The organism is Klebsiella sp. 10-1 (assembly GCF_009758445.1).
Lineage (GTDB): Bacteria > Pseudomonadota > Gammaproteobacteria > Enterobacterales > Enterobacteriaceae > Klebsiella > Klebsiella scottii.
Genome location: NZ_WQRE01000007.1, coordinates 287080 through 343076 on the forward strand (window position 1 = coordinate 287080; position 55997 = coordinate 343076).

Here is a 55997-nt window from a genome sequence, read left to right on the forward strand (position 1 = left end):
TGGCAACGTCGCGCACCGTCTGTGGGTCAAACAGTACCAGATCGGCAAAGTAACCGATTTTAACCAGCCCACGTTCCGATAGCTGGAAGCGCGCCGCCGACAGCCCGGTCATTTTGTGAATAGCGGTGGTCAGCGGAAAAAGCTGCTCGTCGCGGCTGTAGTGCCCCAGCACCCGTGGGAAAGCGCCCCACAGCCGCGGATGCGGCATCGGATCGTTCGGCAGGCCATCGGAGCCGATCATGGTGACCGGATAGCGCATCACCCGCCGCACGTCCTGCTCATCCATGTTGTAGTAGATAGCGCCGGCCGGCATCAGCTGCGCCGCGGCGTCGTGCAGGCTCACCTGCCACTCGTCGGCGATCTGCCGGAGCGTTTTTCCCGCCTGCTCCGGCCGGGACTCGGACCAGGTGATCACGATGTCGAATTCATCGGTCACCTGCTTCATATCCAGCGTTGAGGAGCTGGCGGAATAGGGATAACAGTCGCAGGCGATTTCCTGGCGCTGGCGCATCTCATCGAAGAAGGCCAGCGTCTCGCGCGTGCGCCCCCAGTTCTTTGCCCCGGCGCATTTATGATGAGAAACCACCACCGGGACGTTGCCGTGACGGCCGATACGAAACGCTTCGTCGAGAGCCTCAAGGATAGGCTCAAATTCAGACCGCAGATGGGTGGTGTAGATCCCCTGCTCCGCCGCCAGCTCTTCCGCCAGCGCCATCACCTCTTCGGTGGTGGAGTGGAACGCGCTGGCATAGGCCAGGCCGGTGCTCAGGCCCAGCGCTCCTTCACGTAGCGCATCGCGCAGCTGGACGCGCATTCCGGCAATCTCCGTCTCCGTCGCCGGGCGGAACAGATCGTCCATATGGTTATTACGCAGCGCGGTATGGCCAATCAGGGTGCCGACGTTGAGCGACGGCCGGGCCGCCTCCACCGCGTGGGCATAGGCCTGCACGGTGGGATAGATAAACTGCTCCTGCTCGCCCAGCAGGTTCATCGGATCGGGCACCGCGCCGCGCATGGTCGCCATTGCCGCGCTGATCCCGCAGTTGCCGACGATCACCGTCGTCACGCCCTGGCTGAGCTTGGGTAAATATTCCGGCATCCGGATGACGTTGATATCGTCATGGGTATGCACATCGATAAAGCCGGGCGCCAGCACGCGCCCCAGGCCTTCAATTTCGCGCTCTGCCGTCACCTGCAGCGCCGGAGCGATAGCCACAATGCGATCGCCCTTCACCGCCACGTCGCCGCGATACTGCGGCCCGCCGCTGCCGTCAATAACCGTGACGTTCTTAAAAAGCCAGTCAACCTTCATAGCAATTACTCCCTTTCGACTATGCCGACAAGTTAACCATTTACAAGGCGGAAAAACAGTGGAAAACTACGCAAAACCCAGATCGTTTTATGATACTTTTATTCACAATGAATAATATTTAAGTATTAAAATAATATTTATCAAATATTTATAACTGATACCCATTTAAAATCCGAAAGTAAAACCTGAAAGGATAGTGTTATGAAATACCACCACGCAACGCTTGTCCCGCATAAATCAGCGCCGATGACATCGCCGGCGAACCTGCTGGCGGAAGAGGTCTGCCTTCCCGCCGCGCTGCTGAAAAAAAGCGCTCTGGAAAACAATATCGCCTGGATGCAGCGCTACGCTGACGCCCGCGGCGTCTCGCTGGCGCCGCACGGCAAAACGACGATGACGCCGTGGATTTTTCAGGCCCAGCAGCGGGCCGGCGCCTGGGGGATCGGGGTCGGCAGCGCCTGGCAGGCCGCTGCGGCGATGGCCAGCGGCGTCCAGCGCGTATTGATGGTCAATCAGCTGGTGGGCAAGGCCAACATGCAGGCCGTTTCTCAGCTGAAAACCCACTACCGCAGCGTAGATTTCATCTGCTGCATAGATAGCCTCGCTAACGCCCGCGCGCTGTCGGCCTTTTTTGCCGAACGCCGGCAAACCCTGGACGTGCTGATTGAGCTTGGGGTGCCCGGCGGGCGCTGCGGCTGTCGCAGCCTGGAGGATGCGCTGGCGCTGGCACAGAGCGCGGCCGAGCTACCGGGCCTGACGCTGCGCGGGCTGGAGCTGTATGAAGGGGTGCTGCACAGCGACGATCCGCAGCCGCAGGTCGAAGCGCTGCTGCGCCAGGCCGCGGACCTCGCCTGCCGAATGGAGCCGCTGGTCGACGGCGAGTTTATCCTGACCGGTGCCGGCACCGTCTGGTATGACGTGGTGTGTAACGTCTGGCTGGCGGCCAAAAAGCCGGCGCGCTGCCGAATAGCGATCCGCCCCGGCTGCTACATCACGCACGATATGGGGATCTACGATGTTGCCCAGCAGGAGCTGATCGCCCGGGATCCGATCGCCTGCGATCTGGCCGGCGATCTGACCTCGGCCCTCGAGCTGATGGCGATGGTGCAGTCGGTTCCGGAGGCGGATCGCGCGGTGGTCAACTTCGGCAAGCGCGACTGCGCTTTCGATGCCGGCCTGCCGCAGCCCATCGCCCACTATCGCGGCGGAGAGCCGCTGCCGCTGCGCGCGGAGGAGATCGTCAGCGTCGGGATCATGGATCAGCACTGCATGCTGCGCCTGGCGCCGGGCAGCGATGTGCAGGTCGGCGATATCCTGGTCTTTGGCACCTCGCACCCGTGTCTGACCTTCGACAAATGGAAAACGCTGCTGCTGGTCGACGACGAGTACAACCTGCTGGAAGAGCTGGATACGCTGTTCTGATTCATCCCGCATGACGGCCCGCGCCGTCTCCGGGCTCCGCGTCCGGCCTCGCTAAGCGCCGGATCGCCGGAGAAATCGCCTAACGCCGCAGGGCGACAATCTCCTCATACAGCGAACGCCCGATCGTCACGCCCTGACGTTCGCTGACCTGACGACAATCGAAGCGCCGCTCTCCGGGAAGACGGGCCCCCTGCGCGCTCATGGCATCAAACAGCGTCTCCGCCCGCGCCAGATGCTCGTCCGCCAGCGGCCCGAGAAAGCGCTGCGGATCGAGCGCCAGAATCAGTTCGCCGCCGTACGGTAGCCCGCCGGCGCCCTTATCCCACGCCAGCGACTCCGCGCTGGTCATATCGCCAATCAGCGGCCCGGCGAGCAGCTCCACCATCGCCGCCAGCGCCGAACCCTTATGGCCGCCAAAGGTCAGCATCGCTCCGTCGAGAACGGCGGCGGCGTCGGTGGTGGGCTCTCCTTCGGCGTCGATTCCCCAGCCTTCCGGCAAGGCCTTCCCGGCACGCTGATGCAGCTGGATCTCGCCGCGCGCCGCCACGCTGGTTGCCATATCAAAAATAAACGGCGGCCTGTCGCCGCGCGGCCAGCCAAAGGCGATAGGGTTGGTGCCAAAGAGCGGACGGCTGCCGCCCGCCGGCGCGACCCACGCGTGGCCCGGCGTGCAGGCCAGCCCCACCAGCCCCGCCTCGGTGAGCGGCTCAACGTCGGCAAACAGGGCCGAAAAGTGCACGCAGCGGTTAATCGCCAGCGCGGCAATACCGCTGTGGCGCGCCTTGGCGCACAAGAGCGGCAGCGCTCGCTCAAGCGCCAGCAGCGAAAAGGCGCCGTTAGCATCCACCCGCACAACCGCCGGCGCCCGGTCGTCAATCTGCGGCTCGGCGTCGGGCGAGACCTTCCCTTTGCGCAGGGTATCGACGATCCCCAGCAGGCGCCACAGGCCGTGGGAAGCGCAGCCGTCGCGCTCCCCGGCGGTCACGTTACGCGCCACTGCCGCCGCATGGCTCTCGCTGAAACCATTATCGCTGAGCACCTGGCGGGAAAGCGCTTCAGCCTCTGGCAACGTCAGCGTTACCGTCTCCATAATCTTCTCCTTTGCTCTTCTTCTACTCTTCTGCATCGCCATTAAAGTTAGCCTGAGGAAGGCAGCTGCGCGCGCTGATTTACTCCTCTTGCCGATCGTCGCGCACGGCGCCGTTACGGTTGCCGAGCGCGATAAACTCCTCCAGCAGCGCGGTCAGCTGCTGCATTTTTTCGCTGGTAAACTCTTCTTCGATCAGGCGATAGGCCTCTTCAACCTGAGCCTGGGCGCTTTGATACAGCTTTGTTCCTTCCGCCGTCAGCGAAACGTACAGCTTGCGCTGATCGCTGACCGGCTTCAGACGCAACACCAGGCCGTCACGTTCCATGCGGGTCAAAATACCGGTCAGGCTCGGGCGCAAAATGCAGGCGCGGAAGGCCAGGTCGTGGAAATCCATCGACGGGTTTTCGGCAAGGATGCGCACAATACGCCACTGCTGCTCGGTGAGATTATGGCGTTTGACGATCGGCCGAAAGTGGCCCATCGCCGCTTCCCGCGCCTGCAACAGCGCAATGGTTAACGAATCATGCATCACATACCTCTACATCGTATTTCAGAATCTATTAACAAGTTAATAATTAGCGTTTATTTGCCGATGACGCAACCGGTTTCTGCTGCTGAAAAGTACCAGCCTTTTCATGAAAAATAACTAACAATATGATTATAAACAATTAAGTTTCATTCGTGTAAATTTATTGTTAATCCGATCACAAAACATTCACTTCTGTTTGCCAAACCCTTCCGCAAGGAATAAAAGGTAATCATTAACATATTAATGAAATCCATTAAGCTTCAGAAATCAGTACCAGAGGAGTGGTGAATGAAAGGTACCATCTTCGCCGTTGCGCTTAACCACGGCAGCCAGCTCGACGCCTGGCGGGAAGCGTTCCAACAGGCCCCGTACAAAACGCCGCCGCAAACTGCGGTCTGGTTTATCAAACCGCGTAATACCGTTATCGGCAGCGGCGACGCGATCCCTTACCCGCAGGGGGAAACCGTGCAGAGCGGCGCCACCGTGGCGCTGATCGTCGGTAAAACCGCACGCGGCGTCTCCGTCGAAGAGGCCGCCTCCTGCATCGCCGGCTACGCGCTGGCCAACGACGTCAGCCTGCCGGAAGAGAGCTTTTACCGCCCGGCGATTAAGGCGAAATGCCGCGACGGTTTTTGCCCGCTTGGGGGCCTCGTCCCGGTACAGAACGTCGATAATCTGACCATCATCACCGAAATCAACGGTCGCGAAGCGGATAGCTGGAACACCGCCGACCTGCAGCGCAGCGCCGCCGAGCTGCTAAGCGCCCTGAGCGAGTTCGCCACCCTCAACCCCGGCGATGCCATTCTGATCGGCACTCCGCACGCCCGCGTAACGCTGCGCCCCGGCGATCGCGTACGCATTCTCGCCGAGGGTTTCCCGGCGCTGGAAAACCCGGTCGTCGCAGAAGGAGAGCCGGCATGAAACAGGCACGTATTGAGTGGCAGGGCCAGGTACGCAGCGCGCAGGTCGACGATCGCGAGCAGGTCATTCTCGACGACGGCACCCGGCTGCAGGAGGGTGAATTCCGCTGGCTGCCGCCCGCCGACGGAACGCTGTTCGCGCTGGGACTGAACTATGCCGATCACGCCAGCGAGCTGGAATTCAAGCCGCCGGAAGAGCCGCTGGTGTTTATCAAAGCGCCGAACACCTTTATCGGCCACCGCCAGGAGTCGGTGCGTCCGGATAACGTCGAATATATGCACTACGAAGCCGAACTGGTGGTGGTGATTGGCAAAACCGCGCGCAAGGTCAGTGAGGCCCACGCCCTGGACTACGTCGCCGGCTATACCGTTTGCAATGACTACGCCATTCGCGACTATCTGGAAAACTACTACCGGCCGAATCTGCGGGTAAAAAGCCGCGACACCCTGACCCCCATCGGCCCGTGGATCGTCAGTAAAGAGACGGTTCCGGACCCGCACAACCTGACCCTGAGCACCTGGGTCAACGGCGAACTGCGCCAGCAGGGCACCACCGCCGATCTGATCTTCAGCATCCCGTACCTGATTGCCTGGCTGAGCGACTTTATGACCCTGCAACCGGGCGACATGATCGCCACCGGCACGCCGAAGGGGCTGTCTGACGTGGTGCCGGGTGACGAAGTGATCGTCGAAGTCGAAGGCGTGGGCCGCCTGGTCAACCGCATCATCAGCCAGCAAGCGTATGAGGAGAAGCTGTCATGAAAAAAATTAACCACTGGATCAACGGCGAAAGCGTGGCAAGCGCGGAGTATTTCCACACCACCAACCCGGCCACCGGCGAAGTGCTGGCGGAAGTCGCTTCCGGCGGTGAAGCCGAAGTGAATCAGGCGGTAGCGGCAGCCAAAGCGGCGTTCCCGAAATGGGCCAACCTGCCGATGAAGGAGCGCGCGCGCCTGATGCGCCGTCTGGGCGATCTGATAGACCAGAACGTTCCGCAGATCGCGGCGATGGAGACCGCCGATACCGGCCTGCCGATCCACCAGACCAAAAACGTGCTGATCCCGCGCGCTTCGCACAACTTCGAATTCTTCGCCGAAGTGTGCCAGCAGATGAACGGCAAAACCTATCCGGTTGACGACAAGATGCTCAACTACACCCTCGTGCAGCCGGTCGGCGTCTGCGCGCTGGTGTCGCCGTGGAACGTGCCGTTTATGACCGCGACCTGGAAGGTGGCGCCGTGCCTGGCGCTGGGCAACACCGCGGTGCTGAAAATGTCCGAGCTGTCGCCGCTCACCGCCGACCGTCTCGGCGAGCTGGCGCTGGAAGCCGGTATTCCGCCGGGCGTGCTGAACGTAGTACAGGGCTACGGCGCGAACGCCGGTGACGCGCTGGTGCGCCATCATGACGTGCGCGCTGTGTCGTTTACCGGCGGCACCGCCACCGGACGTAACATCATGAAAAACGCCGGACTGAAAAAGTACTCGATGGAGCTGGGGGGCAAATCGCCGGTGCTGATTTTTGAAGATGCCGATATCGAGCGCGCGCTGGATGCCGCCCTGTTCACCATCTTCTCAATCAACGGCGAACGCTGCACCGCCGGCTCGCGCATCTTCATTCAGCAGAGCATTTACCCGGAGTTCGTCAAGCGCTTCGCTGAACGCGCCAGCCGCCTGCGCGTCGGTGACCCGACCGATCCCAACACCCAGGTCGGGGCGCTGATAAGCCAGCAGCACTGGGAAAAAGTCTCCGGCTATATCCGCCTCGGCATCGAGGAAGGCGCCACGCTGCTGGCCGGCGGCCCGGATAAACCCACCGACCTGCCGGCGCATCTTCGCGGCGGCAACTTCCTGCGCCCGACGGTGCTGGCGGACGTCGATAACCGCATGCGGGTTGCCCAGGAAGAAATCTTTGGCCCGGTCGCCTGTCTGCTGCCGTTTAAAGACGAAGCCGAAGGTCTGCGCCTCGCCAACGATATCGAATACGGCCTCGCCTCCTATATCTGGACCCAGGACATCAGCAAGGTCCTGCGCCTCGCGCGCGGTATTGAAGCCGGCATGGTCTTCGTCAATACCCAGAACGTCCGCGACCTGCGCCAGCCGTTCGGCGGCGTGAAAGCCTCCGGCACCGGCCGCGAAGGCGGCGAGTACAGCTTCGAAGTGTTCGCCGAAATGAAAAACGTCTGTATTTCCATGGGTGACCATCCGATCCCGAAATGGGGTTTATAAGGAGCACAAGATGGGCAAATTAGCGTTAGCCGCCAAGATTACTCACGTACCGTCAATGTATCTCTCCGAGCTGCCGGGGAAAAACCACGGCTGCCGCCAGTCGGCGATCGACGGTCATAAGGAGATCGGTAAACGGTGCCGGGAGATGGGCGTCGATACGATTATCGTCTTTGATACCCACTGGCTGGTGAACAGCGCCTACCACATTAACTGCGCCGAGCATTTTAAGGGGATCTATACCAGTAACGAGCTGCCGCACTTTATTCGCGACATGACCTACGACTACGACGGTAACCCGGAGCTGGGCCAGCTGATTGCCGACGAAGCGGTCAAGCTGGGCGTCCGCGCCAAGGCGCACAACATCCCGAGCCTCAAGCTGGAGTACGGCACCCTGGTGCCGATGCGCTATATGAACAGCGATAAGCATTTCAAAGTGGTCTCGATCTCCGCTTTTTGCACCGTTCACGACTTCGCCGACAGCCGCAGGCTGGGGGAAGCTATCGTCAAGGCCATTGAAAAATATGACGGTACCGTAGCGGTCTTCGCCAGCGGCTCGCTGTCGCACCGCTTTATCGACGACCAGCGCGCCGAAGAGGGGATGAACAGCTACACCCGCGAGTTTGACCACCAGATGGATGAGCGGGTGGTAAAACTGTGGCGCGAAGGCAAATTCAAAGAGTTCTGCACCATGCTGCCGGAGTATGCCGACTACTGCTACGGCGAAGGCAATATGCACGATACGGTGATGCTGCTCGGGGTGCTCGGCTGGGATAAATACGACGGCAAGGTCGAGTTTATCACCGACCTGTTCGCCAGCTCCGGTACCGGCCAGGTCAACGCCGTCTTCCCGCTGCCGGCTCAGGCGTAAGGGGTCTGCGATGCCACATTTTATCGCCGAGTGCACGAACAACATCCGCGAACAGGCCGATCTGCCCGGCCTGTTCGCCGAGGTCAATCAGGCGCTGGCCGCCACCGGGATTTTCCCGATCGGCGGCATCCGCAGCCGCGCCATCTGGCTGGATACCTGGCAGATGGCCGACGGCAGGCACGATTACGCCTTCGTGCATATGACGCTGAAAATCGGCAGCGGGCGCAGTCTGGAAAGCCGCCAGCAAACGGGAGAGATGCTCTTTGCCCTGATCAAAGCGCATTTCGCCGCGCTGATGGAGAGCCGCTACCTGGCGCTGTCGTTCGAGATTGCGGAGCTGCACCCGACCCTGAATTACAAACAGAACAACGTCCACGCGCTGTTTAAATAATTGACGTTATCCGGACGCGGGCTCCCCGACCTCGGCGCTCTCGTCCGGGCAACCCGATGGTACCAATTGCAGGCAATGTCACAGGAATCCCTATGCTCGATAAACAGACCCGCACCCTGATCGCCCGGCGGCTGAACCAGGCCGAAAAGCAGCGTGAACAGATCCGCGCCATCTCTCTCGATTATCCCTCGATTACCATTGAGGACGCCTACGCCGTCCAGCGCGAGTGGGTCGAGCTGAAAATTGCCGAGGGCCGGGTGCTGAAGGGCCATAAGATTGGCCTGACCTCGAAGGCGATGCAGGCCAGCTCGCAGATTAGCGAACCGGACTACGGCGCGCTGCTCGACGATATGTTTTTTCACGACGGCGGCGATATTCCCACCGACCGCTTTATCGTTCCGCGCATCGAGGTCGAGCTGGCCTTCGTGCTGGCCAAACCGCTGCGCGGCCCGAACTGTACGCTGTTCGACGTCTATAACGCCACCGACTACGTGATCCCGGCGCTGGAGCTGATCGACGCCCGCTGCCACAACGTCGATCCTGAAACCCAGCGTCCGCGTAAGGTGTTCGACACCATCTCCGATAACGCCGCCAACGCCGGGGTGATCCTCGGCGGCCGGCCGGTTAAGCCTGATGAGCTGGATCTGCGCTGGATCTCCGCCCTGCTATACCGCAACGGGGTCATCGAAGAGACCGGCGTCGCCGCCGGCGTGCTGAATCACCCGGCCAACGGCGTTGCCTGGCTGGCGAACAAGCTGGCGACGCACGATGTGCAGCTGGAGGCCGGGCAAATTATCCTCGGCGGCTCGTTTACCCGTCCGGTCGCGGCGCGCAAAGGCGATACCTTCCACGTCGATTACGGCAGCATGGGCGCGATTAGCTGCCGCTTTGTCTAGGGGAAAGAAGAAGATGAATAATGCCTTTAAAGATGCGCTGCAGGCCGGGCGCCCGCAAATCGGCCTGTGGCTGGGACTCTGCAGCAGCTACAGCGCCGAGCTGCTGGCCGGCGCCGGATTCGACTGGCTGCTGATTGACGGTGAACACGCGCCGAACAGCGTGCAGACGGTGCTGACCCAGCTGCAGGCGGTGGCGCCTTACGCCAGCCAGCCGGTCGTGCGCCCTTCGTGGAACGACCCGGTGCAGATTAAACAGCTGCTGGACGTCGGGGCGCAAACCCTGCTGGTGCCGATGGTGCAGAACGCCGACGAAGCGCGGCTGGCGGTGAAAGCCACGCGCTATCCGCCGGCCGGCATTCGCGGCGTCGGCAGCGCCCTGGCCCGCGCTTCGCGCTGGAACCGCATCCCGGATTATCTCCATCAGGCCAACGACGCCATGTGCGTGCTGGTGCAGATTGAGACCCGCGAGGCGCTGAAGAACCTGCCGCAGATCCTCGAGGTTGAGGGGGTGGACGGCGTGTTTATCGGCCCGGCGGATCTCAGCGCCGATATGGGCTTCGGCGGCAATCCGCAGCATTCGGAAGTGCAGGCGGCGATCGAAAGCGCCATCGTGCAAATCCGGCGGGCGGGCAAAGCGCCGGGCATTCTGATGGCCAATGAGCAGCTGGCAAAACACTATCTTGAGCTCGGCGCGCTGTTTGTCGCCGTCGGCGTCGACACCACCCTGCTCGCCCGCGCCGCCGAAGCCTTAGCCGGGCGCTTTGGCGCCAGCGGAACCGCAGCCCAGTCCGGCGTCTATTAACGCCAAATCGCGACCCTACAAAAATTCCCATTAGAGGAAAGACCATGAGCGACACATCATCAGCCATTCCGGAGACGCGCGATCCCGCCAATCAGCACAAGCAGCTGACGGCGCAGCAGCAGTCGGTTATCAATAAGCTGTTTCGCCGCCTGATCGTATTTTTGTTCGTGCTGTTTATCTTTTCATTCCTCGACCGCATCAATATCGGCTTTGCCGGACTGACGATGGGCCAGGATCTGGGGCTGAACGCCACTATGTTCGGCCTGGCCACCACGCTGTTTTACGCCACCTACGTTATCTTCGGTATTCCGAGCAATATCATGCTCAGCATCGTCGGCGCCCGCCGCTGGATAGCCACCATCATGGTGCTGTGGGGGATCGCCTCCACCGCCACGATGTTCGCCACCGGCCCCAAAAGCCTGTACGTGCTGCGTATGCTGGTCGGGATCACCGAGGCCGGCTTTCTGCCCGGCATTCTGCTCTATTTAACCTACTGGTTTCCGGCATTTTTCCGCGCCCGCGCCAACGCCCTGTTTATGATTGCCATGCCGGTGACCACCGCCATCGGTTCGATTGTTTCCGGCTATATTCTGTCGCTGGACGGCCTCTTCAACCTGCACGGCTGGCAGTGGCTGTTTTTGCTCGAAGGGTTCCCGTCGGTGCTGCTGGGCATCATGGTGTGGTACTGGCTGGATGACTCCCCGGCAAAAGCCAAATGGCTGACCGCAGAGGACAAAAAGTGTCTGCAGGAGATGATGGATAACGACCGGCTGACGCTGGTACAGCCGGAAGGCGCCGTCAGCCACCGCGCGATGCAGCAGCGCAGCCTGTGGCGCGAAGTCTTCACGCCGATCGTGCTGATGTACACCCTGGCTTATTTTTGCCTGACCAATACCCTCAGCGCGATCAGCATCTGGACGCCGCAGATCCTTAAAAGCTTTAACGAGGGAAGCAGCAATATCACCATCGGCCTGCTGGCGGCGATCCCGCAGATCTGTACCATTCTGGGGATGATTTACTGGAGCCGTCATTCTGATAAATGCCAGGAGCGCAGGCACCATACCGCCCTGCCGTATCTGTTTGCCGCCGCCGGCTGGCTGCTGGCCTCGGCGACCGATCACAGCCTGATCCAGATGCTGGGGATCGTCATGGCCTCTACCGGCTCCTTTAGCGCAATGGCCATTTTCTGGACCACGCCGGATCAGTCGATCAGCCTGCGCGCCAGGGCGATCGGTATCGCCGTGATCAACGCCACCGGCAATATTGGATCGGCGCTAAGCCCGTTTATGATCGGCTGGCTGAAGGATCTGACCGGCAGCTTTAACAGCGGCCTGTGGTTTGTCGCCAGCCTGCTGGTGATTGGCGCCGTGATTATCTGGGCTATTCCGATGAAAGCCTCGCGCCCGCGCGCCACGCCTTAAGGAGCGGCTATGCCCCAGCGTTCGATCGCCAATATCGATATCAATAAAGAGTACGATGAAAGCCTGGGCACGGAAGACGTGCACTACCAGTCGTTTGCCCGCATGGCGGCCTTTTTTGGCCGCGACATGCAGGCCCATCGCCACGACCAGTATTTTCAGATGCACTTTCTCGATACCGGGCAGATTGAGCTGCAGCTCGACGATCACCGCTACTCGGTGCAGGCGCCGCTGTTCGTCCTGACGCCGCCGTCGGTGCCGCACGCGTTTATCACCGGCTCCGAGAGCGATGGCCACGTGCTGACCGTGCGGGAGGATCTGATCTGGCCGCTGCTGGAGGCGCTCTATCCCGGCACCCGGGAGGCCTTTGGCCTGCCGGGGATGTGCCTGTCGCTGGCCGATAAGCCGGATGAGCTCGCGGCGCTGGCCCACTACTGGCGGCTGATTGAGCGCGAATCGACCTCGCAGCTGGCGGGGCGCGAGCACACGCTGATGCTGCTGGCGCAGGCGGTGTTCACCCTGCTGTTGCGCAACGCCAGGCTCGACGACCACGCCGCCAGCGGCATCCGCGGCGAGCTCAAGCTGTTCCAGCGCTTTAACCAGACTATCGACGGCCACTACCACCAGCACTGGACGGTGCCGGATTACGCCAATGAGCTGCACATTACCGAATCAAGGCTGACCGACATCTGCCGACGCTTTGCCAACCGGCCGCCGAAGCGCCTGATTTTCGACCGGCAGCTGCGCGAGGCCAAGCGGCTGCTGCTGTTTTCCGATAGCGCGGTCAACGAAATCGCCTGGCAGCTGGGGTTTAAGGACCCGGCCTATTTTGCCCGTTTTTTTCATCGCCTGGTCGGCTGCTCGCCCAGCGCGTTCAGAACGCAAAAAGTACCGGTATCCTGAGTTTTTCCCGGCAGCGGCGCGCGGCGGCAAAAAACGAAAAACCGACCCGGATCACAGAACGCCATCCTGCCTGAAAAGTACCCGCCGTTGACCTAAAAGTCTCTTCACGGAACCCGCCTGAACCGCTTCAATTAAACAACAAAAAGAAAACATAAATTTAACCTTTGTACCCTAAATAATTCGAGCCGCAGCCAGATGGACGCCGCCCGAAGCATGACGGGATATGCCAATTAATACTGAAGAGGTCCCGATGAAACCTGAAGATTTCCGCGCAGACGCTAAACGCCCGTTAACCGGGGAAGAGTACCTGAAGAGCCTGCAGGACGGCCGCGAAATTTACATCTACGGCGAGCGCGTCAAAGACGTCACCACCCACCCGGCGTTCCGCAACGCCGCCGCCTCCGTCGGCCAGCTGTACGATGCGCTGCACAAACCGGCGCTGCAGGACGCCCTGTGCTGGAACACCGATACCGGCAGCGGCGGCTATACGCATAAATTCTTCCGCGTGGCGAAAAGCGCCGACGATCTGCGCCAGCAGCGCGACGCCATCGCCGAGTGGTCGCGCCTGAGCTACGGCTGGATGGGCCGCACCCCGGACTACAAAGCCGCCTTCGGCTGCGCGCTGGGCGCCAATCCGGCGTTTTACGGCCAGTTCGAACAGAACGCCCGCAGCTGGTACACCCGCATTCAAGAAACCGGCCTGTACTTTAACCACGCCATCGTCAACCCGCCGATCGACCGCCATAAGCCGGCCGATGAGGTGAAAGACGTCTACATCAAGCTGGAAAAAGAGACCGACGCCGGGATCATCGTCAGCGGGGCGAAAGTCGTCGCCACCAACTCGGCGCTGACCCACTACAACATGATTGGCTTCGGCTCCGCGCAGGTGATGGGGGAAAACCCGGACTTCGCGCTGATGTTCGTGGCCCCGATGGATGCCGAAGGGGTGAAGCTTATCTCCCGCGCCTCCTATGAAATGGTCGCCGGAGTGACCGGATCGCCGTATGACTACCCGCTCTCCAGCCGCTTCGACGAGAACGACGCGATCCTGGTGATGGATAAGGTGCTGATCCCGTGGGAAAACGTGCTGATCTATCGCGATTTCGATCGCTGTCGCCGCTGGACGATGGAAGGCGGCTTCGCCCGCATGTACCCGCTGCAGGCCTGCGTGCGTCTGGCGGTTAAGCTCGACTTTATCACCGCCCTGCTCAAGCGCTCGCTGGAGTGTACCGGCACCCTGGAGTTCCGCGGCGTGCAGGCGGATCTCGGCGAGGTGGTGGCCTGGCGCAATATGTTCTGGGCGCTGAGCGATTCGATGTGCTCCGAGGCGACGCCGTGGGTTAACGGCGCGTACCTGCCGGATCACGCTGCGCTGCAAACCTACCGCGTGATGGCGCCGATGGCCTACGCCAAAATCAAAAACATCATCGAGCGTAACGTCACCAGCGGCCTGATCTACCTCCCGTCCAGCGCGCGCGATCTCAATAATCCGCAGATCGACCAGTATCTGGCGAAATACGTGCGCGGATCGAACGGGATGGATCACGTCGAACGCATCAAGATCCTCAAGCTGATGTGGGACGCGATCGGCAGCGAATTCGGCGGCCGTCACGAGCTGTATGAAATCAACTACTCCGGTAGCCAGGATGAAATCCGCCTGCAGTGTCTGCGCCAGGCGCAGAGCTCCGGCAACATGGACAAAATGATGGCGATGGTCGATCGCTGCCTTTCTGAGTACGACCAGCACGGCTGGACGGTTCCGCATCTGCACAATAACTCTGATATCAATATGTTGGATAAGCTGCTGAAGTAATTCACAGCGGGAGGTCACAATGCAATTAGATGAACAACGCCTGCGCTTTCGCGATGCCATGTCCAGCCTGTCGGCTGCGGTGAACGTTATCACCACCGAAGGCGATGCCGGCCGCTGCGGCATCACCGCCACCGCGGTGTGCTCGGTAACCGATACGCCGCCGTCGGTGATGGTGTGTATCAACGCCAACAGCGCAATGAACCCGGTATTCCAGGGCAACGGCAGGCTGTGCATTAACGTCCTGAACCACGAGCAGGAGGTGATGGCGCGCCACTTCGCCGGAATGACCGGGGTGACGATGGAGGAGCGCTTCAGCCTCTCGTGCTGGCAAAAAGGCGTACTGGGGCAGCCGGTGCTGAAGGATTCGCTGGCCAGCCTCGAAGGCGATATCAGCCAGGTGCAGGCCATCGGCAGCCACCTGGTCTACCTGGTCGAGATTAAGAACATCACCCTAAGCCAGGAAGGCCACGGGCTGATTTACTTTAAACGTCGCTTCCATCCGGTGATGATGGCGATGGAAGCCGCGGTCTAGCCAGGCTCATTCTCCTCCCTGCCGCCAGGGGGGAGAAATTCTTGTGATCTCAATCACATATTACCCCACTGTTCATTTCCTGCCCAACCGCTTAGCCCGGCACGTGACCGCTTAACCCGCCATACAACCACTCATAGACTTACCCAACTTTACGCGCGCAAAGTTCTGGCAAGATCGTCCCCAGCATAGTGACTCAATACCTCCTCAAAATTACGTTCAGACGGCTTCGGCCAATTATTCAACTCATAACGCCAGGTTTTACTATGGATACTAAAAAACTATTCAAGCACATACCCTGGGTGATTCTTGGAATCATCGGGGCATTTTGCCTCTCGGTCGTCGCCCTGCGTCGCGGGGAGCACGTCAGCGCCCTGTGGATTGTCGTCGCATCGGTATCGGTCTATCTGGTGGCCTACCGCTACTACAGCCTGTACATCGCCCAAAAAGTGATGAAGCTCGACCCAACCCGCGCGACGCCGGCGGTCATTAACAACGATGGCCTGAACTACGTGCCGACCAACCGCTACGTGCTGTTCGGCCACCACTTCGCCGCTATTGCCGGCGCGGGCCCGCTGGTCGGCCCGGTACTGGCCGCGCAGATGGGCTACCTGCCCGGTACGCTGTGGCTGCTGGCAGGCGTGGTTCTGGCGGGGGCGGTGCAGGACTTTATGGTGCTGTTTATCTCCTCGCGCCGTAACGGTTCATCGCTGGGTGAAATGATCAAAGAAGAGATGGGCCCGATTCCGGGGTCGATCGCCCTGTTCGGCTGCTTCCTGATTATGATAATCATCCTTGCGGTGCTGGCGCTGATCGTCGTGAAGGCGCTGGCGGAAAGCCCGTGGGGCGTCTTTACCGTCTGTTCAACCGTACCGATCGCGCTGTTTATGGGGATCTACATGCGCTTCCTGCGCCCGGGACGCGTGGGCGAAATTTCGGTTATCGGTATCGTGCTGCTGGTGGCTTCCATCTACTTCGGCGGCGTGATTGCCCACGACCCGTACTGGGGCCCGGCGCTGACCTTTAAAGACACCACCATCACCTTCACCCTGATCGGCTACGCGTTTATCTCCGCGCTGCTGCCGGTATGGCTGATTCTGGCGCCGCGCGACTACCTGGCGACGTTCCTGAAAATCGGCGTTATCGTCGGCCTGGCGCTGGGCATCGTTATCCTTAATCCGGATCTGAAAATGCCGGCGGTCACCCAGTACATCGACGGTACCGGCCCGCTGTGGAAAGGTGCCCTGTTCCCGTTCCTGTTTATCACCATCGCCTGCGGCGCGGTCTCCGGCTTCCATGCGCTGATCGCTTCCGGCACCACGCCGAAGCTGCTGGCTAACGAAACCGACGCGCGCTTTATCGGCTATGGCGCAATGCTGATGGAGTCCTTCGTGGCGGTCATGGCGCTGGTAGCGGCGTCTATCATCGAACCGGGCCTCTATTTTGCGATGAACACCCCGCCGGCCGGCCTCGGTATCGTGATGCCGAACCTGCATGAAATGGGCGGCGAAAACGCCGCGATGATTGCCGCGCAGCTGAAAGAAGTCACCGTACACGCGGCGGCTACCGTCAGCTCCTGGGGCTTCGTAATTTCGCCTGAGCAGATCCTGCAAACGGCGAAAGACATCGGTGAACCGTCGGTGCTGAACCGAGCGGGCGGCGCGCCGACCCTGGCCGTCGGTATCGCGCACGTGTTCCACAAAATCATCCCGATGGCGGATATGGGCTTCTGGTACCACTTCGGTATTCTGTTTGAGGCGCTGTTTATCCTTACCGCCCTCGATGCCGGTACCCGCGCAGGCCGCTTTATGCTCCAGGATCTGTTGGGCAACTTTGTGCCGTTCCTGAAGAAAACCGATTCGCTGGTTGCCGGTATCGTGGGGACCGCGGGCTGCGTAGGCCTGTGGGGCTACCTGCTGTATCAGGGCGTGGTCGACCCGCTGGGCGGCGTGAAGAGCCTGTGGCCGCTGTTCGGCATCTCTAACCAGATGCTGGCCGCCGTGGCGCTGGTTCTTGGCACCGTGGTGCTGGTCAAAATGCAGCGTACCAAATACATCTGGGTCACCGTGATCCCGGCCGCATGGCTGCTGCTGTGCACCACCTGGGCGCTGGGTCTGAAACTGTTCAGCACCAACCCGCAGATGGAAGGCTTCTTCTTTATGGCCCAGCAGTACAAAGAGAAGATTGCCGCCGGCGGTGAGCTTAGCGCGCAGCAGATTGCCAACATGAACCATATCGTGGTGAACAACTACACCAACGCCGGTTTAAGCATTCTGTTCCTGGTGGTGGTCTACAGCATCATCTTCTACGGCATCAAAACGTGGCTCAACGTGCGTAACAATAAGGTACGTACCGACAAAGAGACCCCGTATGTGCCGGTGCCGGAAGGCGGCGTGAAGACCTCTTCACACCACTAATCCAGCTCCGTTCAGCCCCGCTTCGGCGGGGCTTTTCCGTAAATGACGCAACCCGGCATTAAAATAGCCCGCTCGACGGGCTCAACACATATCTGGAACGAGCAATGTTTGGTAACTTAGGTCAGGCTAAAAAGTACCTGGGTCAGGCGGCGAAGATGCTGATTGGCATTCCGGACTACGACAATTACGTCGAACATATGCAGACCAACCATCCGGATAAACCGTATATGACCTACAACGAATTCTTCCGCGAGCGCCAGGAAGCGCGCTACGGCGGGAGCGGCGAAGGCGGCGTACGCTGCTGTTAATGGAGGCACGCATGACACCGATTGCAGTTACCCTGCTGACCGGTTTTCTTGGCGCAGGCAAAACCACCCTGCTGCGGCACATTCTCAATGCGCAGCACGGCTTTAAAATCGCGGTGATCGAAAACGAATTTGGTGAAGTCTCCGTTGATGACCAGCTGATTGGCGATCGCGCCACCCAGATCAAAACCCTGACCAACGGCTGCATCTGCTGCACCCGTTCCAACGAGCTGGAAGACGCCCTGCTCGACCTGCTCGACAGCCGCGATCGCGGTGAGATTGCCTTCGACCGGCTGGTGATTGAGTGCACCGGCATGGCCGACCCCGGTCCGATTATTCAGACCTTTTTCTCCCATGAGATCCTCTGCGAACGCTACCTGCTGGATGGGGTGATTGCGCTGGTTGATGCGGTCCACGCCGACCAGCAGATGAACCAGTTCACCATCGCCCAGTCGCAGGTGGGTTACGCCGACCGTATTCTGCTGACCAAAACCGACGTCGCGGGCAGCAGCGAAGCGCTGCGCGAACGGCTGGCGCGTATCAACGCCCGCGCGCCGATTTACGCCGTCACCCACGGCGATATCGATCTGAGCCAGCTGTTTAATACCGGCGGCTTTATGCTGGAGGAGCGGGTGGTAAGCGCTAAGCCGCGCTTCCATTTTATTGCCGACCAGCAAAACGACGTTTCGTCGATTGTGGTGGAGCTGGACTACCCGGTCGATATCAGCGAGGTGTCGCGGGTTATGGAAAACCTGCTGCTCTCATTCGCCGAGCAGCTGATGCGCTACAAAGGGATGCTGTGGATTGACGGCGAGCCTAACCGCCTGCTGTTCCAGGGCGTCCAGCGCCTGTACAGCGCCGACTGGGACCGCCCGTGGGGCGACGACCAGCCGCACAGCACGCTGGTGTTTATCGGCATTAACCTGCCGGAAGAGGAGATTCGGGCGGCGTTTGCCGGATTGCGGAAGTAACGGTTCGCAGGAGCCCTCTTCCCGTGGAAGAGGGACAAAGCGAAGGCATCAGGCGCTATATCGTTCATTCCATGTATCACGATAGATAACGTTTCCTTCGGTGTACTTCCAGACGATCGCCTCATAGCGCAGTTCGAGCGTTTCTCTTAAGGTATTAGAGTCATTTTTAATCACAAAAATGTAAATTTAAGTTTTTGCTTGTTACTGTAGAAACATTTTCGGAAATTATTAGAAAGCGAATTAGTTCAGCCCCAATCGATATCTCCCGCCCCGTTCAATTGCTGTTTAGGCAAAAAATTAAACTTACCCTAAACGGCAAAACGTTAATCATTGACGCTGCGACAAGGTAACCAATTCACAACATCAAAAGAGCGTTTTAATAACAGTTCCGGCATAAAACCTCGACCCATATCAAATTTGCAGTCGTAAATATCACCTGTTAGGGTGTCCTCAGATTAATTTGATGACGAGGCATAAACCATGAAAAAGCTCAATATCCTTATCCTTTCTGCGCTGACCGCGGTTTCCGGCTCCGCAATGGCGATGGGCTTTACCGTCGAGCAGGGGAAAAACTTTACCAACCTCAATATGGAACTGGGTAAATCCTCCTCCGGTCTTTATGCCGAAAGCAACTGGCTCAAAAATACCGACGACGGCACCCAGACCGGCGGCGTTGGCGCGGGTTATAACCTGGAAGTTGGCCCGGTGATGCTGAATGCCGGCGCGAAAGCCATCTACCTTGGACCGAAAAAAGGCGATAACGGCGTGGCGTTCCCAATCGGCGGCGGCGTTAACGTTGCGCTGACCGACAGCATCCACGTATTCGGCGAAGGTTATGCCGCGCCCGAAGGCCTGAACAATAGCGTGAAAAACTACGTTGAAGCCAACGGCGGCGTGAGCTGGACTCCGATTACTCCGGTGACGCTGAAAGTAGGTTACCGTCACGTGAGCGTCGACGGGAAAGACGGTCGTCCGAACCACACCCTGATTGACGGCGCCTATATTGGCGGTGGGGTCACCTTCTGACAACGTCGATAACAGTAAAAAAAACCTGCCGGGCGGCAGGTTTTTTCTTTTAGCGTTCTGAGCTTACCGGCGAATCACCACCAGCTTCTGGTTCACAAACTCTCTAATCCCCAGATCCGCCAGCTCGCGGCCAAAACCGGAACGCTTCACGCCGCCAAACGGCAGCTCCGGTGCGGTATCGGTCAGCCAGTTAATATAGACCATCCCGGTCTCAATTCTTGATGCCATCCGTTTCGCCCGCTCGGTATCCTGGCTGAATATCGCCCCGCCGAGCCCATAGTGCGAATCGTTCGCCAGGCTGACAGCTTCATCGTCGTCCTTGACCACATAAATTTGCGCCACCGGGCCGAAGAACTCTTCAAAGTACGCCGGGTTATCGCGGGTGATGCCGGTCAGAATGGTCGGGGCAAAATAGTTGCCCTCGCACTGCGCCGGCTTGCCGCCAAGATGCAGCCTGGCTCCATGCTTCACCGCCTCATCGACCTGTTTAGTCAGCGTCCCGAGCGCATCTTTGGAGGAGAGCGGCCCCAGCGTGGTGCTCTCATCCAGCGGATCGCCGATCTTCACCTGACGGAACGCCTCGGTAAACAGGCTCAGGAAGCGCTCGGCGATTTTCTCATGCAGGATAAAACGCTTCGCCGCGGTACAAACCTGACCGGCGTTGTTGAGCCGCGCCTGCACGCCAGTCTTCACCGCCTTGTCGAGGCTGGCATCATCCAGCACCACAAAGACATCGTTGCCGCCCAGCTCGAGGGTCGATTTCTTGATGTGCTTCGCCGCCTGCGCTGCGACGACGCCCCCCGCTTTTTCCGAGCCGGTCAGCGCCACTCCCCGCACGCGATCGTCGGCAATAATCTTCGCCACCTGATCCTGGGAGATAAACAGATTGGTCCACGCCCCCTCCGGCGCGCCGGCCTCACGCACCAGATGGGCAAAGGTTTCCGCGCAGTGCGGAACGATGCTGGCATGCTTGGCAAGCACCGGATTCCCCGCCGCCAGGTTTGGCGCCAGAACGCGCATCAGCTGGTAATAGGGGAAGTTCCACGGCTCCACCGCCATCAGCACGCCGATCGGATGGTGTTCAACCCACGCCTCGCCGAGCTCGGACGGATACTTCACCGGAGCCAGGAACCGCTCGGCGTTATCGGCGTAATAGCGGGCGATCTGCGCGCAGAGCTTCACCTCACCGCGGCTTTGCGCAATAAGCTTACCCATCTCCTGGCTGGCAATTTTCGCCAGCTCCTCAGTCCGGCTATCGATAAGATCCGCCAGCTTGTGCAGGATCGGCAGGCGCCGGGCAATATCGCCCTTCGACCATGCGGAGTGGTAAAGCGCATCCGCCTGCTGCAGCGCCGCCTCCACGTCGGCATCGCTGTGCGGGGCGTACTCTTTAATAAGCCGATTATTTGCAGGATTCACCGTCTGATAGGCCATGTCGCATGTCTCCTTAGTATCGTCATTAATGCAGTCATAAATACCGCTCAGGACATTAAGGTTAGTAGAGCTGGCTGGACATGAAGGTAAAGTTAGGTATTTACGGAGGATTCCGGCCGGAGATCGTCAGACGATATCCGGCGGGGAACAGGCTTAACGAGGAAATAAATAATAGCGGCCAGGCCGCCTGATAAGGCCATTTGGCGACACAATCAACGCTTAGCGGCGGTAATATCGTCTTCTGACAGACCGGTAATTCGCAGCACCGTCTCCAGAGCGATGCCGTCCGCCAGCATCGTACGGGCAATGCGCAGCCCTTCGGCTCGCTGGCCCGCAATCTGGCCTTCGCGGCGCCCTTCAAGCTTACCTTTTCTACGCCCAACTTCCTGGAGTCTTTCCGCAATAGTCATCAGCCCCTCCTTATGATGCTGCGGCGCCCGCCGGGCAAGCTCACGAATAAACCTGCCAAAACGGGGGGCATCGCCGGAATATACCAGGTAATTAAACAACGTTTTTAGCTGGCCGTCATTAGTATATTCCTTAACCAAAATGACAATTAGCTGCTCAACCAGCCCCGTCAAATCGCGCTGGCGGATATGCTTTTGCATGAACTCCAGCAACGCTACGCGCCGGTGCTGGACGATCTCATCATCCGGGATCGCCGTAATATCCACCAGCGGAAAAGCGGTCGCATATAATCCGCGGGCATGAGCCGGGTGGGTAAAGCCATCCAGCCAGCACAACGAATAAGGGTAAGGCGTGGCGATACCGTGATAGAACAGCATGGGTACCACCAGCGGCAGGCGTTTATGTCCGGCATCCAGATGACGCTGCATCGCCGCAATGGCATAGCGCATCAGCCTGAAGGCCATATGGGCATCCGGCGAGCTTTGGTGCTCAATAACGACGTAAATATAGCCCTCGCCGGCGGTGGTTTTTAGCGACCAAAGCACATCGGAGTAGCAGGCGCGCAGGTCCTCCTCAATAAAACTTGCGGATTCAAGCCGTAGCGTCTCCAGGTCGCAAAGCTGGCGTAGCGAGGACGGCAGATGGATATCCAAAAAATCTCGCGCGGTATCCGTATGCCGGAGAAACTTTTTGAAAACCGCATCATGCGGCGTCGACGTTGAGCCTTTATGCATGGTAAATGGCCTGCGCGGAGGGACACTAAAACGACTCTACCCGCCGGTAGCCCAGCGCACACGCCGCCGCTTATCTCTTTGCGCGCCGGGACGGAAGATATTTTTATCCGGCGGTAATAACGACAATTTTTTGCCTGCCCGCTCGCAGAACGCCCCCGGAGACAGGCGTCAGCGGGCGTGCTATAAATTCTTAATCCCTTCGCCGCAGGAGCTTTCGTGAACCACACGCGCGATATCCCACAAACCTTCTGGCGCGACGCAACGCTCCCCTGGCTGGAGCTGCGCAGCACCTGGCGCAGCCGCCAGGCGTATAAGCGCCACAGCCACCCGCAGCTTTCTCTGGGGGCAATTATTGCAGGTGAAACGCGCTGCATCTGCAACGGACGGGAGTACCTGCTGCGCCCCGGCGACCTGATAGCGATCCCGCCCGGCGCGCCGCACAGCTGTAATCCCCTCTCGGGACGGCCGCGCAGCTATCATATGCTCTATCTCGACGTTGACTGGTGCCTGGCGCAGCTTCCTGCCCTTTCCGGCGCCGTGCGGCTTGCCGCGCCGCAGCCGATGCTTCGCAGCGCCGATATTTTCCTTCAATATCAGCATATTGTTCAGCTTACGCAGCAGCAGCGGATCGCCGAGCTGCCCACGGCAATCGCGCGGCTGCTGCGGGAGCTGCCGCTATGCCCGACGCCGCCGGAAATCCTTCATAGCAGCAGCGCACGGCTGCTCGACAGAGTGACGGCGAGCCTGCCGGTACCGCTTTCTCTGGATACGCTGGCCGACGAATTTGCGCTGCGCAAAGAGACCCTGATTCGCACCTTTAAGCAGGACACCGGCCTGACGCCGGCCAGCTTTATCAACATGGCGCGGATCGAGTACGCCAGGCGCCGCCTGCGCGCCGGGGATGAGATAGCCGACGTCGGCTATCAGGCCGGGTTTGCCGATCAGAGCCACTTCCATAAAACCTTCGTCAGCTACACCGCCGCCACGCCGCGCCAGTACGCCCTTGGCCGATCAATATCAGACAATAATTAGCGCCCGGCCTGACGTAGGGTGATCTCAGATTAATTCCGAGGTCACTATGGACATGTTTACTGCGCTTTTCCCGGCCGCGTTTCCCGCGCTGGCGCTCTCCCACTTCGTTGCCCTGCTCAGTCCCGGGCCAGATTTCTTTCTCCTGATGGGTTACGCCATTCGCTATCGCCTGCGCGGTAGCGCCGGCCTGTGCGTTGGCATTGCGCTGGGCAACGGGCTGTATATTGCGATCGCCATCGTCGGCTGGAGCATGGTGCGCCACGCCCCGCTGCTGTTTAGCGCGATCGCGCTGCTGGGAGCGGCCTGGCTGCTGTGGCTCGGCAGCCAGCTGTGGCGGAGCCGGCCCGGCACGTTCACCCTGGAGGCGGCTGCGGCCCGGCGGCCTTCGCTTGCCAGACAGCTGCTGCTGGGGCTGGCTTCGGCGCTGCTTAATCCCAAAAATGCCCTGTTTTATCTCGCGCTGATGACCACCCTGCTTGGCCCGCAGGTGACCCTCGCCCAGCAGATAACCTGCGGAGTCTGGATGACCAGCGTCGTGCTGCTGTGGGATTTACTGCTGGTATCGCTGATCGCCCTGCCGCAGGTGCAGCGCCGCCTCGGCGCCGTCATCTGGCGGGTTGAACGGGCGGCGGGCGCGATACTGATGGGCTTTGGCGGCTGGATTATCTGGCAGTTTTTGCATGAGTTAGCCGTCAGGTTATATGCTTAAGGCTATGGAAAAACTTGCTGAACTGAAACGTGCCAAACTTCTGGCCCTGTCGCTGCTGCTCGTGGCGGCCGCGATTTTTGTCACTACCCTGCTGCTGCCACCGACGCCGTGGGTCAGCGCGCTGAAGGCTATCTCCGAAGCGGCGATGGTCGGCGCGCTGGCGGACTGGTTTGCGGTGGTGGCGCTGTTTCGCCGCATACCGCTGCCGTTTGTCTCCCGGCATACGGCGATTATCCCGCGTAATAAGGATCGAATTGCCGACAATCTCGGCTATTTCGTGCAGGAAAAATTTCTCGATACCCCCTCGCTGGTCGCGCTGATCCGCCGCTACGAACCGGCGCTGATGCTCGGCAACTGGTTTAGCCAGCCGGCGAACGCCCGGCGGGTGGGCCAGCATCTGCTGCAGGTGATGAGCGGCTTCCTCGAACTCACCGACGATGCGCGCATTCAGCGCCTGCTGCGCCGCGCGGTGCACAAAGCCATCGATAAGGTCGACCTGACGCAAACCAGCGCCATGATGCTCGAAGGATTAACCCGCGATAACCGACACCAAAAGCTGCTGGATTCTCTTATCAGCCAGCTTATCGCCCTGCTGCAGCGCGACAGTTCCCGCGCCTTTATTGCCCGCGGCATCATCCGCTGGCTGGAGACCGAGCATCCGCTCAAGGCCAAAATTCTCCCCACCGAATGGCTGGGCGAACACAGCGCCGAAATGGTCACCGATGCGGTCAATACGCTTCTTGACGAGGTGAGCCAGGATCGCACCCATCAGATCCGCCAGGCCTTCGATCGCGCGGCGCAAAAGCTGATCGATAGCCTGAAAACCGATCCGCTGATGGCGGAAAAAGCGGACAACATGAAGGCCTATCTGAAAAACGACGAGACGTTTAACCGCTATCTTGGCGAGGTGTGGGCTGACCTGCGCGGATGGATTAAAAATGACGTTAACAGCGACGATTCGCGGATTAAGCAGCGGATCGCCGAGGCCGGGCAGTGGTTTGGGGAAACGCTGGTCCATGATGAAGCCCTTCGCGAGTCGCTGAATGAGCATCTGGAGCAGGCGGCGCACCGGGTGGCGCCGGAGTTTGCCAACTTCCTGACCCGTCATATTAGCGATACGGTGAAGAGCTGGGACTCCCGCGATATGTCGCGGCAGATCGAGCTGAATATCGGTAAGGATCTGCAGTTTATCCGTATTAACGGTACGCTGGTCGGGGGCACTATCGGCCTGCTGCTGTGGCTGCTCTCGCAGATCCCGTCGCTGTTTTTACATTAGGCCGCAGACAGCGGCCCCGCTCGTCCGGCGGGGCCCTGCGGTTAGCCTATCCGGGTAAAGCCGGCCTCCAGATCGGCAATTAAATCGCCGACATCTTCCAGCCCGATATGCACCCTGACCAGCGTCCCGCTGAAATCAACCTTGCCGGCGGGGCGAATGCCGTTCAGCTCCTCGGGCTGATTCGCCAGAATCAGCGACTCAAACCCGCCCCACGAGTAGGCCATGTGGAACAGCGAGAAGTTATCGAGAAATGCCGCCAGCAGCTCATCCGTCAGGCGCTTTTTCAGCACGAAGGAGAACAGACCGGAGCTGCCCGAAAAATCGCGCTGAAAATACTCATGCCCCGGGCATTCCGCTAAGGCCGGATGGTTCACCCGCGCCACCTCCGGCCTTGCCGACAGCCAGCGGGCAATGTGAATACTGCTCTCTTCGTGCTGTTTCAGACGAACCGCCAGCGTACGCAGCCCGCGGCTGCCGTTATAAGCGGTATCGGCATCCAGCGTCTGCCCCATCAGATAGGAGTTCTCCCGCAGACGATCCCAGCAGCGGGCGTTAGACACCGCCGTGCCCAGCATGGCGTCCGAATGGCCGATGGTGTATTTGGTCCCCGCCTGAACGGAGATATCCACCCCGTAATCCAGCGCCTTAAACAGCACGCCCGCCGCCCAGGTGTTGTCGATCATGATGACGATCTGCGGATTCACGGCGCGGATCGCCTTCACCATCCCGGGAACGTCCTGCACTTCCATAGTGATCGAGCTGGGGGATTCGAGGAATACCACTTTGGTTTCCGGGCGAAGCAGCCCGACAATACCGGCGCCAATCAGCGGATCGTAATACGTGGTCTCTACCTTGAATTTGCTGAGGATCTTATTGCAAAAATCCTGCGTCGGCTCATAGGCCGCGCCGGTCATCAGGATATGGTCCCCGCTTTCGACAAAGGCCAGAATCGCGTTGGTTACCGCCGCCGCGCCGCAAGGATAGAGCGCACAGCCCGCTCCACCCTCCAGTTCGCTCATCGCCTGCTGAAAAGCAAAATGGGTGTAGGTCCCGCGACGACCGTAGAACAGCTCGCCGTTGGCGCGATTGGCGGTGGCGAATTTTTTATCCTTCACCGTCTCAAACACCAGCGACGAAGCGCGCTGGATCACCGGGTTGACCGCCCCCTGGGTGTAGCGTTTGTCACGTCCGGCGATGATTAACTGCGTTTCGAGCTTGAGTGAATTTTTCATAACCTCTCCTGTAACATCCTTTTATCGATGCGAAAATTTATACGGTTGCGGCCCCAGGCTTCAGTTCAGCATGCCCCTGCTTTTTTCCGGCGAATCGCTCCACAATCTGCGCCGCGTTCAAGTCATGAATCACGTTTATCAGCGTGGCCGGGGCGTCGGTGATGGTGCCCAGCACCACCAGCATCGGGATCGCCTCCATCGGCAGACCGAGGGTGGTGACGATAAAGATTTCCCCAAGGAACGCGCCGCCCGGTATGCCGCCAACGATGATGGCGGAGAGCACGGCGATCAGCATCGTCAGGAAAAAGGTCTCGGTGGTGAACTCCATACCCAGCACCGAATAGATAAAAACGATCTTCAGCGCGGCAATCATCGCCACGCCGCCTTTATTCAGGTTGACCAGCAGCGGAATGGAAACATCGACGATTTCCGGGTTAATCCCCATCGCCTTACCCGCCCGCAGCGTCACCGGCAGCGTCCCGAGCGAGGAGCAGGTCCCCAGCGCGGTGGCCGACGGCTCTACCGCATGGCGCCAGAAGGCCTTCACCGCCGGCATGCCGCCGCCGATCCAGGAATAGAGAATGGAGCCGAAGATGAAGTAGACCAGCGTGGCGACCATAAACAGGCCAATGGCGCGGGCAAAAGTCAGCAGCAGCGCGGAGTCCTGGCTGGCCATCGTTGCGGCGAAGTAGCAGCCAAGGCCAAGCGGGGCGACTTTCATCACGATCGAGACGATCTTCATGATCACGGTATTGGCATCTTCCAGCAGCGAGGCTATTCGTTTGCCCGCCAGTTCCGATTGCCCAATGGCGATCCCGGCGATAATGGCCATCACGATCAGCGCCAGAATATTGGACTTAGAGAACAGCCCGATAAAATCGCTGGTGGTGATCATGCTGACAAAATCCATCTTGCCGCTGCCCGCCTGCACCGACTGCGAGAGATCGATAGTCACGCCCTGCGCCGGATTGAACCATAATGCGAGGGCGACGATGCCGGCGGCCGGAATAAAGGCCATAGCGATCGAAACAATAAAGATAATCGCCATAATACGCCCCAGCCTTTTCAGGTCAGTCATTCTGGCGATAGACGACATCACGCTGATTCCCACCAGCGGAACGATAATCATAAATAACAGGTTGAGAAATATCTGTCCGATTGGCTGCAGCGTACTGGCGAAGCCCGGAGCATAAATACCGACCAGGCCGCCAATCGCCAGCGCGCTTAATAAAACAAGAGAGGATTTGTAGGGTTCGAGTCGTGACCACATAATGGGTACCTTTTAATTAAAATTATATTAAATGAGATAAAATTCACAATTCGATGACTTCTGGCCGCGTCTCATTTTATTTTGTGACGCAACTCACTAAGTTGTTATTATTTCATTTTGCCAGCAAGTAATTTCCTGTGATTCAATAGTTGCATGTTTCAAATGCGAATGTAACGGCCCATTCGTACCGTTTTTGCAAATCACTTGTGAATTAAAGGAAACAATGAGCGCGCCAGTTTCATTAAAACATCTGGAGTTTTTTATCAAAATCGTCGACTGCGGGGGATTATCGGAAGCCGCAGCCCAGCTCAACGTCTCACCCTCTGCGGTCAGTAAAAGCCTCGCCGCGATGGAGGATACGCTGGGTACAACCTTAATTAAGCGCACCACCCGCAGTATTACCCTGACCGATGCCGGGCAATATCTATTTAATCGCGCCAATAAATTACTAAAAGAGTTTGATGACACCCTAAATACCACCTCAGGCTATTATCACAGCCCGCAGGGTGAATTACGCATTACCTGCTCAATTGCCTTTGGCTACTCCCGACTGGTCAACCTGGTGGATAAATATCGCAACCAGTACCCGGACGTGAATCTTTATATCGATTTAAACGATAATTTCGTTAACCTGAATGAAACCGATTTCGATATCGCGCTGCGTATTTCCGCCGCGCCGCCGCAAAACTACGCGATGCGCAAACTGGTATCGATTCGCTGGGCATACTGCGCTTCACCGGGATATCTCGCTAAAAAGGGCATGCCCGTGCGGCGCAGCGATCTGGTGAATCACGACTGCCTGGTCTATCCCGGCCTGACGCCGGCGATCAGGGTCGCAGACGAGCAGGACCGTCTGCATCAGTTGAAGCTGCATATGCCCATCCAGGCCAACAGCAGCCTGGTGCTGTTGAAATCGGTATTAGAAGATCAGGGCGTGGCCTATCTGCCCACCTATTTAATCGGCGATCATATTCGCAAAGAAGAGATCACGCCGCTGATCCTCGACGGCACGATCGCCTGTGAAACGCATGCGCTGTATGCGCTCTATTTTCCCAGCAAATACAGCAATCCTAAGGTACGATCGTTTATCGACTTTCTGGTGACAGAGTTAGGCCCGTTACCGGCCTGGGATAGCTGGATCCCCAGCTGAGTTTGCCGTCAATCCAGAGCACTTTTTAAGGAGTAAAAATGGCTGAAATTAACCTGACCCCCGGCGAGCGCGAGCAGCTTCGCGAAAAGCTATGTACCTACTGCGAAAGAAATTTTGACCTTGAGCTTGAGCAGTTCGATGCCGAGTTCTTCGTTGATTTTATCGCCGAACAGCTGGGGCCCCTGTTTTATAACGCCGGGATTGAGGAAGCTATTCGCACCCACGTGGCCTACAGCGAGCGGATCCAGGAAGAGATGGATGCGAAGAAAGTGTTCTGATTGCGCCCCGCAATATGTCGCTATCGGCGGGAGATCAATAAACACACACTATTGACATGGTTATAATGCGGGCTCTTTCATTATCTCCCGTGTACGGGGAAGGAAAACCATGTCGCTGATTACCGATCTACCCGCCATTTTTGACCAGTTCTCCGAGGCCCGCCAGAAGGGCTTTCTCACGGTGATGGACCTGAAAGAGCAAAATATCCCCCAGGTCGGAACCTACTGCACCTTTATGCCGCAGGAGATCCCGATGGCGGCAGGCGCGGTGGTCGTCTCGCTGTGTTCAACCTCCGATGAAACCATCGAAGAGGCGGAAAAAGACCTGCCGCGCAACCTCTGCCCGCTCATTAAAAGCAGCTACGGGTTTGGCAAAACGGATAAATGCCCCTACTTCTATTTTTCCGACCTGGTGGTGGGTGAAACCACCTGCGACGGCAAAAAGAAAATGTATGAATACATGGCCGAATTCAAGCCGGTTCACGTGATGCAGCTGCCGAACAGCGCCAGCGACGATGCTTCCCGCGCGCTGTGGAAAACCGAGATCCTGCGCCTGCAGCGGGTGATCGAAGCCCGCTTTGGCCACAAAATCACCGAAGCCGCGCTGCGCGACGCCGTTCGCCTCAAGAACCGCGAGCGGCGGGCGCTGGCGAACTTCTATCGCGTCGGGCAGCTCAATCCTCCCGCGCTCAGCGGCAGCGATATCCTGAAAGTGGTGTACGGCGCGACCTTCCGCTTTGATAAAGCCGCGCTAAGCGACGAGCTCAACGCGATGGCCGATCGCGTGCGCCAGCAGTGGCAGGATGGCCAGCGGCTGGCGGCTCGCCCGCGCATTCTGATCACCGGCTGCCCGATTGGCGGCGCGGCGGAAAAAGTCGTGCGCGCCATTGAAGAGAACGGCGGCTGGGTGGTGGGCTTTGAAAACTGCACCGGCGCCAAGGCGACCGAGCGCTGCGTGGAGGAGACGGGCGACGTCTACGATGCGCTGACCGATAAGTATCTCGCCATCGGCTGCTCGTGCATCTCGCCAAACGACCAGCGCTTAGCCCTGCTTAGCCAGATGGTTGACGAGTATCAGGCCGACGGCGTGGTGGATGTCATCCTGCAGGCCTGTCATACCTATGCGGTTGAATCAATGGCGATTAAGCGCCACGTTCGCCAGCGGCATAACCTCCCCTACATCGCGATTGAGACCGACTATTCGACGGCGGACATCGGCCAGCTCAGCACCCGCGTCGCGGCCTTTATTGAAATGCTGTAAGGAGCGCGCGTGACTTTTACGGTAGGCATTGATTCCGGCTCCACCGCCACGAAAGGCATCCTGCTGAAAGAGGGCGTTATCCAGCGACGTTTTCTCTGCCCGACGCCCTTTCGCCCCGCCGACGCCATCAACGAGGCGTGGCAAACCCTCAGCGCCGGCCTTGCCGAGCGGCCATTTTTAACCTTAACCGGCTACGGCCGCCAGCTGGTGGATTTTGCCGATAAGCAGGTGACGGAGATCTCCTGCCACGGTCTCGGCGCGCGTCTTCTGGCGCCCGCCACCCGCATGGTTATCGATATTGGCGGTCAGGATAGCAAGGTTATCCAGCTCGACGACGACGGTAATCTCACCGACTTCCTGATGAACGATAAATGCGCGGCGGGAACCGGGCGCTTTCTGGAGGTTATCTCGCGCACCCTCGGCGCCAGCGTCGGGGAGCTGGATAGCCTCACCGAAGGCGTCGAACCGCATGCAATCACCAGTATGTGCACGGTATTTGCCGAATCCGAAGTGATTAGCCTGCGCTCGGCGGGCGTCGCGCCGGAAGCGATTCTGGCCGGCGTGATCAACGCCATGGCCCGCCGCAGCGCCAACTTTATCGCCCGTCTTTCAGCCCAGGGGCCGCTGCTGTTTACCGGCGGCGTCAGCCGCTGCACGGCCTTTGCGCGCATGCTCGAAGGCCACGCTGGGATCGCGGTGCACACCCATCCTGATGCCCAGTTTGCCGGCGCGGTTGGCGCGGCGCTGATTGGCCTGCGTCAGAGGCGCCGCGAATGACGGAGTATCTGTTTTTATTTCACTCGACGCCGGGCGTCGTGCGTACCCGCAAGGCCCTGCAGGCGGCGGGGATCGCCTTCCAGGTGAAAGATATTCCGCGCCAGCTGCGCGGCGGCTGCGGCCTGTGCATCTATCTCAGCTGCCTGCCGGGAGAGGAGCAGCGGTGGGTTATTCCCGGCGCCACGGAGGCGATTTATCGCTACGTTGCCGCAGAGTGGCGCTGTATCGCCACCTTTCCGGCCTGATCCTATTCGGTAATAACGAACCGCGTCGGCGCAAAGCAGTTCAGGATGCGGTGGACGAGAAACACCAGCGTCAGCGTGACGATAAGCGAGATCGTGACCGAGCTAATACGGTACAGATCGCTGAAGATCAGATCCTGATCCGGATGCAGGTTCTGACCAAACATAATGCCGATGGTGGTGATGCTGGCGAAGCCCACGCCGGCCCCCACTTTCTCCATCACGTGGAGGCGCGCGCTAAAGGCCAGGCCGAGCGCAATCAGCGGCATCATCAGCACCATATGGTTGCTGAAATCATAAATAAGCAGCTGCACCACCAGAATATAGAGACAGGCCAGCACCACGCCCACCACCCGCCAGATGGAGCTGATCACCGCGCCGCGGTAGTGCATCGGGAAGAGGATCAGGATCCCGGCCATCAGCGCTGACAGGGAATCGCTCAGATCGCAGATCTGGAAAACCACGAAAATCATTGTCGCGACGGTGCCGGAAAGCAGAGATTCATGGCGAATGCGGGCGGCATCCTTCTCAATCCGCGGCGGCGGCCGGCGCGGCTCAACGTCCGGGATCAGATAGTTCAGCAGCGCGCTGAGGGCCACCGCCATCACGCAGGCTTCGAGATTGGAAAACATCAGCGTATGCCAGTTGCTGGTGGGATAGCTCATAAAGTTGAGCATCGTGCTTTGACAGACCACCCCCATCGAGCCCAGCAGAAACAGCGGCCCCTGACTCATAAAGCGAAAACGCATCACGTAGAGGCCGAAGACCACCAGCGTCATAATCACCGGCCACTGCGACAGATAGCCGACGATCAGCACCATTTCAACGCAGTTTACCGCCGCACTGAACAGAAACTGCCGCGCGACGTGGCGGTTAAACACCGGCACCAGCGACAGCAGCATCAGCGGATAGACCACAAAGAAGACCCCGTACTGCACGTCGTAGAAGGTCGAAATGCTCAGGGCGATAGTCCCGGCGACGGCGATGCGCAGCGTCTGGCGAAAATCATTCGCCGTATAGACAATATTGTCGTGCGGCGTAAAAACCCGGGCCAGCGTATTAATAGACATAGTGCAGCAGGCTCACCAGATGGATCTGCACGCCGGCAAAGGTGCGGGCAAACGGACCGTCGCTGTTGTACAGCTGTACCGTGGCGCGGGCGCCGGTCGGCAGCGGTTTGTCCAGCGGCTCATCAAGCGCGACGTGAATACGCATCCGCTGGGCGTCACGCACCCAGCGCGTGGACTGCTCCGGCTGCGACAGCTGGCCGTTTACCTGCTCCTGGCCGGCCAAAATCCCGGCGTCGCTGCTGGTGACGTGCGCCGGATAAACTTTACCTGGCAGCGCATCAAAGACCACCGCGGCGTCGGTGTTCACGCCGGTATGGCGCAGGCTCTTTTCGCGAAAATCGGCGACGATATCCGTATGGTTGCTCACCAGCGCCAGCAGCGGCGTGGCGGCGGTGGCATACAGGCCGGGGCTAAGCTGGAGGTTGCTGACCATGCCGTCGGTTTCGGCATAGATCCGGCTCCAGGCGAGGTTCAGCTGCGCCTCTTCCAGGGCGTTGCGGTATTTTTGCAGCGTGACGTTACGCGCATCATCGCGCTCCCCGCGCTGGATCAGCAGATTCTGGATGCTGGCGTTGAGCGCGCTAACCGACTGCTCGCTGGTCTGCCAGGTGGTGCGCACCTTATCCAGATCCGACTGCGAGACGCTCTGCATCGTACTCAGGCGCTGATAGCGATCGAGAGTGACTTTGTCGTTACGGGCGGTGAACTGCGCGGTGCGCAGGTTAGCGCGAGCGGCGGCGATCTGCGCGTCCAGCTGCTGGTTGCTCAGCTTCGCCTGCTCAAAGGCGATTTGCGCCGCCTGCACTTTATTGGTAAACGGCGTCGGGTCCAGCTCGTAGAGCAGATCCCCTTTCTTCACCTGGCTGTTGTTGTGCACATAGACCTGTGCGACATAGCCGGAAACGCGCGGCGATACCGGCGTCACCACGCGCATCACCGTGGAGTCCGGCGTGAGCGGGATCCAGATATCGGCAACGATAAACCAGGCGAAGATCGCCAGGAAAGCGGCAATACTCACCCTTACCCAGCGGGCAAATTTTTGTTCTGGCGTCATCATAGTTTTTTAGATCTTGTTATCTTCTTCGCGGATTGTCCGCAAATTGCAGGCGATTTGATTTAAGGTGGCGCTGAAGGTGGCGAGCTCTGCTTCCGGGATGGTCCGGGTGACGCGGGTTTGATAAGTTTCAATCACGTGGTTCAGCTCCTCCAGTTTCGACAGGCCTTCCGCCGTCAGCGTCAGCAGGCGTATGCGTTTGTCATATGGCGATGTGGAACGCAGCAGATAGCCCTGCTTTTCCAGCTGAGTGAGGGTGCGCATCAGCGGCGGCAGTTCAATACCCTGCACCTCCGCCAGTTCGCTAACCGAGACGTTGTCCCCCAGCTGATGCAGCTGCATCAGCACCGTCCAGCTTGACTGGGTCATACCGGTATCGTTGATGGCGGCGTCGATCGTCGCGCGCCACTGGCGTACCACCATCGCCATCCGCATCCCCATCGGACGGCGGGCAAACAGTTCGTCTTCGGTCATCTTTCTTTCCTCATGTAGAACCTATCCCACCAGGCGTTATCGGCGCGGGCAGTTTGAACGCGGACAGCGCGGAGAAACCGGAACGTACAGATAGTACGTGAGGATTGACTCGCTACGCTCACCCTCCGGGCCGCGCTGAAGGGCGTTCAAAAGACTTTCGTATTTTGTCGAGCGCTGCCCAGGTTCAAAATGACAGGCAAAATAGCCCTGGTGGCCTGGCTGTGAGGAAAATAATACTTATCATGATAACTATCAAGAAACGAAGGGTGAAGAAGCATTAATTGATAAATACGGTGAATGTAATAATCCCGAGGGACGCCAGCTACCCGGTCGCGCCGGGCCTGGCGAACTGCTGGCCCGAACGGGCACGACTCGCAGCCTGCGGAGGTGCAGGCCGGGAGCCCGAACAGAACGTTTATGCCGCAGTCCGGGGAAAAGCGCATTTTTTAATTTATCTGATCCCGCCGCAGCCCGACATCTTTCAGCTGTTCGTCGCTCATTCGCTGCAAAACCCGCCTCGTTTGCCTCCGCAGCCACCATTTTTTGAACGCTCTGCCTGCCAATACGAAACCAATAAACGGCTGCCTAACCCGGTTCTCATGAAATTCCATACTCCACCTCCTCACCTTGCCAGAGGCTTTATCTTCGCGGATCCGAGGGTGAACAATACAGATTCAAAAAACCCTTTTCTTTAACATACAGATTGGCTAAAACAGTATCTGCGTGGGATTTTCCCCGCCCATCTGTACTGGTTTATCAATCTGTATGGCGACAATAAGGGATACAGCATGACGCGTTACCAACATCTGGCCAGCCTGCTGGCGGAGCGTATTGAGCAAGGGCTGTATCGCCACGGGGAGAAGCTGCCTTCGGTTCGCAGCCTGAGTCAGGAGCACGGAGTAAGCATCAGCACCGTGCAGCAGGCCTATCAGACGCTGGAACAGCAGCAGATGATCGTCCCCCAGCCGCGTTCCGGCTACTTTGTCGCCCCGCGTAAAGCCCAGCCGCCGGTACCGCCGATGTCGCGCCCGGTGCAGCGCCCGGTGGAAATCACCCAGTGGGATCAGGTTCTGACCATGCTCGACGCGCGCAATGATAAAAGCATTATCCCCTTCGGCGGCGGCTCGCCTGACGTCACCCAGCCGAGCCTGAAGCCCATCTGGCGCGAGCTGAGCCGGGTGATCCAGCATAATCTCAGCGAGGTGCTGAACTACGACGAGCTGGCCGGGCGCCGCGAGCTGCGTGAACAAATCGCCCGCCTGATGCTCGACGGCGGCTCGGTGGTCACCGCCGATGACCTGATCATCACCAGCGGCTGCCACAGCGCTCTATCGCTGGCGCTGCTGTCGGTGTGCCAACCCGGCGATATCGTCGCCGTCGAATCCCCGTCCTATTATGGCACCATGCAGCTGCTGCGCGGTTTGGGGCTGAAGGCCATCGAGATCCCCACCGATCCGGACAGCGGGATCAGCGTAGAAGCCCTGGAGCTGGCGCTGGAGCAGTGGCCGATCAAGGGCGTTATCCTGGTGCCGAACTGCAACAATCCGCAGGGCTTTATCATGCCTGACGCCCGCAAACGCGCGGTGCTGACTCTTGCCCAGCGCCACGATATCGTCATTTTCGAAGATGATATTTACGGCGAGCTGGCCACCGATTACCCGCGCCCGCGCACCATTCATTCGTGGGATATCGACGGCCGGGTGATGCTCTGCAGCTCGTTTACCAAAACTATCGCGCCGGGCCTGCGCATCGGCTGGATCGCGCCAGGCCGCTACTACGACCGCCTGCTGCAGATGAAATATGCCGCCAGCGGGACCAACGTTCCCTCCACGCAGCTGGCGGCGTCGGTATTTATTCGCGAAGGCCACTACCACCGCCACGTGCGGCGGATGCGGCAGATCTACCAGCGCAATATGGAAATTTACACCTGCTGGCTGCGGGAATACTTCCCCTGCGGCATCTGCGTTACCCGGCCGAAGGGCGGCTATATGCTGTGGGTCGAGCTCCCCGAGCACGTCGATATGGTCTGCGTCGCGAAGCAGCTGTGCCGCCTGAAAATCCAGGTCGCGCCGGGCTCGCTGTTTTCAGCCTCGGGGAAATACCGCAACTGCTTAAGGATCAACTGCGCCCTGCCGCCGATCGACAAGCACCGGGAGGTGATGGTGAAGCTGGGGGATGCGGTGAAGGTGGCGATGGAGTGAGTTTTTCGCCGGGGCGAACTGACTTGTCCCCCGGCGGCGCTGCGCTGACCGGGGCTGCGGGCTGATAGGCGTCTGCGGGATGGGAGCGGGCAAGGCGTGGCAAGCGCCTCCTTCGCGAAACATCCGTCATACGGCTTGAGGGCATTTCCCAACGCCCACGCTGCGCTTCTCGGAACTACGAGTTCACTGCGATTTGTAATCTTTGTCGTTACCTATCACTGACCATCAAGTAATGACTGCATCGTGCGACATTCGCTAATGGTAGGGAATGAATTATAAAAAGCCAGTCCAATGACAAACATTATGATTGATATTCCCCACAGAAATATATGTCTCCATGTTGCAAGGACCTCCCCTTGGTATAATGATAGCGTTATAAATAATACTCCAATCATCAGGTACAGAAACACCAACAGTATGGTTAATATTTTGGGGAACCAAAACCCCAAACCTTTTTCAAAAATAACCTTCCCATCAGCAACTTTCAAAATCCCTTTGAATTTTTTAAAAAATATTGGCCTGACATCATTCTTAACGCAAATTTTCAATACCAGGACTTGCAATGTTGTATCACGTAACCCGCAGAGCCGGTACGAGACTAGCCTGGCAATCTCTCTTTTGAGGATCTTTTGTAAGTCTGGTGGTAAGCCATACTCCTTAAGCTGATGCTGGTAGCTCTCTAATTCTGCCTCTTTGATTGCCCGAATGAACTCAACAATAGATTTTATTTTCCATACTGCGATAAACGTCAACACCGTAAAGAGATACATAAAAAATTGCTGCATTGGAGTTATTTCACCCCGTTCAACCATTCCGCCAAAAAATTGAGAAAAGAAATTTAATATTGTTTCCATACCGTCCCTCTATTTACTATTGAAAACACACTTCATTTTTCTGGGTAGCCATTATATGCAAGATATACCACACACATAATTTACACATGCAAAAAAGGTTTTATTTTTATTACTGATTATATTTTTAGAATTATTGTGTGCAATATGGATAGATACAAGAAGAATGCTCGCGCCGCTCGTCCTACGCTGATAGCAGAGTACAGAAAAACCATATTGGGTAATATTACTTAGCCGTTTTTTCGGCAACACAAAATCGACGCAACGGTTTTTCGCCCTGCCCTCATCGGTATCATTACTGGACATCGGTTGGCCTTCACCTTTGCCTTCCTCGCTCAGGCGCGATGGTTCAACTCCGTGCACTATTAGCCATTTCGCCGCTGAACGGGCACGATGCAGGAAAAGATCGAGGTTGTACTTTTATTACTGCCCATTGAATCGGCGTGCCCTTCAATCGTCACCACGCCACCAGGATCGTCAACGAGCAACTGAGCCATCTGACTGAGAGTATGTTCGACGTGTCTGGCGATCGCATCGCTGTCGGAGGCAAAGCGCTGCGCCAGTTCCGCCGCTTTGTTCAACAGATTCAGTACGGCGCCTCCGGTATCGGAAGGGAAGCCCTTGAGATCGAGGATGACTGGCGGAGTCTAAGCTGGAACTTCTTGCGCATTGACGATGGCGCAACAGATCGCCAGAGCACCGAAAGAGAAATTTTTCACCAGGTCGCTCATCGTTTAACGATCCGTAATGGTGATAGGCCCGAGTGGATCAACATTTCATTCATTAAATGGACCTCTTCACATCCTTCGGCGGTGCTGGAAAACTTCCGTACGACGAACCGATGTAAAGCGCGCCTGCCCTGGAGCAGAATATCACGCTTTACGGCGCAAGAAGGGCGCCATTGCTGTCAGTAAGCAACAGATATTCTTTGTTGCCCACCTGCAGCCAGTAGCTCGAACAAGACACAGCGCGCCTTCGGGAAACAGCCACCATTCGGCTTGAACTCCCCCGCTCGCACAGCGCTTACCGGGGCTACGGGTTCCCGACCGCCTGCGGATCCTCACCATAAAACACCATCCCCTTATACGGCTGCTCGCGACATGCCGCCAGGCGCCGGGCGAGGCTGCCGACGTGCAGCTCCAGCTTGTGGCCGTCCGGGTCGAGGAAATAATACGACGCCCCTTCGCTGCGGTTCACCTTCCACACCGCCACGCCGGCCGTTTCCAGCCGCGCGCTGAGCCCGGCGAAATCGGCTTCGGCGACGCTAAAAGCGTAGTGGGTGTAGTCACTCTCCTCCGGCGGGGTAATGCGCCGCTGCGGATCGAGGGACAGGCACAGCCACAGATCGCCGCAGGAGAGATAGGCGCCGTTATCCCAGCGCGCGTGCAGCGTCATTCCCAGCAGCTGCTGATAAAACGCCACGCTCGGCGCCAGGCTGCTGACCGCCAGGGTCAGGTGATTCAATCCGCTTAACATGGCTTCTCCTCCAGTGAACTCACAATTTGCTGGCGCAGCCAGCGGTGCGCCGGGTCGCGGTGCCAGCGCTCGTGCCACAGCATCAGCATATCAAACCCGGCAATCGCCAGCGGCGGCTCGATAACCGTCAGTCCGCTCATCCCGCGCAGCAGCCTCTCCGGCAGCATGGCGACCAAATCGCTGCTACGCAGCGTTTCCAGCATAAACAGGAAATGTGGCACTGAGAGGACAACTCGCCGCGAGAGCCCAAGGTTGGCCAGCGCGGTATCGGTCGCGGCGCTGAAACCGCCGCCGTCCGGGGAGACAATAACCTGATCCAGCTGGCAAAACTGCGCCAGACTCAACGACGCCTGCAGCGCCGGATGCCCCGCCCGGCCCGCCAACACGTAGCGCTCGCTGAACAGCAGCCGCTGATGCAGCTCCTGCGGAGCGCCGTCGCGGGTATGAAAGAACAGATCGACCTCGTCCCTCTCCGCCTGCTGCACCAGGCGAGAAGGCTGGAGATCGAAGACCGCCATCCGGCTCGACGGTGAAGCCCGGCGCAGAATATTCAGCGCCGGCAGCACAATAGCCGAGGCCATATAGTCCGTCGCCGCCATTCGCCAGGTCTGCGTCGCCGTTAACGGATCGAAGCTGTCGGCGGGTGCGACCGCCAGCTCCAGCGCCAGCAGGGCATCACGCAGCGGCCCGCGCAGCGCATCGGCGCGGGCGGTGGGCAACATCCCGCGCGGCCCTGGCAGCAGCAGCGGGTCGGCAAAAATTTCCCGCAGGCGCGCCAGCTGGATGCTGACCGACGGCTGCGACAGGTTGAGCCGCTGCGCCGCTCGCGTGACGTTATTCTCGCTCAGCAACACGTCGAGGGTGCGCAGCAGGTTGAGATCCAGACGATGTAAATTAATCACGGCTATACCTGGGATTTAAGTAATTAATTTCTACTATAGCGGCCAGCCGCCTACTCTGCAGCTCTCCATAACTCAGAGGTGATTCTCATGAAAGTACTGCTGATTTACGCCCATCCGGAACCTCGCTCCCTGAACGGCACGCTAAAAGATTTTGCCGTCCAGCATCTGCACGATGCCGGCCATGAGGTGCAGGTTTCCGATCTCTACGCCATGCGCTGGAAAGCGGGCTTTGATGCCGACGACAGCAGCGCCCCGCCGGTCGGCGAGTTCTGGCGCTCGACGCTCGATTCAAAGCAGGCTTTTGAACAGGGCACCCAAAGCGCGGATATCGTTGCGGAACAGGAGAAGCTGCTGTGGGCGGATACGGTGATTTTCCAGTTTCCGCTGTGGTGGTTCTCCATGCCCGCCATTATGAAGGGCTGGATCGACCGGGTTTACGCCTATGGTTTTGCCTACGGCGTCGGCGAGCACAGCGACCGCCACTGGGGCGACCGCTACGGCGAAGGCACCCTGGCGGGCAAACGGGCGATGCTGGTTGTCACCACCGGCGGCTGGGAGGAGCACTACGCCCCGCGCGGAATTAACGGACCGATTAACGATATCCTGTTTCCGATCCAGCACGGAATGCTGTTTTATCCCGGCTTTGCGGTGCTGCCGCCGCTGGTGTTCTACCGCACGGAGAAAACGGACGAGCAGCGCTTTGCGCAGCACTGCCGCGAGCTGGGGCAGCGGCTGGATACGCTGGCAAGCACCGCGCCAATCCCGTTCCGCCGGCAAAATCACGGTGACTATCTGATCCCCTCCCTGACGCTGCGCCCGGATCTGGCACCGGGACAGAGTGGCTTTGCGGTACACCGGCACGATGCATAATCTGCGGTGGCGATAGCTCTGGCAAAGGGTATATCGCCATCATTTCTATGACGAATTGTGAGCCTCCGCGCAATAACGGCATTCCACCGCCGCACACTCCCCCTCACATTGATAGCGATCAAGAATAATCATACCGTCTGGTCGGTATGATTCAGGCCATGAACATGGAAGCCCAACACCGAAAAAAAGACCCCGTCCGTTTACATCAGCAGCTGCTGGAATCCGCGGCGATGATCGCCGGCAGAGACGGTATCGCCTCGCTGTCGCTGAATGCCGTGGCGCGCGAAGCCGGGGTGAGCAAAGGGGGTCTTTTGCACCACTTCCCCAACAAGCAGGCGCTGATTTTTGCCCTGTTCGCCCGCCTGCTGGCGATTATGGAGGACGCGATTTCGGCGCTGATGGCCGCCGACAATGTCTCTTATGGCCGCTTTACCCGCGCCTACCTGCACTATTTATCCGACCTGACCGATACCCATGAAAGTCGGCAGCTGATGGTGCTGTCGCTGGCGATGCCGGATGAGCCGGTGCTGCGAAAATGCTGGCGCGACTGGATGCTGGATCACCTCGCGCAGGGCGATGCGCTGGATAACGGCCACACCGGCACCCTGGTACGCTACGCGGCGGACGGCATCTGGCTATCAGAGTTAACCGAGGGGCGCACCATGAGCGCCGAACACCGGCGGTCGCTGGTCAGCGATCTGACGAGGATGACGCTTCCCGCGTGAAGCACGTTGAGCCTGATAAGTCAGGCGATTAGATTGAGGCCGCGATGCGCTACAACATCAATGGCCGTCTCATTTATGATGCAACGGACGGCACACTAATCCTACCGGGAAGCGATGAGGCGGACAGCCAGCTGTCGATCACCGCCAGCGCGCTGCTGTGGTTTTTTCTGCGTCATCCGGAGATTGTCAGCCGCGATGAGGTGCTCAAAAAGGTCTGGGACGACAACGGCTTAACCTCTTCGAACAGCAACCTGAATCAGTATCTGAGCATGCTGCGCAAAACCTTCCGCCACTATGAGATAGACAATATTATCGTCACCGTCTCGCGCGGACTGCTGCAGCTGAACCCGGAAATCACCGTTCATCAGCTGGACGCTCCCGTGCCGTCGGAGCCGCCGTCGCTGCCGCCCGAGGAGCCGGACGCCGTGCCGCCGGCCGCGGCGCAGAGTCCGAAGCCAACCCGGCACGCGCGTGGCACCTGCTGGTATATCGCCGGCGTCTGCCTGCTGACCATCGCCCTGCTGCTGGTGCTTTTCAGCTTTTTCGGCAGCGGCGAATCGCGCCCCATTACCCTGACGCAGATGACCCACAGCCAGTGCGAACTGCTGGCCAGCGACGAGATGCTGCGTTCCGTGGCCGGAACCGCCTACGGCAACAACTTTGACGCCGTGCGCCAGCGGCTGAAGCTGGAGTGCAAACCCGGCGAACGTTTTGTCTTCTTCTATGGCGATCGGCTGGAGACTAACGGCCTGGGCCGCGTCTTCCTCGCCCACTGCGCGATGCATGAAGACAATCCTTTCAGCTATTGCGATAACTATTTCTACTACTCCTGGAAACCGTAATGAGACTCGCACCCCGGCCTTTTTTCGCCCTCTCCGTCCTGGCGTTCATCACCGCGGCCGGGCTCAGCGCCTGGAAGCTGCTGCCGGCTGAAAACGACGGGGCGATGAGCTGCTCGACCAAAGCCATCATGCGCTTTGAAAACATGGATAAAGAGAACGTCAACGGCAATATTCACTTCAATTTCGCCGCCCGCGGCAAAGGCTCGATGGTCGTCGAAGGCTATACCGACTCCGCGGCCGGCTGGCTCTACCTGCAGCGTTACGTCAAATTCAGCTACACCAGTAAACGCATCTCCTCAACCGAGCGCCACTACCGCATCAGCCGGTGGGAATCCAGCGCCTCATCGATCGACGAATCCCCGGACGTCATCTTCGCCTACTTTATGCGCGAGATGTCCGACAGCCACGACGGGCTGTTTCTCAACGCCCAGAAGCTCAACGAGAAGGCGATTCTGCTCAGCTCGATCAATTCGCCGCTCTACGTTTGCACCCTGAAGTCCGGCAGCAAGCTTGACTAACGGCCGGCCCCACCGGCTTCAGCCTTACCCCGCGTTTTTCCCGCTCCGCCTCATACCCTAAAAGCGCACTTTTTGCGTTTAGCTCCCGACTAAAAACATGACCATAACCACACTTAATGGATGGATATATTACCCTGCCCCAGCAATAAATTAGCAACTCATTAACATTCACTGCCGCCCGTCCGGGTGGCGTAAAACTCGCCGCATCCACAGCCAATTCCATCGGCCCGGATCAGCATAAAGAGATAAATACAGGCCCTTAAAACGCTAAATCACAGAGCAAAAAACTAAAAACATAACTCACGCGGATTTAAATTTCACTTAACTCGCCATTCCCTATAGTGAACCTCGAACGCCGCTACCGCGTGTTGACGCCGTTACGCGGACGGTTTTCCCGAATCACAAACCTGTCTGGAGGAAAAACCATGGGTGATGCATTGGGGCTTATTGAAACCAAAGGCCTGGTGGCCTGCATTGAAGCAGCGGATGCGATGTGCAAATCCGCCAACGTCGAGCTGATTAGCTATGAAAACATCGGCTCCGGGCTGGTCACCGTGATGGTGAAGGGCGACGTCGGGGCAGTGAAAGCGGCGGTGGATTCCGGCGTGGAATCGGCGCAGCGCATCGGCGAGGTGGTGACCTCGTTGGTTATCGCTCGTCCGCATAACGACATCAACAAAATTGTTATTAAACACAAGGCTTAAGGCCAGGAGAACGCAAATGGGTGATGCATTAGGTCTGATCGAAACCAAAGGTCTGGTGGCCTGCATTGAAGCGGCGGACGCGATGTGTAAAGCCGCCAACGTCGAGCTGATTGGCTATGAAAACGTCGGCTCCGGGCTGGTCACCGCGATGGTGAAAGGCGACGTCGGGGCAGTAAAAGCGGCGGTGGATTCCGGCGTGGAATCGGCGCAGCGCATCGGGGAAGTGGTGACCTCGCTGGTTATCGCGCGTCCGCATAACGACATCAACAAAATCGTCGCACATTACAAAGTCGCGGAATAACGGGAGACAACATGATGAAAGAAGCGCTTGGTCTGATCGAAACCAAAGGTCTGGTGGCCTGTATTGAAGCCGCCGATGCGATGTGTAAAGCCGCCAACGTCGAGCTGATTGGCTATGAAAACGTCGGCTCCGGGCTGGTCACCGCGATGGTGAAAGGCGACGTCGGCGCGGTGAACGCGGCGGTGGACTCCGGCGTTGAAGCGGCGAAACGCATCGGCGAAGTCGTCACCTCTCGCGTCATTGCGCGACCGCATAACGATATCGAGAAAATCGCGTCGCAGCACAAAGCATGACCTGACAGGGTGCGCCCCGTCTCCACTCTTTTAGTCTGATGAAGGATAGACTCATGATTGAACTGGATAACGATTTGCAGTCCCGCCAGAACGCGCGGGAACTGGTGCGCAGCGCCAAAAAGGCCCAGGCGATTCTGGCCACCTTTTCGCAGCAGCAAATCGACGCCATCGTGAAAAACGTGGCCCAGGAAGCGGCGCACCACGCCGAAGCGCTGGCGAAAATGGCCTCGGAAGAGACCGGATTTGGCAACTGGCAGGATAAGGTGCTGAAGAACCGTTTTGCCTCGCTGCGCGTCTACGACGCCATCAAAGATATGAAGACCGTCGGCATCATTCATGACGATCCGCTAAAAAAAGTGATGGACGTGGGCGTGCCGCTGGGGGTGATTTGCGCGCTGGTGCCGTCCACCAACCCAACCTCGACCGTTATCTATAAAACGCTGATTGCCCTCAAGGCCGGCAACGCGATTATCTTTTCGCCGCATCCCGGCGCACGCGAGTGCAGCTGGAAAGCGATAGAGATCGTTAAGCGCGCCGCCGAAGCCGCAGGCGCCCCGGCAGGCAGCGTCAGCGCTATCACCCAGCTGACCCTTGAAGCCACCTCCGAACTGATGCACAGCAAAGAGGTCTCGCTGATCCTCGCCACCGGCGGCGAAGGGATGGTGCGCGCGGCGTATGCCTCCGGCACCCCGACCATCAGCGGCGGCCCGGGTAACGGCCCGGCGTTTATCGAACGCAGCGCCGATATCCACCACGCGGTGAAAGATATCATCACCAGCAAAACCTTCGATAACGGGGTGATCTGCGCCTCCGAGCAGTCGATCATCGTCGAACGCTGCATTTACGACGAAGTCCATCGCGAGCTGGAAGCCCAGGGCGCGTACTTTATGAACGAGGGCGAAGCGGCGAAAATGGCGGCCCTGCTGCTGCGCGCCAACGGCACCATCAACCCGAAAGTGGTTGGCAAAACCGCGCTGTATCTGAGCCAGATGGCCGGCTTCAGCGTCCCGGCCAGCACCCGGGTGCTGATCGCCGAGCAAACCACCGTCTCGCACAAAAACCCCTATTCTCGCGAAAAGCTGTGTCCGGTACTCGGCCTGTACGTGGAAGAGGACTGGAAGGCGGCCTGCAACCGGGTGATGGAGCTGCTGACCAATGAAGGCCTCGGCCACACCCTGGTGATCCACACCCGTAACCAGGACGTCATTCGCCAGTTCTGCCTCGAAAAACCGGTTAACCGCATTCTGATCAACACTCCGGCGGCGCTGGGCGGCATCGGGGCGACCACCAATATCACTCCGGCATTAACCCTTGGCTGCGGCGCCGTCGGCGGCGGTTCCAGCTCCGATAACGTCGGGCCAATGAACCTGCTCAACATCCGCAGAGTGGGCTACGGCGTGCGCTCCATTGATGAACTGCGCGCTCCGGGCAGCCGCCCTGAACCGCAGCCCACCATCGTCGCCCCGGTCGATAACCCGCACCGCAGCATTTTTGACGACCAGCGCTTCACCGCGCCTGCCGCTGCTGCTGTGACCCACAGCGCGACGGCGGACGATCGTTTTGCGGTCCGCGCGGCCGTCGAGGCGGAAGGCGACATCAACGAGCAAAACGTGGAGCGCATTATTCGCCAGGTGCTGGAGCGCCTCGGTAAGTAATGCATTGAGATAAGGCGATAAAAACGATGATTCTCGCAAAGGTAGTCGGACATGTCGTCGCCACGCAGAAATGCGCTGAGCTACGCGGCAGCAACCTGCTGTTAATCACCAAATTAGACGATGAGCAGCGGCCAATGAAGGACCAGACCTGGGTCGCCGTCGATAGCGTCGGTGCAGGCATGCACGACATCGTGCTGGCCGAAGAGTATTTCGCGCTCAACCGGGACCGCTACAAGGCCATGTCGGTGGTTGCCATTGTCGAGAACGTGTTTCGGGACGCTTAAGGAGTGAATAGTCCAATGAGTGAATTTTTGCTGAAACCTCGGATCCGCTTTGGTCAGGACGCGCTTGCGGTCCTGACCGAGCTTCCCGCCCGCAGCGTCCTGCTGGTCACCGATAAGGCGATGGTGAAATTTGGTCTCGCCGAACGCGTGACCCGGATCCTGCACCAGCGCGGCATCACCTTCCAGGTCTGGGACGACGTGGTGGCCGACCCGGATATCGCCACTATCGTGCGCGGTATGAAGCTGATGGACGACAGCTACCCGGATCTGGTTATCGCCCTGGGCGGCGGTTCGGTGATTGATGCAGCCAAAGCGGTTATTTTCGCCCTGGCGCAAACCCGCCCGGACGCCCGCCGCGAGCGCCCCTGCTTCGTGGCGATCCCCACCACCAGCGGCACCGGCTCTGAAGTGACCGCCTTTTCGGTGGTGAAAGCCCACGCCGAAAAACTGGTGCTGGTGGACCCGTCCCTGCTGCCGGATATCGCCATTCTCGACCCGGCGCTGGTGGCCTCGGTGCCGCCAGCGATCACCGCCGATACCGGGATGGACGTTCTGTGCCACGCGCTGGAAGCCTACGTCTCTCTTGATGCCAGCGACTTTTCCGATGCGCTGGCGGAAAAAGTGGTGCAGCAGGTGTTTCGCTACCTGCCGACCTGCTGGCGCAGCGGCGACAACCTGCTGGCGCGGGAAAAGATGCACAACGCCTCCTGCATGGCGGGAATGGCCTTTACCAACGCCTCGCTCGGCATCACCCACAGCCTCGCCCACGCGCTTGGCGGCGTCTTCCGCGTCCCGCACGGCCGCGCCAACGCGCTGCTGATGGCGGAGGTCGTGGCGTGGAACGCGGATTATCAGGGGCAGTGTGATACCGATGCCGCGCGCAAATACGCTCGTCTGGCTCATCTGCTGGATCTGCCGGCCGCCGGCCCCCGCCAGGGCGTCGCCAGCCTGCTGATCGCCATTCAGGCATTAAAAGACGAAATGACCATGCCGGCCGGCATCCGCGATACCGGCGTCGATACCGCTGATTTTGATCGGCGGCTGGCGGAAATGGTCGGTCAGGCGCTGCGCGATAGCTGTACCCCCACCAACCCGCGCACGCCGGACGCTCACGCTTTAACCGAACTCTATCGCCGGGCGTGGACCGGCGGCGCCGTTCAGGGCCACTGATAACAAGAACTGGAGAACCTTACCCATGGCACACTACAGCTTAACGCCGCGCGTCAACGTGTTGGCAGAACGTTTACTCTCACAAAAAAGCACCCTGTGCACCGAACATGCCACGACGCTGAACGCCCTTGATGGCGATATCGCGGGCGTCCCCGCCGCCGTTAAACCGGCGCGCCGCTTCTATGAACTGATGCGCCAGCTGCCGGTATGCATCAGCGCCGACGAGCTGATCGTCGGCAACCAGACCCGCAAACCGCACGGGGCAATTTTTCACGATGAAAGCGCGACCCATCGCCCGTCGGCGTTCCAGTTTCTCAATCTGAACAGCGACCTCGACTCTCCGGACTATAAGCTGGTCATCGAGAAAGGCGTGCTGGCGATCAGGCACCAGCTCGAAGAGAAAACCCGCAGCCTGGGCAGCGCCGTCAGCCGCAGCGGCATGGATGAAGTCAACGGCTGCCGCGCGGCGATTTACGCCTGCGACGGGCTGCTGACCCTGGCACAAAACCTGGCTAACAGCGCGGAAACCTTAGCCGCCGGCGAAAGCAACGCTTATCGCCAGAGCGAGCTGCGCGACAGCGCCGCCATCCTGCACCACGTTCCTGCCCACCCGGCGCGTAGTTTTAAAGAAGCCTGCCAGGCCTTTTATCTGTTCCAGCTCGCGCTGCAGCTCGATAACGGCAGCTATGCGGTGAACCCGGAAGGCGCCGATAAGGCCCTGCTGCCTTGGTATCAGCGCGATATCGACAGCGGCGCCCTGACGCCGCAGCAGGCCTATGAAATCGTCGAATGCCTGTGGTTCAAGCTGGCGGAGCTGAGTGAAGTCCGCGCCGCCTGCGCCATCGACGGCTACCCGATGTTTGACGCGCTGCTGCACGGCGCGAGCCTCGAAAACGCCAGCATCAATGCGCTCTCCGACATGTTCCTCAGCGCGCAGCGCAACCTCAGCGCGCGGAATCTACCGGTGCGCCTGTTCCGCGGCGCGCAACAAGTCTCTACCGCGCCGTTTGCCGCCTGCGGCGATACGCCGGTGATGGAAGGACTAACCCCGCGCATGCAGCGCCTGCGTAATCACTATCTGACCGTGCGTCCGAGCGTCTCTATCTACCGCGCGCTGGCCTTTACCGAGGTGGTCAAAGCCAACCCGGGCATGCCAACCATTCTGCTGCGCGCCAAAGCGTTCCGTCACGCCTGCGAAACCGCGCCGATCCTGATTCAGGATGACGAACTGATCGTCGGCCATCCGTGCGGCAAACCGCGCGCGGGCGCCTTCTCGCCGGATATCGCCTGGCGCTGGGTGCGCGACGAGCTCGACACCATGAGCACCCGCCCGCAGGATCCGTTTGAGATCAGCGAAGAAGATAAAAAAACCATTCGCGAAGAGATCGTGCCGTTCTGGGAAGGCCGTTCGCTGGATGAGATTTGCGAAGCGCAGTATCGCGAAGCCGGCGTCTGGGCGTTCAGCGGCGAGACCTTCGTCAGCGACCTCTCCTATCACCAGATCAACGGCGGCGGCGATACCTGCCCGGGCTACGACGTCCTGCTGTTCACCAAAGGGATGAACGGCATTAAGGCCGATGCGCAGGCCCGCCTCGATCGGCTGAGCATGGAAAACCCGGAAGATATCGACCGTATTTATTACTACAAAGCGGCGATCGAAACCTGCGAAGGCGTCATTAACTACTCCCACCGCATCGCCGCGCATGCCCGCGAACTGGCGGCCACGGAGCAGAACGCCCAGCGTCGCGCCGAGCTGCTGACCATCGCCGAGGTTAACCAGAACGTGCCGGCCAACCCGCCGAAAACCCTACAGGAAGCGCTGCAGAGCATCTGGACCGTGGAGTCGCTGTTCGAAGTCGAAGAGAACCAGACCGGCCTCTCCCTCGGCCGCGTTGACCAGTACTGCTACCCGATGTTTGAGGCCGATATTCGCGAAGGCCGCCTGACCCACGAGTCCGCGCTGGAGATGATGCAGGCCTTTATCATCAAGTGCGCCGAGCTGATGTGGATGTCCAGCGAGCTGGGGGCGAAATACTTCGCCGGCTATCAGCCGTTTATCAACCTGACCGTCGGCGGCCAGAAGCGCTCCGGCGGCGATGCCTGCAACGATCTCACTTATCTGATTATGGACGCCGTGCGCTTTGTGAAGGTTTACCAGCCGTCGCTGGCCTGCCGCATTCACAACCAGTCGCCGCAGAAGTACATGGAAAAAATCGTCGACGTGGTGAAAGCGGGCATGGGCTTCCCGGCCTGCCACTTCGATGACTCCCATATCAAGATGATGCTGCGTAAAGGCTTCGATTTCGAAGACGCCCGCGACTACTGCCTGATGGGCTGCGTGGAGCCGCAGAAATCCGGCCGCATCTACCAGTGGACCTCCACCGGCTACACCCAGTGGCCCATCGCCATCGAGTTCGTGCTGAACCGCGGCCGGATGGTGCTGTTCGATAGCTATCAGGGGCTGGATACCGGCGATCTGCGCGACCTGCACACCTTCGAAGCGTTCGACGCGGCGGTGAAAAAGCAGATTGCCCATATCGTGCGCCTGTCGGCAATCGGGACGGTGATCAGCCAGCGCGTGCACCGCGACGTGGCGCCGAAACCGCTGATGTCGCTGCTGGTGGAAGGCTGCATGGAGAGCGGTAAAGACGTGGCGGCCGGCGGCGCGATGGTCAACCACGGGCCGGGGCTGATCTTCTCGGGCCTGGCGACCTACGTCGACTCCCTCGCCGCGATCCGTAAGCTGGTGTATGAAGATAAAAAATATACCCTTGAGCAGATCCGCGACGCGATGCTGGCGAACTTTGAAGGCTTCGAAGGGCTGCGCCGCGACTGCCTGAATGCGCCGAAATACGGCAACGACGATAACTACGTTGACCAGTACGCGCTGGATATTACCGAGTGGACGGAGCGCGAGTGCCGTAAGTACCAGATGCTCTACTCCACCCTCAGCCACGGCACCCTGTCGATCTCCAACAACACGCCGATCGGCGAGCTGACCAACGCGACGCCGAACGGTCGCCTGGCGTGGATGCCGCTCTCGGACGGTATCAGCCCGACGCAGGGCGCCGATAAGCAAGGCCCGACGGCGATAATCAAGTCGGTCAGCAAGATGAACGTGGAGACCATGAACATCGGCATGGTGCATAACTTCAAGTTCCTCAAAGGCTTGCTGGATACTCCCGAAGGACGCCACGGCCTGATCACGCTGCTGCGTACCGCCTCGATTCTCGGCAACGGCCAGATGCAGTTCAGCTACGTCGATAACGAAGTGCTGAAAAAAGCCCAGCAGGAGCCGGAAAAATACCGCGACCTGATCGTCCGGGTAGCGGGCTACAGCGCCTACTTCGTCGAACTGTGCAAGGAAGTTCAGGATGAAATTATCAGCCGCACGGTCATTGAGAAGTTCTAATTTAAAGACATTTTCCCCTATGGATTTCGAGTTGTAGAAAGGCGGTAAGCCCGTACATCCCAGGAGCATAGATAGCTATGTGACTGGGGTGAACAGGCGCAGCCAACGCATCTACAGCCCGAAAGACGACGGGGAGGAGGCAAGCGTGATCGCAACACAAGAATTAACCGGGCGCATTTTCAATATTCAGAAGTACTCGATCTACGACGGGGATGGTATTCGCACGCTGGTTTTTTTCAAAGGCTGCAATATCCGCTGCCCGTGGTGCGCTAACCCGGAAGGGCTTACCAGCCAGTTTCAGGTGATGTTCTCGCAGGATAAGTGCGTTAACTGCGGCGACTGCGTCAGCGTCTGCCCGGCGGGTATTCATTACCGGGCGGAGGAAAACGGCGAAATGAAGCACTTCGTCGACCGCAATAAAGACTGCATCGGCTGCCGTAAATGCGAAGAGATTTGCACCCGGAACGCGCTGGATATTATGGGCAAGGATGTCACCGTCAGCGAGCTGATGGAGATAATCATGCAGGATTACGATTTTTATATCGCCTCCGGCGGCGGCGTGACCATCGGCGGCGGCGAAATGAGCCTGCAAACCGATTTTGCCGTCGCCTTATTTAGCGAATGCAAAAAGATGATGCTCAATACCGCTATCGAAACTCAGGGCACCACCCCGCTGGCTAATTACCAGAAGCTCGCGCCGGTCACCGACACCTTCTTATTCGATATTAAACAAATCAATAGCGCGCACCATAAAGCGTTATTCGGCATTGGCAACGAAGGTATCCGCCGCAATCTGGAGTGGCTGGTGGATTCCGGCGCCAACGTGATTGTCAGAATGCCGCTGGTGCGCGGATATAACGACTCCTGGGAGGCAATTACCGGCGCAATTGATTATGTACAGAAGCTAGCCAAACGCGGACATATCCGCCGCATCGATATGCTGCCGTACCACCAGCTGGGACGTAAAAAATATGAACGCCTGGATATGCCGTACCCGATTACCCAGGACCCGTCTTATTCGCCCGAAGAATTAGACCGGCTGGAAACGTTCTTCGTGCAGTTTGATTTTGATATTCGTTTAGTCCGCCATTAACAGGAGCTGACAATGAAAAGTTTAGGCGTAATTGAAACGCGAGGGCTGGTCGCCGCCATTCAGGCCGTCGACGCCGCCTGTAAAGCCGCAGGCGTGAGCTGCATAGGCTACCGTAAAATCGGCTCGGGGCTGGTCAGCGTCTGCTTTGAAGGCGAAATCAGCGCCATCCACACCGCGATTGAGCGCGGCGTCGAAGTCGTCGCCGCGGGCCAGGTCGTCGGCTCGCTGGTCATCGCCCGCCCGGAACGCAGCGTGGTCGATGCGCTGGGTAAATTAAAAGGCCGCCCGTCGCGCCCTGCGGCTAAGATCGACGCGCCGCTCCCTGTGGAAGAAGAAAAAGACGCGGCGGAGCCGACCGCTCAGTACCCGGCGCAGCCCGCACCGGGCCAGACGGAAGATAAAAACGCCGCGCAGAGGAAAGGGAAGAAGGCATGATCGACGCTCTGTTACATGAAAAAATTGCCGCCCGCCTGACCCGCATCGCCCCGGAGATCCCGGTGGGCATCTCTAACCGCCACGTTCACCTGGCGCAGCAGGATGTCGAGGCGCTGTTCGGCAAGGGCTACGCGCTAACCCCGCTGAAGCCGCTGCGTCAGACGGGGCAGTTCGCCGCCGAAGAGTGCGTCACCGTGGTCGGGCCGAAGGGTTCGCTGACCCACGTTCGCGTCCTCGGCCCCACGCGCCCGTGCAGTCAGCTGGAAATTTCCCGCGCCGACTGCTTCACTCTCGGTATCAGGGCGCCGGTGCGCGAGTCCGGCCAGCTGGAGAACGCCGGCAGCGCGCTGCTGATCGGCCCGGCGGGCCACGTTGAGCTTCGTTCGCAGGTGATCTGCGCCTGGCGACATATTCATATGTCGCCGCAGGACGCACGCCGGCTGAACGTCAGCAACGGGCAGAAGGTCAGCGTCCGCAGCAACGGCGAGCGCCGGCTGACGTTTGATGAAGTGGTGATTCGGGTGCGCGATGATTTTGTGCTTGAGTTCCATATCGATACCGAAGAGGCCAACGCCGCCGGGCTGAAAAACGGCGCGCAGGTCGTCATCACCCAGCCCGCTTAACGGAGACAGGCCATGACCGACGAAGAGATCGAACGCCTGGTGACGCGGATTATCCAGCGGCTACAGCCGCCGGTTCTGGTAATGGTCGCCGCCGCCGACGGCTACCGGCAAGCGATCCGCCGCCGTCTGGCGGGCTGCGGGCATCCGCTGCATATCGTACTGGACGAAGGCACCCCGGACGCCGCATGCTGGCAGGAAACCGGCACAATCGTCCCGGCGTCAGCCTGGCAGGAAGCGCTGCCTGCAATGGCCTGGCGAGCGGTGATAGTGCCGTTTCTCGACTATCCGCTGGCGGCAGACCTGGCGAACGGCAACCTGCGAAGCCCGTTCGCCAGACGCCTGCACGAGGCGCTGCTTGGCGGCCTGCCGGTGCTGGCGCTGCGCTACCACTGCGATCCCGGCAGCGAGCTCAATCAGCTGTGCGGCGCGGCGGCCCACTCGGCCTACGCCGGGCAGATGCGCTCGACGCTGGCCCGGCTGACGGAGTGCGGCGTTACGCTGTGCGATATGAACGAGCTGCTGGAGCGGCTGACATCGGGTAGCGCAGCGGCGACGCCGGCGAGCGCGGCGCGGCGTTATCTCACTGTCACAGACGTGGTGAATAATCCGGCGCTAGCCTCCGCGCCCGATGCCGAACTGACCGATGCCGCCATCGATTTTTTAAAAAACAGAAAAAAAGAACCTTACCTTAATAAATAGACCCGGAGTTTATTATGTCTTCCAAAACAAAATGTTGGCTATGGATGCTGCTGGTTATCCTCTCCGAAACCTCAGCCACTTCGACGCTTAAAATGTTCGGCAGCAGCGAAGGCTCGACCAAAATGATGCTGCTCGCGCTGCTGATTGTTCTCTACTGCACCTGCTACTACTCGCTCTCCCGCGCGGTGAAAGATATCCCCGTCGGCCTGGCGTATGCCACCTGGTCCGGCACCGGCATCCTGGTCGTTTCCACGCTGGGCATGGCGTTTTACGGCCAGCATCCGGATACCGCGGCCATTATCGGCATGGCGATTATCGCCAGCGGCATCGTCATCATGAACCTGTTCTCGAAAATGGGCAGCGAGGAGAGCGCCGCGGCGCCCGCCGAGCCGGTTACGCCTCTCGACAAAAAGATCGCCAACTGACTGAAAGGAATAGCATATGTTTAATCTCGGATTTTTATGGCTGGCGCTGTCAATCGGCTCCGAAATCACCGGCACTTCGATGATCAAAAAGACCAACGGCTTTAGCAAGCTGGCGCCGTCGGTGCTGGTAGTCTGCGCCTACGGGCTGTGCTATTTCGCCCTCACCCGCGCGATGAGCACCATCCCGGTGGGCGTGGCCTACTCGCTGTGGTGCGGCTTTGGTATCGTCGGCGTCACCATTTGCTCAATGATCCTCTACAAGCAGAAACCGGATCTGCCGGCCATCTTCGCTATGGTGTTGATTATCTCCGGCGGCATCATCATGAACGTCTTCTCGACGATGTAAGTACGCCGCCAGGGTAAACGGAGCGTGGGTTTACCCCATGCCCGTTTCGTGGCAGGATAGACCGATGAACAGAAACGTTGTCGTTACCCGCTCACTCCGCTGGTGGCTGCCTGCATAACAGGCGGCACGATTGACGTTTCCATTTTCAAAGCCGCCGGAAGGCGGCTTTGTCATTTCTCAGCGACGCCTTTCGGCTTAACAGCATCGTAAGGAGTTTCTGATGAACGCAGGCCAAACCATTCTTACCGGCGATCGCCCAACCGGCCAGCTGCACCTCGGCCATTACGTGGGTTCGCTGCGCCAGCGCGTCCAGCTGCAGCATGACCACCAGCAGTTCATTCTGGTCGCCGACCTGCAGGGATTAACGGACAACGGCAGCAACCCGCAAAAGATAAGCAGCAATATCTTTGAAGTGATGGCCGACTATCTGGCCGTCGGCATCGATCCGCAGAAAACCACCGTCTGCCTGCAGTCAGCCCTCCCCGCGCTGGCTGAACTGAGCGCCCTGTACATGAATATCGTCACCGTTGCCCGCGTCGAGCGCAATCCCACCGTCAAGCATGAGATTGCGCAGAAAGGATTCGCCCGCTCGCTGCCGGTGGGCTTTCTGGCCTACCCCATCAGCCAGGCCGCCGATATCACCGCCTTTAAGGCCGCGCTGGTGCCGGTCGGCGACGATCAGCTGCCGATGATCGAACAGACCAACGAAATCGTACATAAGATGAATAGCCTGACGACGACGCCGGTGCTGCAGCACTGTAAGGCGCTGCTCAGCGAGGTCGGCCGTCTGCCGGGCGTCGACGGCAGCGCAAAAATGTCAAAATCGCTGGGCAATACGCTGACGCTTTCGGCCAGCGAAGAGGAGATCCATCGCGCGGTCAGCGCCATGTATACCGACCCAGGCCACCTGCGCGTTGCCGACCCGGGCCAGGTGGAAGGTAACGTCGTCTTCACCTATCTCGATGCCTTCCACCCCGACAGGCCGCTCATCGGCGAAATGAAGGCGCATTATCAGCGTGGCGGACTGGGCGATCGGCAGTGTAAAAACGCGCTGGAGGAGTGTTTGCAGACGCTGCTGGCGCCGATACGCGAGCGCCGGGCGCGGTTTATTGCCGATAAAGGCATGCTGCTGGAGCTGCTACGCCAGGGCAGCGAGCGGGCCAACAGCCTCACGCAGCGGACGCTGCATGAGGTAAAACGGGGCCTGGGATTGCCGATCCTGTTCTGAACGAGGCGACTCGCCATCGCGCTTCGCCTGCGGGAGCCTGGCCGGCAGACGGCTTAGCCGCCGCTGCCACCTTCGTGCATCTTCACGCAGTTGCGTCCGTCGCGCTTGGCGGCATAGAGCGCGCTATCGGCGTCGCGCAGCAGCAGGTTGTAATCAGGGTGGCCGGTGTGGACGGCGTAGCCGATGCTGGCGGTAATGGCGATTTCGGTCTCGCCGCCAACGTTGAAGGCGAGCTGGCTGATATTTTTGCGCAGGCGTTCAAGGAGCGCATGGGCCTCCACGGCGCCGGTTTCCACCAGCACCAGCAGAAACTCTTCGCCGCCGTAGCGGAAGATATAGTCGCTGGAGCGGATATTGTCGCTGAGCAGATCGGCAACGTGCTTAATCGCCCGGTCGCCCACCTGGTGGCCCCAGCTATCGTTAATCTCTTTAAAATGGTCGACGTCGACGATCGCGACCGTCATCGGCCGCTCATACTCCATAGCGAGCGCGACCTCGTGCTTGAGGACCACCGGCAGGTAGCGACGGTTGAGCAGGCTGGTGAGCGCGTCTTTGCCGTTTTGCATTTGCGACAGGCTGCTAAAAATCACCCCCAGCTGGCTGCCGATCTGCTGGCAATGAATATGAATACCCTGCAGCAGGTTTTGCGTATCTTTATATTCTGCGCGACTGTCGGATGATTTCCAGCCGCTAATTAAGCTATCGA

General features: G+C 59.1%; 60 protein-coding genes and 2 pseudogenes (2 of these 62 only partly in view). 45 read left to right on the plus strand and 17 right to left on the minus strand.

All coding sequences use genetic code 11. The features are described from left to right. Positions 1–1312, minus strand: partial view of an N-acyl-D-amino-acid deacylase family protein gene (locus GO007_RS23020; RefSeq protein ID WP_095103987.1) — the 5' portion only. Its footprint begins 128 nt before the window's first position; 1312 of the gene's 1440 nt are visible here — the first part of the coding sequence; the start codon lies at positions 1310–1312; its stop codon lies off the left edge, out of view. Here GO007_RS23020 and GO007_RS28990 point away from each other — a divergent pair. Next, positions 1281–1434: pseudogene (locus tag GO007_RS28990) on the plus strand (hypothetical protein). The gene GO007_RS23020 and the pseudogene GO007_RS28990 overlap by 32 nt on opposite strands. Positions 1435–1513: 79 nt before the next feature. Next, positions 1514–2734 carry an amino acid deaminase gene (locus tag GO007_RS23025; RefSeq protein ID WP_095103989.1) on the plus strand — a complete coding sequence of 407 codons (1221 nt, stop codon included), beginning with the start codon at positions 1514–1516 and terminating at the stop codon, positions 2732–2734. 79 nt (positions 2735–2813) lie between these two features. On the opposite strand, the gene GO007_RS23030 is transcribed toward GO007_RS23025, so the two are convergent. Continuing rightward, a complete protein-coding gene (locus GO007_RS23030) occupies positions 2814–3824 on the minus strand; it encodes an Ldh family oxidoreductase (protein ID WP_095103991.1) in 1011 nt (336 codons plus the stop codon). A 79-nt stretch (positions 3825–3903) separates the two neighbouring features. Continuing rightward, positions 3904–4353, minus strand: coding sequence for a homoprotocatechuate degradation operon regulator HpaR (gene hpaR / locus GO007_RS23035; protein WP_095103993.1), 450 nt, complete (start codon positions 4351–4353; stop codon positions 3904–3906). Positions 4354–4641: 288 nt separating this feature from the next. Here hpaR and GO007_RS23040 point away from each other — a divergent pair, with 288 nt between their 5' ends. From GO007_RS23040 to yjiA, 14 genes are all read left to right on the plus strand, one after another. Continuing rightward, a complete protein-coding gene (locus GO007_RS23040) occupies positions 4642–5274 on the plus strand; it encodes a fumarylacetoacetate hydrolase family protein (protein ID WP_095103994.1) in 633 nt (210 codons plus the stop codon). Continuing rightward, positions 5271–6035: a fumarylacetoacetate hydrolase family protein gene (locus GO007_RS23045; RefSeq protein WP_095103996.1), complete on the plus strand. Its 765-nt coding sequence runs from the start codon at positions 5271–5273 to the stop codon at positions 6033–6035. Before GO007_RS23040 ends, GO007_RS23045 begins: the two co-directional genes overlap by 4 nt. After that, entirely contained in the window at positions 6032–7498 is a 1467-nt protein-coding gene (gene hpaE / locus GO007_RS23050; protein ID WP_095103997.1) for a 5-carboxymethyl-2-hydroxymuconate semialdehyde dehydrogenase, read from the plus strand. Before GO007_RS23045 ends, hpaE begins: the two co-directional genes overlap by 4 nt. A 10-nt stretch (positions 7499–7508) precedes the next feature. Continuing rightward, entirely contained in the window at positions 7509–8366 is an 858-nt protein-coding gene (gene hpaD / locus GO007_RS23055; RefSeq protein WP_095103999.1) for a 3,4-dihydroxyphenylacetate 2,3-dioxygenase, read from the plus strand. A 10-nt stretch (positions 8367–8376) separates the two neighbouring features. Beyond that, entirely contained in the window at positions 8377–8757 is a 381-nt protein-coding gene (locus GO007_RS23060; RefSeq protein WP_095104001.1) for a 5-carboxymethyl-2-hydroxymuconate Delta-isomerase, read from the plus strand. A gap of 92 nt (positions 8758–8849) precedes the next feature. After that, a complete protein-coding gene (gene hpaH, locus GO007_RS23065) occupies positions 8850–9653 on the plus strand; it encodes a 2-oxo-hept-4-ene-1,7-dioate hydratase (protein ID WP_095104003.1) in 804 nt (267 codons plus the stop codon). A gap of 13 nt (positions 9654–9666) precedes the next feature. Continuing rightward, positions 9667–10455, plus strand: a complete 789-nt coding sequence (gene hpaI / locus GO007_RS23070; RefSeq protein WP_095104005.1) for a 4-hydroxy-2-oxoheptanedioate aldolase — start codon at positions 9667–9669, stop codon at positions 10453–10455. 44 nt (positions 10456–10499) lie between these two features. After that, on the plus strand, positions 10500–11876 hold the full coding sequence (gene hpaX, locus GO007_RS23075) for a 4-hydroxyphenylacetate permease (protein WP_095104007.1): 1377 nt from the start codon (positions 10500–10502) through the stop codon (positions 11874–11876). Between the two features lie 9 nt (positions 11877–11885). Next, positions 11886–12776, plus strand: coding sequence for a 4-hydroxyphenylacetate catabolism regulatory protein HpaA (hpaA, locus tag GO007_RS23080; protein WP_095104009.1), 891 nt, complete (start codon positions 11886–11888; stop codon positions 12774–12776). A 250-nt stretch (positions 12777–13026) separates the two neighbouring features. Beyond that, entirely contained in the window at positions 13027–14589 is a 1563-nt protein-coding gene (hpaB, locus tag GO007_RS23085; protein WP_095104121.1) for a 4-hydroxyphenylacetate 3-monooxygenase, oxygenase component, read from the plus strand. Between the two features lie 19 nt (positions 14590–14608). After that, positions 14609–15121, plus strand: coding sequence for a 4-hydroxyphenylacetate 3-monooxygenase reductase subunit (locus tag GO007_RS23090; RefSeq protein WP_095104011.1), 513 nt, complete (start codon positions 14609–14611; stop codon positions 15119–15121). A gap of 263 nt (positions 15122–15384) precedes the next feature. Further along, on the plus strand, positions 15385–17535 hold the full coding sequence (locus GO007_RS23095) for a carbon starvation CstA family protein (RefSeq protein ID WP_095104013.1): 2151 nt from the start codon (positions 15385–15387) through the stop codon (positions 17533–17535). 104 nt (positions 17536–17639) lie between these two features. Beyond that, positions 17640–17843 carry a YbdD/YjiX family protein gene (locus tag GO007_RS23100; protein WP_095104015.1) on the plus strand — a complete coding sequence of 68 codons (204 nt, stop codon included), beginning with the start codon at positions 17640–17642 and terminating at the stop codon, positions 17841–17843. An 11-nt stretch (positions 17844–17854) separates the two neighbouring features. Next, on the plus strand, positions 17855–18811 hold the full coding sequence (yjiA, locus tag GO007_RS23105; RefSeq protein ID WP_041143902.1) for a GTPase: 957 nt from the start codon (positions 17855–17857) through the stop codon (positions 18809–18811). Positions 18812–18859: 48 nt separating this feature from the next. On the opposite strand, the pseudogene GO007_RS29250 reads toward yjiA, so the two are convergent. Next, positions 18860–18970, minus strand: a pseudogene (locus GO007_RS29250) (type VI secretion system tube protein Hcp); the annotation flags it as partial. A gap of 321 nt (positions 18971–19291) precedes the next feature. Between GO007_RS29250 and GO007_RS23110 the strand changes: the two are divergent. Then, positions 19292–19837 (plus strand): YfaZ family outer membrane protein, encoded by a 546-nt coding sequence (locus GO007_RS23110; RefSeq protein WP_032689621.1) that lies wholly within the window; start codon positions 19292–19294, stop codon positions 19835–19837. Between the two features lie 63 nt (positions 19838–19900). On the opposite strand, the gene GO007_RS23115 is transcribed toward GO007_RS23110, so the two are convergent. Both GO007_RS23115 and GO007_RS23120 read right to left on the minus strand, forming a co-directional pair. Further along, positions 19901–21271 (minus strand): NAD-dependent succinate-semialdehyde dehydrogenase, encoded by a 1371-nt coding sequence (locus tag GO007_RS23115; RefSeq protein WP_095104017.1) that lies wholly within the window; start codon positions 21269–21271, stop codon positions 19901–19903. A gap of 212 nt (positions 21272–21483) precedes the next feature. After that, positions 21484–22413, minus strand: a complete 930-nt coding sequence (locus tag GO007_RS23120; RefSeq protein WP_095104019.1) for an Rpn family recombination-promoting nuclease/putative transposase — start codon at positions 22411–22413, stop codon at positions 21484–21486. A 216-nt stretch (positions 22414–22629) separates the two neighbouring features. Here GO007_RS23120 and GO007_RS23125 point away from each other — a divergent pair, with 216 nt between their 5' ends. The 3 genes from GO007_RS23125 to GO007_RS23135 are packed head-to-tail and all read left to right on the plus strand — an operon-like array spanning position 22630 to position 25430. Further along, positions 22630–23445, plus strand: a complete 816-nt coding sequence (locus GO007_RS23125; protein ID WP_095104021.1) for an AraC family transcriptional regulator — start codon at positions 22630–22632, stop codon at positions 23443–23445. Between the two features lie 46 nt (positions 23446–23491). Next, on the plus strand, positions 23492–24154 hold the full coding sequence (locus GO007_RS23130; RefSeq protein WP_095104023.1) for a LysE family translocator: 663 nt from the start codon (positions 23492–23494) through the stop codon (positions 24152–24154). Further along, positions 24147–25430 (plus strand): DUF445 domain-containing protein, encoded by a 1284-nt coding sequence (locus tag GO007_RS23135; protein WP_095104025.1) that lies wholly within the window; start codon positions 24147–24149, stop codon positions 25428–25430. Before GO007_RS23130 ends, GO007_RS23135 begins: the two co-directional genes overlap by 8 nt. Before the next feature lie 41 nt (positions 25431–25471). On the opposite strand, the gene metC is transcribed toward GO007_RS23135, so the two are convergent. Together metC and GO007_RS23145 are read right to left on the minus strand one after the other, a co-directional pair. Next, positions 25472–26662 (minus strand): cystathionine beta-lyase, encoded by a 1191-nt coding sequence (gene metC, locus GO007_RS23140; protein ID WP_095104027.1) that lies wholly within the window; start codon positions 26660–26662, stop codon positions 25472–25474. 37 nt (positions 26663–26699) lie between these two features. Next, positions 26700–27932, minus strand: a complete 1233-nt coding sequence (locus tag GO007_RS23145; RefSeq protein ID WP_095104029.1) for a dicarboxylate/amino acid:cation symporter — start codon at positions 27930–27932, stop codon at positions 26700–26702. A 223-nt stretch (positions 27933–28155) separates the two neighbouring features. Here GO007_RS23145 and GO007_RS23150 point away from each other — a divergent pair, with 223 nt between their 5' ends. The 5 genes from GO007_RS23150 to GO007_RS23170 all read left to right on the plus strand — a co-directional run bounded on the left by GO007_RS23150 (position 28156) and on the right by GO007_RS23170 (position 31643). Continuing rightward, on the plus strand, positions 28156–29082 hold the full coding sequence (locus tag GO007_RS23150; RefSeq protein ID WP_095104031.1) for a LysR family transcriptional regulator: 927 nt from the start codon (positions 28156–28158) through the stop codon (positions 29080–29082). A 38-nt stretch (positions 29083–29120) separates the two neighbouring features. Further along, complete coding sequence (locus GO007_RS23155; RefSeq protein ID WP_095104033.1) at positions 29121–29360, plus strand: DUF2164 domain-containing protein; 240 nt, start codon at positions 29121–29123, stop codon at positions 29358–29360. Between the two features lie 109 nt (positions 29361–29469). Next, positions 29470–30621 (plus strand): double-cubane-cluster-containing anaerobic reductase, encoded by a 1152-nt coding sequence (locus tag GO007_RS23160; protein ID WP_095104035.1) that lies wholly within the window; start codon positions 29470–29472, stop codon positions 30619–30621. A gap of 9 nt (positions 30622–30630) precedes the next feature. After that, the gene (yjiL, locus tag GO007_RS23165; protein ID WP_095104037.1) at positions 30631–31398 is read left to right on the plus strand and encodes a putative 2-hydroxyacyl-CoA dehydratase activator YjiL; all 768 of its coding nucleotides are present in this window, start codon (positions 30631–30633) and stop codon (positions 31396–31398) included. Then, positions 31395–31643, plus strand: coding sequence for a putative Se/S carrier protein (locus tag GO007_RS23170; protein WP_095104039.1), 249 nt, complete (start codon positions 31395–31397; stop codon positions 31641–31643). The genes yjiL and GO007_RS23170 overlap by 4 nt, the downstream gene beginning before the upstream one ends. A 2-nt stretch (positions 31644–31645) precedes the next feature. On the opposite strand, the gene GO007_RS23175 is transcribed toward GO007_RS23170, so the two are convergent. The 4 genes from GO007_RS23175 to GO007_RS23190 all read right to left on the minus strand — a co-directional run bounded on the left by GO007_RS23175 (position 31646) and on the right by GO007_RS23190 (position 34849). Beyond that, positions 31646–32710: a DUF2955 domain-containing protein gene (locus tag GO007_RS23175; protein WP_095104041.1), complete on the minus strand. Its 1065-nt coding sequence runs from the start codon at positions 32708–32710 to the stop codon at positions 31646–31648. Next, a complete protein-coding gene (locus tag GO007_RS23180) occupies positions 32700–33767 on the minus strand; it encodes an HlyD family secretion protein (RefSeq protein WP_095104043.1) in 1068 nt (355 codons plus the stop codon). Before GO007_RS23180 ends, GO007_RS23175 begins: the two co-directional genes overlap by 11 nt. 6 nt (positions 33768–33773) lie before the next feature. Then, the gene (locus GO007_RS23185) at positions 33774–34238 is read right to left on the minus strand and encodes a MarR family winged helix-turn-helix transcriptional regulator (protein WP_095104045.1); all 465 of its coding nucleotides are present in this window, start codon (positions 34236–34238) and stop codon (positions 33774–33776) included. A gap of 446 nt (positions 34239–34684) precedes the next feature. Beyond that, on the minus strand, positions 34685–34849 hold the full coding sequence (locus tag GO007_RS23190) for a DUF1127 domain-containing protein (protein ID WP_095104047.1): 165 nt from the start codon (positions 34847–34849) through the stop codon (positions 34685–34687). A gap of 177 nt (positions 34850–35026) precedes the next feature. On the opposite strand from GO007_RS23190, the gene GO007_RS23195 reads away from it, so the two are divergent. Then, the gene (locus GO007_RS23195; protein ID WP_095104049.1) at positions 35027–36439 is read left to right on the plus strand and encodes an aminotransferase-like domain-containing protein; all 1413 of its coding nucleotides are present in this window, start codon (positions 35027–35029) and stop codon (positions 36437–36439) included. A gap of 215 nt (positions 36440–36654) precedes the next feature. Here the strand turns inward: GO007_RS23195 and GO007_RS23200 are convergent, their stop codons facing one another. Both GO007_RS23200 and GO007_RS29255 read right to left on the minus strand, forming a co-directional pair. Then, a complete protein-coding gene (locus tag GO007_RS23200) occupies positions 36655–37293 on the minus strand; it encodes a hypothetical protein (protein ID WP_095104051.1) in 639 nt (212 codons plus the stop codon). 51 nt (positions 37294–37344) lie between these two features. Further along, entirely contained in the window at positions 37345–37653 is a 309-nt protein-coding gene (locus GO007_RS29255) for an OmpA family protein (RefSeq protein WP_286141861.1), read from the minus strand. Positions 37654–37733: 80 nt separating this feature from the next. Between GO007_RS29255 and GO007_RS29260 the strand changes: the two genes are divergently transcribed. Next, complete coding sequence (locus GO007_RS29260; protein ID WP_223261815.1) at positions 37734–38204, plus strand: hypothetical protein; 471 nt, start codon at positions 37734–37736, stop codon at positions 38202–38204. Positions 38205–38322: 118 nt separating this feature from the next. Here the strand turns inward: GO007_RS29260 and GO007_RS23210 are convergent, their stop codons facing one another. Both GO007_RS23210 and GO007_RS23215 read right to left on the minus strand, forming a co-directional pair. Beyond that, positions 38323–38766 carry a FosA family fosfomycin resistance glutathione transferase gene (locus tag GO007_RS23210; protein ID WP_095104053.1) on the minus strand — a complete coding sequence of 148 codons (444 nt, stop codon included), beginning with the start codon at positions 38764–38766 and terminating at the stop codon, positions 38323–38325. Then, positions 38760–39668 carry a LysR family transcriptional regulator gene (locus tag GO007_RS23215; RefSeq protein WP_095104055.1) on the minus strand — a complete coding sequence of 303 codons (909 nt, stop codon included), beginning with the start codon at positions 39666–39668 and terminating at the stop codon, positions 38760–38762. The genes GO007_RS23210 and GO007_RS23215 overlap by 7 nt, the downstream gene beginning before the upstream one ends. An 87-nt stretch (positions 39669–39755) precedes the next feature. On the opposite strand from GO007_RS23215, the gene GO007_RS23220 reads away from it, so the two are divergent. The 18 genes from GO007_RS23220 (at position 39756) to trpS (ending at position 55291) form a co-directional block, all read left to right on the plus strand. Then, positions 39756–40538, plus strand: coding sequence for an NAD(P)H-dependent oxidoreductase (locus GO007_RS23220; RefSeq protein ID WP_095104057.1), 783 nt, complete (start codon positions 39756–39758; stop codon positions 40536–40538). Between the two features lie 146 nt (positions 40539–40684). Beyond that, positions 40685–41263, plus strand: a complete 579-nt coding sequence (locus GO007_RS23225; protein WP_095104059.1) for a TetR/AcrR family transcriptional regulator — start codon at positions 40685–40687, stop codon at positions 41261–41263. Between the two features lie 44 nt (positions 41264–41307). Then, entirely contained in the window at positions 41308–42105 is a 798-nt protein-coding gene (locus GO007_RS23230) for a winged helix-turn-helix domain-containing protein (protein WP_095104061.1), read from the plus strand. Then, entirely contained in the window at positions 42105–42623 is a 519-nt protein-coding gene (locus tag GO007_RS23235; RefSeq protein WP_095104063.1) for a FidL-like protein, read from the plus strand. The genes GO007_RS23230 and GO007_RS23235 overlap by 1 nt, the downstream gene beginning before the upstream one ends. A gap of 425 nt (positions 42624–43048) precedes the next feature. Further along, entirely contained in the window at positions 43049–43327 is a 279-nt protein-coding gene (locus GO007_RS23240) for a BMC domain-containing protein (RefSeq protein ID WP_010634659.1), read from the plus strand. A gap of 16 nt (positions 43328–43343) precedes the next feature. Next, on the plus strand, positions 43344–43628 hold the full coding sequence (locus GO007_RS23245) for a BMC domain-containing protein (RefSeq protein WP_041143877.1): 285 nt from the start codon (positions 43344–43346) through the stop codon (positions 43626–43628). Between the two features lie 14 nt (positions 43629–43642). After that, on the plus strand, positions 43643–43921 hold the full coding sequence (locus tag GO007_RS23250; protein ID WP_015585230.1) for a BMC domain-containing protein: 279 nt from the start codon (positions 43643–43645) through the stop codon (positions 43919–43921). Positions 43922–43974: 53 nt separating this feature from the next. After that, the gene (locus GO007_RS23255) at positions 43975–45576 is read left to right on the plus strand and encodes an acetaldehyde dehydrogenase (acetylating) (RefSeq protein ID WP_095104065.1); all 1602 of its coding nucleotides are present in this window, start codon (positions 43975–43977) and stop codon (positions 45574–45576) included. Between the two features lie 26 nt (positions 45577–45602). Beyond that, a complete protein-coding gene (locus tag GO007_RS23260; RefSeq protein WP_095104067.1) occupies positions 45603–45860 on the plus strand; it encodes a EutN/CcmL family microcompartment protein in 258 nt (85 codons plus the stop codon). A 15-nt stretch (positions 45861–45875) separates the two neighbouring features. Then, positions 45876–47030, plus strand: coding sequence for a 1-propanol dehydrogenase PduQ (locus GO007_RS23265; RefSeq protein ID WP_095104069.1), 1155 nt, complete (start codon positions 45876–45878; stop codon positions 47028–47030). A 25-nt stretch (positions 47031–47055) separates the two neighbouring features. Then, positions 47056–50442 (plus strand): choline trimethylamine-lyase, encoded by a 3387-nt coding sequence (gene cutC / locus GO007_RS23270; protein WP_095104071.1) that lies wholly within the window; start codon positions 47056–47058, stop codon positions 50440–50442. 145 nt (positions 50443–50587) lie between these two features. Further along, on the plus strand, positions 50588–51535 hold the full coding sequence (cutD, locus tag GO007_RS23275; RefSeq protein WP_095104123.1) for a choline TMA-lyase-activating enzyme: 948 nt from the start codon (positions 50588–50590) through the stop codon (positions 51533–51535). 12 nt (positions 51536–51547) lie between these two features. Beyond that, positions 51548–51970: a BMC domain-containing protein gene (locus GO007_RS23280; RefSeq protein ID WP_095104073.1), complete on the plus strand. Its 423-nt coding sequence runs from the start codon at positions 51548–51550 to the stop codon at positions 51968–51970. After that, a complete protein-coding gene (locus tag GO007_RS23285) occupies positions 51967–52593 on the plus strand; it encodes a phosphate propanoyltransferase (RefSeq protein ID WP_095104075.1) in 627 nt (208 codons plus the stop codon). Before GO007_RS23280 ends, GO007_RS23285 begins: the two co-directional genes overlap by 4 nt. Before the next feature lie 12 nt (positions 52594–52605). Continuing rightward, on the plus strand, positions 52606–53292 hold the full coding sequence (locus tag GO007_RS23290; protein WP_095104077.1) for a hypothetical protein: 687 nt from the start codon (positions 52606–52608) through the stop codon (positions 53290–53292). Between the two features lie 14 nt (positions 53293–53306). Further along, positions 53307–53717 (plus strand): DMT family transporter, encoded by a 411-nt coding sequence (locus tag GO007_RS23295; RefSeq protein ID WP_095104079.1) that lies wholly within the window; start codon positions 53307–53309, stop codon positions 53715–53717. A gap of 16 nt (positions 53718–53733) precedes the next feature. Beyond that, positions 53734–54063 carry a DMT family transporter gene (locus GO007_RS23300; RefSeq protein ID WP_041143869.1) on the plus strand — a complete coding sequence of 110 codons (330 nt, stop codon included), beginning with the start codon at positions 53734–53736 and terminating at the stop codon, positions 54061–54063. Between the two features lie 220 nt (positions 54064–54283). Beyond that, complete coding sequence (gene trpS, locus GO007_RS23305; protein WP_095104081.1) at positions 54284–55291, plus strand: tryptophan--tRNA ligase; 1008 nt, start codon at positions 54284–54286, stop codon at positions 55289–55291. A gap of 53 nt (positions 55292–55344) precedes the next feature. Here the strand turns inward: trpS and GO007_RS23310 are convergent, their stop codons facing one another. Then, a protein-coding gene (locus GO007_RS23310) for a GGDEF domain-containing protein (RefSeq protein ID WP_095104083.1) crosses the window boundary here: on the minus strand, positions 55345–55997 show its end. The gene runs 748 nt beyond the window's last position; the window shows 653 of its 1401 coding nt (coding positions 749–1401); its start codon lies beyond the right edge, outside the window — the gene reads right to left on this strand; its stop codon occupies positions 55345–55347.

Excerpts from the sequence above, each read along its gene's own strand:
- GO007_RS23025 (WP_095103989.1), top strand. The coding sequence starts at position 1,514 with ATGAAATACCACCACGCAACGCTTGTCCCGCATAAATCAGCGCCGATG.
- GO007_RS23030 (WP_095103991.1), bottom strand. The coding sequence starts at position 3,824 with ATGGAGACGGTAACGCTGACGTTGCCAGAGGCTGAAGCGCTTTCCCGC.
- hpaR (WP_095103993.1), bottom strand. The coding sequence starts at position 4,353 with ATGCATGATTCGTTAACCATTGCGCTGTTGCAGGCGCGGGAAGCGGCG.
- GO007_RS23040 (WP_095103994.1), top strand. The coding sequence starts at position 4,642 with ATGAAAGGTACCATCTTCGCCGTTGCGCTTAACCACGGCAGCCAGCTC.
- GO007_RS23045 (WP_095103996.1), top strand. The coding sequence starts at position 5,271 with ATGAAACAGGCACGTATTGAGTGGCAGGGCCAGGTACGCAGCGCGCAG.
- hpaE (WP_095103997.1), top strand. The coding sequence starts at position 6,032 with ATGAAAAAAATTAACCACTGGATCAACGGCGAAAGCGTGGCAAGCGCG.
- hpaD (WP_095103999.1), top strand. The coding sequence starts at position 7,509 with ATGGGCAAATTAGCGTTAGCCGCCAAGATTACTCACGTACCGTCAATG.
- GO007_RS23060 (WP_095104001.1), top strand. The coding sequence starts at position 8,377 with ATGCCACATTTTATCGCCGAGTGCACGAACAACATCCGCGAACAGGCC.
- hpaH (WP_095104003.1), top strand. The coding sequence starts at position 8,850 with ATGCTCGATAAACAGACCCGCACCCTGATCGCCCGGCGGCTGAACCAG.
- hpaI (WP_095104005.1), top strand. The coding sequence starts at position 9,667 with ATGAATAATGCCTTTAAAGATGCGCTGCAGGCCGGGCGCCCGCAAATC.
- hpaX (WP_095104007.1), top strand. The coding sequence starts at position 10,500 with ATGAGCGACACATCATCAGCCATTCCGGAGACGCGCGATCCCGCCAAT.
- hpaA (WP_095104009.1), top strand. The coding sequence starts at position 11,886 with ATGCCCCAGCGTTCGATCGCCAATATCGATATCAATAAAGAGTACGAT.
- hpaB (WP_095104121.1), top strand. The coding sequence starts at position 13,027 with ATGAAACCTGAAGATTTCCGCGCAGACGCTAAACGCCCGTTAACCGGG.
- GO007_RS23090 (WP_095104011.1), top strand. The coding sequence starts at position 14,609 with ATGCAATTAGATGAACAACGCCTGCGCTTTCGCGATGCCATGTCCAGC.
- GO007_RS23095 (WP_095104013.1), top strand. The coding sequence starts at position 15,385 with ATGGATACTAAAAAACTATTCAAGCACATACCCTGGGTGATTCTTGGA.
- GO007_RS23100 (WP_095104015.1), top strand. The coding sequence starts at position 17,640 with ATGTTTGGTAACTTAGGTCAGGCTAAAAAGTACCTGGGTCAGGCGGCG.
- yjiA (WP_041143902.1), top strand. The coding sequence starts at position 17,855 with ATGACACCGATTGCAGTTACCCTGCTGACCGGTTTTCTTGGCGCAGGC.
- GO007_RS23110 (WP_032689621.1), top strand. The coding sequence starts at position 19,292 with ATGAAAAAGCTCAATATCCTTATCCTTTCTGCGCTGACCGCGGTTTCC.
- GO007_RS23115 (WP_095104017.1), bottom strand. The coding sequence starts at position 21,271 with ATGGCCTATCAGACGGTGAATCCTGCAAATAATCGGCTTATTAAAGAG.
- GO007_RS23120 (WP_095104019.1), bottom strand. The coding sequence starts at position 22,413 with ATGCATAAAGGCTCAACGTCGACGCCGCATGATGCGGTTTTCAAAAAG.
- GO007_RS23130 (WP_095104023.1), top strand. The coding sequence starts at position 23,492 with ATGGACATGTTTACTGCGCTTTTCCCGGCCGCGTTTCCCGCGCTGGCG.
- GO007_RS23135 (WP_095104025.1), top strand. The coding sequence starts at position 24,147 with ATGCTTAAGGCTATGGAAAAACTTGCTGAACTGAAACGTGCCAAACTT.
- metC (WP_095104027.1), bottom strand. The coding sequence starts at position 26,662 with ATGAAAAATTCACTCAAGCTCGAAACGCAGTTAATCATCGCCGGACGT.
- GO007_RS23145 (WP_095104029.1), bottom strand. The coding sequence starts at position 27,932 with ATGTGGTCACGACTCGAACCCTACAAATCCTCTCTTGTTTTATTAAGC.
- GO007_RS23150 (WP_095104031.1), top strand. The coding sequence starts at position 28,156 with ATGAGCGCGCCAGTTTCATTAAAACATCTGGAGTTTTTTATCAAAATC.
- GO007_RS23155 (WP_095104033.1), top strand. The coding sequence starts at position 29,121 with ATGGCTGAAATTAACCTGACCCCCGGCGAGCGCGAGCAGCTTCGCGAA.
- GO007_RS23160 (WP_095104035.1), top strand. The coding sequence starts at position 29,470 with ATGTCGCTGATTACCGATCTACCCGCCATTTTTGACCAGTTCTCCGAG.
- GO007_RS23170 (WP_095104039.1), top strand. The coding sequence starts at position 31,395 with ATGACGGAGTATCTGTTTTTATTTCACTCGACGCCGGGCGTCGTGCGT.
- GO007_RS23175 (WP_095104041.1), bottom strand. The coding sequence starts at position 32,710 with ATGTCTATTAATACGCTGGCCCGGGTTTTTACGCCGCACGACAATATT.
- GO007_RS23180 (WP_095104043.1), bottom strand. The coding sequence starts at position 33,767 with ATGATGACGCCAGAACAAAAATTTGCCCGCTGGGTAAGGGTGAGTATT.
- GO007_RS23185 (WP_095104045.1), bottom strand. The coding sequence starts at position 34,238 with ATGACCGAAGACGAACTGTTTGCCCGCCGTCCGATGGGGATGCGGATG.
- GO007_RS23190 (WP_095104047.1), bottom strand. The coding sequence starts at position 34,849 with ATGGAATTTCATGAGAACCGGGTTAGGCAGCCGTTTATTGGTTTCGTA.
- GO007_RS23195 (WP_095104049.1), top strand. The coding sequence starts at position 35,027 with ATGACGCGTTACCAACATCTGGCCAGCCTGCTGGCGGAGCGTATTGAG.
- GO007_RS23200 (WP_095104051.1), bottom strand. The coding sequence starts at position 37,293 with ATGGAAACAATATTAAATTTCTTTTCTCAATTTTTTGGCGGAATGGTT.
- GO007_RS23210 (WP_095104053.1), bottom strand. The coding sequence starts at position 38,766 with ATGTTAAGCGGATTGAATCACCTGACCCTGGCGGTCAGCAGCCTGGCG.
- GO007_RS23220 (WP_095104057.1), top strand. The coding sequence starts at position 39,756 with ATGAAAGTACTGCTGATTTACGCCCATCCGGAACCTCGCTCCCTGAAC.
- GO007_RS23225 (WP_095104059.1), top strand. The coding sequence starts at position 40,685 with ATGATTCAGGCCATGAACATGGAAGCCCAACACCGAAAAAAAGACCCC.
- GO007_RS23230 (WP_095104061.1), top strand. The coding sequence starts at position 41,308 with ATGCGCTACAACATCAATGGCCGTCTCATTTATGATGCAACGGACGGC.
- GO007_RS23235 (WP_095104063.1), top strand. The coding sequence starts at position 42,105 with ATGAGACTCGCACCCCGGCCTTTTTTCGCCCTCTCCGTCCTGGCGTTC.
- GO007_RS23240 (WP_010634659.1), top strand. The coding sequence starts at position 43,049 with ATGGGTGATGCATTGGGGCTTATTGAAACCAAAGGCCTGGTGGCCTGC.
- GO007_RS23245 (WP_041143877.1), top strand. The coding sequence starts at position 43,344 with ATGGGTGATGCATTAGGTCTGATCGAAACCAAAGGTCTGGTGGCCTGC.
- GO007_RS23250 (WP_015585230.1), top strand. The coding sequence starts at position 43,643 with ATGAAAGAAGCGCTTGGTCTGATCGAAACCAAAGGTCTGGTGGCCTGT.
- GO007_RS23255 (WP_095104065.1), top strand. The coding sequence starts at position 43,975 with ATGATTGAACTGGATAACGATTTGCAGTCCCGCCAGAACGCGCGGGAA.
- GO007_RS23260 (WP_095104067.1), top strand. The coding sequence starts at position 45,603 with ATGATTCTCGCAAAGGTAGTCGGACATGTCGTCGCCACGCAGAAATGC.
- GO007_RS23265 (WP_095104069.1), top strand. The coding sequence starts at position 45,876 with ATGAGTGAATTTTTGCTGAAACCTCGGATCCGCTTTGGTCAGGACGCG.
- cutC (WP_095104071.1), top strand. The coding sequence starts at position 47,056 with ATGGCACACTACAGCTTAACGCCGCGCGTCAACGTGTTGGCAGAACGT.
- GO007_RS23280 (WP_095104073.1), top strand. The coding sequence starts at position 51,548 with ATGAAAAGTTTAGGCGTAATTGAAACGCGAGGGCTGGTCGCCGCCATT.
- GO007_RS23285 (WP_095104075.1), top strand. The coding sequence starts at position 51,967 with ATGATCGACGCTCTGTTACATGAAAAAATTGCCGCCCGCCTGACCCGC.
- GO007_RS23290 (WP_095104077.1), top strand. The coding sequence starts at position 52,606 with ATGACCGACGAAGAGATCGAACGCCTGGTGACGCGGATTATCCAGCGG.
- GO007_RS23295 (WP_095104079.1), top strand. The coding sequence starts at position 53,307 with ATGTCTTCCAAAACAAAATGTTGGCTATGGATGCTGCTGGTTATCCTC.
- GO007_RS23300 (WP_041143869.1), top strand. The coding sequence starts at position 53,734 with ATGTTTAATCTCGGATTTTTATGGCTGGCGCTGTCAATCGGCTCCGAA.
- trpS (WP_095104081.1), top strand. The coding sequence starts at position 54,284 with ATGAACGCAGGCCAAACCATTCTTACCGGCGATCGCCCAACCGGCCAG.